This window comes from Schaalia odontolytica (assembly GCF_002847525.1).
Taxonomy (GTDB): Bacteria; Actinomycetota; Actinomycetes; order Actinomycetales; family Actinomycetaceae; genus Pauljensenia; species Pauljensenia odontolytica_B.
Genome location: NZ_PKKM01000001.1, coordinates 115,343 through 173,013, shown reverse-complemented (window position 1 = coordinate 173,013; position 57,671 = coordinate 115,343). Strand labels below are relative to the sequence as shown.

The 57,671-nt window shown below is 64.6% G+C and carries 51 protein-coding genes and 1 tRNA gene (2 of these 52 running past the window's edge); 19 read left to right on the top strand and 33 right to left on the bottom strand.

The annotated features are described in order from the left end of the window. Both lnt and CYJ22_RS00755 read left to right on the top strand, forming a co-directional pair. Positions 1-80: the 3' end of an apolipoprotein N-acyltransferase gene (lnt, locus tag CYJ22_RS00760; protein WP_101600352.1), read on the top strand. 1,540 nt of this gene lie to the left of the window's left edge; only the last 80 of its 1,620 coding nucleotides appear in the window; its start codon lies beyond the left edge, outside the window; its stop codon occupies positions 78-80. A gap of 19 nt (positions 81-99) precedes the next feature. Further along, positions 100-885, top strand: a complete 786-nt coding sequence (locus CYJ22_RS00755) for a polyprenol monophosphomannose synthase (protein ID WP_101600350.1) — start codon at positions 100-102, stop codon at positions 883-885. Here the strand turns inward: CYJ22_RS00755 and CYJ22_RS00750 are convergent. After that, the gene (locus tag CYJ22_RS00750; protein WP_007589234.1) at positions 882-1,247 is read right to left on the bottom strand and encodes an RNA polymerase-binding protein RbpA; all 366 of its coding nucleotides are present in this window, start codon (positions 1,245-1,247) and stop codon (positions 882-884) included. The genes CYJ22_RS00755 and CYJ22_RS00750 overlap by 4 nt on opposite strands. Positions 1,248-1,410: 163 nt before the next feature. On the opposite strand from CYJ22_RS00750, the gene CYJ22_RS00745 reads away from it, so the two are divergent. Both CYJ22_RS00745 and CYJ22_RS00740 read left to right on the top strand, forming a co-directional pair. After that, positions 1,411-2,154, top strand: coding sequence for a phosphatase PAP2 family protein (locus tag CYJ22_RS00745; protein ID WP_101600346.1), 744 nt, complete (start codon positions 1,411-1,413; stop codon positions 2,152-2,154). Positions 2,155-2,187: 33 nt separating this feature from the next. Continuing rightward, on the top strand, positions 2,188-3,702 hold the full coding sequence (locus CYJ22_RS00740) for an Hsp70 family protein (protein ID WP_034496776.1): 1,515 nt from the start codon (positions 2,188-2,190) through the stop codon (positions 3,700-3,702). An 88-nt stretch (positions 3,703-3,790) separates the two neighbouring features. Here the strand turns inward: CYJ22_RS00740 and CYJ22_RS00735 are convergent, their stop codons facing one another. The 7 genes from CYJ22_RS00735 to pepN form a co-directional block, all read right to left on the bottom strand. Beyond that, on the bottom strand, positions 3,791-4,342 hold the full coding sequence (locus tag CYJ22_RS00735) for a MerR family transcriptional regulator (RefSeq protein WP_007589288.1): 552 nt from the start codon (positions 4,340-4,342) through the stop codon (positions 3,791-3,793). A gap of 112 nt (positions 4,343-4,454) precedes the next feature. Next, positions 4,455-5,222 (bottom strand): transcriptional regulator FtsR, encoded by a 768-nt coding sequence (ftsR, locus tag CYJ22_RS00730; protein WP_007589216.1) that lies wholly within the window; start codon positions 5,220-5,222, stop codon positions 4,455-4,457. A gap of 1 nt (position 5,223) precedes the next feature. Beyond that, positions 5,224-5,658 carry an FHA domain-containing protein gene (locus CYJ22_RS00725; RefSeq protein ID WP_007589255.1) on the bottom strand — a complete coding sequence of 145 codons (435 nt, stop codon included), beginning with the start codon at positions 5,656-5,658 and terminating at the stop codon, positions 5,224-5,226. Positions 5,659-5,759: 101 nt separating this feature from the next. After that, on the bottom strand, positions 5,760-6,560 hold the full coding sequence (locus CYJ22_RS00720) for a DUF881 domain-containing protein (protein ID WP_101600344.1): 801 nt from the start codon (positions 6,558-6,560) through the stop codon (positions 5,760-5,762). Position 6,561: 1 nt separating this feature from the next. After that, a complete protein-coding gene (locus CYJ22_RS00715; RefSeq protein WP_007589292.1) occupies positions 6,562-6,894 on the bottom strand; it encodes a small basic family protein in 333 nt (110 codons plus the stop codon). Beyond that, the gene (locus CYJ22_RS00710) at positions 6,891-7,745 is read right to left on the bottom strand and encodes a DUF881 domain-containing protein (protein WP_101600342.1); all 855 of its coding nucleotides are present in this window, start codon (positions 7,743-7,745) and stop codon (positions 6,891-6,893) included. The genes CYJ22_RS00715 and CYJ22_RS00710 overlap by 4 nt, the downstream gene beginning before the upstream one ends. Further along, entirely contained in the window at positions 7,742-10,321 is a 2,580-nt protein-coding gene (gene pepN, locus CYJ22_RS00705) for an aminopeptidase N (protein WP_101600341.1), read from the bottom strand. The genes CYJ22_RS00710 and pepN overlap by 4 nt, the downstream gene beginning before the upstream one ends. 72 nt (positions 10,322-10,393) lie before the next feature. On the opposite strand from pepN, the gene CYJ22_RS00700 reads away from it, so the two are divergent. The 5 genes from CYJ22_RS00700 (at position 10,394) to CYJ22_RS00680 (ending at position 15,846) form a co-directional block, all read left to right on the top strand. Further along, on the top strand, positions 10,394-11,974 hold the full coding sequence (locus tag CYJ22_RS00700; protein WP_101600338.1) for a UDP-N-acetylmuramoyl-L-alanyl-D-glutamate--2,6-diaminopimelate ligase: 1,581 nt from the start codon (positions 10,394-10,396) through the stop codon (positions 11,972-11,974). Positions 11,975-12,053: 79 nt separating this feature from the next. Beyond that, the gene (der, locus tag CYJ22_RS00695) at positions 12,054-13,610 is read left to right on the top strand and encodes a ribosome biogenesis GTPase Der (protein ID WP_101600336.1); all 1,557 of its coding nucleotides are present in this window, start codon (positions 12,054-12,056) and stop codon (positions 13,608-13,610) included. A 174-nt stretch (positions 13,611-13,784) separates the two neighbouring features. Next, a complete protein-coding gene (locus CYJ22_RS00690; RefSeq protein ID WP_101600334.1) occupies positions 13,785-14,420 on the top strand; it encodes a DNA-3-methyladenine glycosylase I in 636 nt (211 codons plus the stop codon). Between the two features lie 72 nt (positions 14,421-14,492). Then, the gene (locus CYJ22_RS00685) at positions 14,493-15,005 is read left to right on the top strand and encodes a PH domain-containing protein (RefSeq protein ID WP_034496766.1); all 513 of its coding nucleotides are present in this window, start codon (positions 14,493-14,495) and stop codon (positions 15,003-15,005) included. Positions 15,006-15,051: 46 nt separating this feature from the next. Continuing rightward, positions 15,052-15,846 (top strand): DUF421 domain-containing protein, encoded by a 795-nt coding sequence (locus tag CYJ22_RS00680; protein WP_007589289.1) that lies wholly within the window; start codon positions 15,052-15,054, stop codon positions 15,844-15,846. A 475-nt stretch (positions 15,847-16,321) separates the two neighbouring features. Here CYJ22_RS00680 and CYJ22_RS00675 read toward each other — a convergent pair. After that, positions 16,322-16,395, bottom strand: a tRNA-Pro gene (locus CYJ22_RS00675). Positions 16,396-16,859: 464 nt separating this feature from the next. Between CYJ22_RS00675 and CYJ22_RS00670 the strand changes: the two genes are divergently transcribed. Both CYJ22_RS00670 and CYJ22_RS10075 read left to right on the top strand, forming a co-directional pair. After that, complete coding sequence (locus CYJ22_RS00670) at positions 16,860-17,180, top strand: hypothetical protein (protein ID WP_101600331.1); 321 nt, start codon at positions 16,860-16,862, stop codon at positions 17,178-17,180. A 681-nt stretch (positions 17,181-17,861) separates the two neighbouring features. Beyond that, entirely contained in the window at positions 17,862-18,188 is a 327-nt protein-coding gene (locus tag CYJ22_RS10075; protein WP_133124149.1) for a hypothetical protein, read from the top strand. Positions 18,189-18,248: 60 nt separating this feature from the next. On the opposite strand, the gene cmk is transcribed toward CYJ22_RS10075, so the two are convergent. Genes cmk through CYJ22_RS00635 form a run of 7 tightly spaced genes read right to left on the bottom strand, consistent with a single transcriptional unit; the run spans position 18,249 to position 24,194 of the window. Beyond that, positions 18,249-18,980, bottom strand: a complete 732-nt coding sequence (gene cmk, locus CYJ22_RS00665; RefSeq protein ID WP_007589291.1) for a (d)CMP kinase — start codon at positions 18,978-18,980, stop codon at positions 18,249-18,251. 25 nt (positions 18,981-19,005) lie between these two features. Then, positions 19,006-20,208, bottom strand: a complete 1,203-nt coding sequence (locus tag CYJ22_RS00660; protein WP_101600329.1) for a prephenate dehydrogenase — start codon at positions 20,206-20,208, stop codon at positions 19,006-19,008. Beyond that, positions 20,205-20,954: a pseudouridine synthase gene (locus tag CYJ22_RS00655; protein WP_007589263.1), complete on the bottom strand. Its 750-nt coding sequence runs from the start codon at positions 20,952-20,954 to the stop codon at positions 20,205-20,207. The genes CYJ22_RS00660 and CYJ22_RS00655 overlap by 4 nt, the downstream gene beginning before the upstream one ends. After that, positions 20,951-21,511: an SMC-Scp complex subunit ScpB gene (gene scpB / locus CYJ22_RS00650; protein ID WP_007589283.1), complete on the bottom strand. Its 561-nt coding sequence runs from the start codon at positions 21,509-21,511 to the stop codon at positions 20,951-20,953. Before scpB ends, CYJ22_RS00655 begins: the two co-directional genes overlap by 4 nt. Further along, positions 21,504-22,382 carry a segregation and condensation protein A gene (locus CYJ22_RS00645; protein ID WP_101600327.1) on the bottom strand — a complete coding sequence of 293 codons (879 nt, stop codon included), beginning with the start codon at positions 22,380-22,382 and terminating at the stop codon, positions 21,504-21,506. Before CYJ22_RS00645 ends, scpB begins: the two co-directional genes overlap by 8 nt. Next, positions 22,366-23,229, bottom strand: coding sequence for a ParA family protein (locus CYJ22_RS00640; protein WP_003792440.1), 864 nt, complete (start codon positions 23,227-23,229; stop codon positions 22,366-22,368). The genes CYJ22_RS00645 and CYJ22_RS00640 overlap by 17 nt, the downstream gene beginning before the upstream one ends. A gap of 14 nt (positions 23,230-23,243) precedes the next feature. Next, positions 23,244-24,194, bottom strand: coding sequence for a site-specific tyrosine recombinase XerD (locus tag CYJ22_RS00635; RefSeq protein WP_101600325.1), 951 nt, complete (start codon positions 24,192-24,194; stop codon positions 23,244-23,246). Between the two features lie 127 nt (positions 24,195-24,321). Here CYJ22_RS00635 and tkt point away from each other — a divergent pair, with 127 nt between their 5' ends. From tkt to pgl, 4 genes are all read left to right on the top strand, one after another. After that, positions 24,322-26,406, top strand: a complete 2,085-nt coding sequence (gene tkt, locus CYJ22_RS00630) for a transketolase (protein ID WP_207760484.1) — start codon at positions 24,322-24,324, stop codon at positions 26,404-26,406. Between the two features lie 168 nt (positions 26,407-26,574). Further along, positions 26,575-28,101: a glucose-6-phosphate dehydrogenase gene (gene zwf, locus CYJ22_RS00625; RefSeq protein ID WP_101600320.1), complete on the top strand. Its 1,527-nt coding sequence runs from the start codon at positions 26,575-26,577 to the stop codon at positions 28,099-28,101. After that, entirely contained in the window at positions 28,098-29,039 is a 942-nt protein-coding gene (locus CYJ22_RS00620; RefSeq protein ID WP_101600317.1) for a glucose-6-phosphate dehydrogenase assembly protein OpcA, read from the top strand. Before zwf ends, CYJ22_RS00620 begins: the two co-directional genes overlap by 4 nt. 2 nt (positions 29,040-29,041) lie before the next feature. Then, positions 29,042-29,791: a 6-phosphogluconolactonase gene (pgl, locus tag CYJ22_RS00615; protein WP_101600458.1), complete on the top strand. Its 750-nt coding sequence runs from the start codon at positions 29,042-29,044 to the stop codon at positions 29,789-29,791. A 26-nt stretch (positions 29,792-29,817) separates the two neighbouring features. Here pgl and CYJ22_RS00610 read toward each other — a convergent pair whose 3' ends face one another. The 10 genes from CYJ22_RS00610 to uvrC all read right to left on the bottom strand — a co-directional run bounded on the left by CYJ22_RS00610 (position 29,818) and on the right by uvrC (position 40,820). After that, positions 29,818-30,810, bottom strand: coding sequence for a YdcF family protein (locus CYJ22_RS00610; protein ID WP_101600315.1), 993 nt, complete (start codon positions 30,808-30,810; stop codon positions 29,818-29,820). A gap of 5 nt (positions 30,811-30,815) precedes the next feature. Then, a complete protein-coding gene (secG, locus tag CYJ22_RS00605) occupies positions 30,816-31,061 on the bottom strand; it encodes a preprotein translocase subunit SecG (RefSeq protein ID WP_101600313.1) in 246 nt (81 codons plus the stop codon). Between the two features lie 162 nt (positions 31,062-31,223). Continuing rightward, positions 31,224-32,000 carry a triose-phosphate isomerase gene (gene tpiA, locus CYJ22_RS00600; RefSeq protein WP_101600310.1) on the bottom strand — a complete coding sequence of 259 codons (777 nt, stop codon included), beginning with the start codon at positions 31,998-32,000 and terminating at the stop codon, positions 31,224-31,226. A 3-nt stretch (positions 32,001-32,003) separates the two neighbouring features. Beyond that, positions 32,004-33,194: a phosphoglycerate kinase gene (locus tag CYJ22_RS00595; RefSeq protein WP_101600307.1), complete on the bottom strand. Its 1,191-nt coding sequence runs from the start codon at positions 33,192-33,194 to the stop codon at positions 32,004-32,006. 107 nt (positions 33,195-33,301) lie between these two features. Continuing rightward, positions 33,302-34,309 carry a type I glyceraldehyde-3-phosphate dehydrogenase gene (gene gap / locus CYJ22_RS00590; RefSeq protein WP_101600305.1) on the bottom strand — a complete coding sequence of 336 codons (1,008 nt, stop codon included), beginning with the start codon at positions 34,307-34,309 and terminating at the stop codon, positions 33,302-33,304. A 204-nt stretch (positions 34,310-34,513) separates the two neighbouring features. After that, positions 34,514-35,497 carry a DNA-binding protein WhiA gene (whiA, locus tag CYJ22_RS00585; RefSeq protein WP_101600303.1) on the bottom strand — a complete coding sequence of 328 codons (984 nt, stop codon included), beginning with the start codon at positions 35,495-35,497 and terminating at the stop codon, positions 34,514-34,516. A gap of 45 nt (positions 35,498-35,542) precedes the next feature. After that, positions 35,543-36,547 (bottom strand): gluconeogenesis factor YvcK family protein, encoded by a 1,005-nt coding sequence (locus CYJ22_RS00580; RefSeq protein WP_101600300.1) that lies wholly within the window; start codon positions 36,545-36,547, stop codon positions 35,543-35,545. Then, positions 36,547-37,542 carry an RNase adapter RapZ gene (gene rapZ / locus CYJ22_RS00575; RefSeq protein ID WP_101600297.1) on the bottom strand — a complete coding sequence of 332 codons (996 nt, stop codon included), beginning with the start codon at positions 37,540-37,542 and terminating at the stop codon, positions 36,547-36,549. The genes CYJ22_RS00580 and rapZ overlap by 1 nt, the downstream gene beginning before the upstream one ends. Positions 37,543-37,584: 42 nt before the next feature. Further along, on the bottom strand, positions 37,585-38,808 hold the full coding sequence (gene purT / locus CYJ22_RS00570; protein WP_101600295.1) for a formate-dependent phosphoribosylglycinamide formyltransferase: 1,224 nt from the start codon (positions 38,806-38,808) through the stop codon (positions 37,585-37,587). Further along, entirely contained in the window at positions 38,805-40,820 is a 2,016-nt protein-coding gene (gene uvrC, locus CYJ22_RS00565; protein WP_101600292.1) for an excinuclease ABC subunit UvrC, read from the bottom strand. The genes purT and uvrC overlap by 4 nt, the downstream gene beginning before the upstream one ends. Before the next feature lie 186 nt (positions 40,821-41,006). Here uvrC and glnA point away from each other — a divergent pair, with 186 nt between their 5' ends. The 3 genes from glnA (at position 41,007) to CYJ22_RS00550 (ending at position 46,375) form a co-directional block, all read left to right on the top strand. Further along, complete coding sequence (gene glnA / locus CYJ22_RS00560; protein WP_101600290.1) at positions 41,007-42,431, top strand: type I glutamate--ammonia ligase; 1,425 nt, start codon at positions 41,007-41,009, stop codon at positions 42,429-42,431. Positions 42,432-42,547: 116 nt separating this feature from the next. Then, positions 42,548-44,413 carry an AMP-dependent synthetase/ligase gene (locus CYJ22_RS00555; protein ID WP_101600287.1) on the top strand — a complete coding sequence of 622 codons (1,866 nt, stop codon included), beginning with the start codon at positions 42,548-42,550 and terminating at the stop codon, positions 44,411-44,413. Positions 44,414-44,458: 45 nt separating this feature from the next. After that, positions 44,459-46,375, top strand: a complete 1,917-nt coding sequence (locus CYJ22_RS00550) for an AMP-dependent synthetase/ligase (protein ID WP_101600284.1) — start codon at positions 44,459-44,461, stop codon at positions 46,373-46,375. 93 nt (positions 46,376-46,468) lie between these two features. On the opposite strand, the gene CYJ22_RS00545 is transcribed toward CYJ22_RS00550, so the two are convergent. Then, positions 46,469-46,957: a polysaccharide transporter gene (locus CYJ22_RS00545; RefSeq protein ID WP_347707113.1), complete on the bottom strand. Its 489-nt coding sequence runs from the start codon at positions 46,955-46,957 to the stop codon at positions 46,469-46,471. A 17-nt stretch (positions 46,958-46,974) separates the two neighbouring features. Beyond that, positions 46,975-49,845: an excinuclease ABC subunit UvrA gene (uvrA, locus tag CYJ22_RS00540; RefSeq protein WP_101600454.1), complete on the bottom strand. Its 2,871-nt coding sequence runs from the start codon at positions 49,843-49,845 to the stop codon at positions 46,975-46,977. A gap of 57 nt (positions 49,846-49,902) precedes the next feature. On the opposite strand from uvrA, the gene CYJ22_RS00535 reads away from it, so the two are divergent. After that, the gene (locus tag CYJ22_RS00535; RefSeq protein ID WP_101600451.1) at positions 49,903-50,184 is read left to right on the top strand and encodes a YciI family protein; all 282 of its coding nucleotides are present in this window, start codon (positions 49,903-49,905) and stop codon (positions 50,182-50,184) included. A 70-nt stretch (positions 50,185-50,254) separates the two neighbouring features. On the opposite strand, the gene CYJ22_RS00530 is transcribed toward CYJ22_RS00535, so the two are convergent. The 5 genes from CYJ22_RS00530 to coaE all read right to left on the bottom strand — a co-directional run. Continuing rightward, positions 50,255-52,645, bottom strand: coding sequence for an HAD-IC family P-type ATPase (locus tag CYJ22_RS00530; protein WP_101600282.1), 2,391 nt, complete (start codon positions 52,643-52,645; stop codon positions 50,255-50,257). Beyond that, positions 52,635-53,633 carry a TerC/Alx family metal homeostasis membrane protein gene (locus CYJ22_RS00525; RefSeq protein ID WP_101600280.1) on the bottom strand — a complete coding sequence of 333 codons (999 nt, stop codon included), beginning with the start codon at positions 53,631-53,633 and terminating at the stop codon, positions 52,635-52,637. Before CYJ22_RS00525 ends, CYJ22_RS00530 begins: the two co-directional genes overlap by 11 nt. Positions 53,634-53,691: 58 nt before the next feature. Then, a complete protein-coding gene (locus tag CYJ22_RS00520) occupies positions 53,692-54,672 on the bottom strand; it encodes a TerC family protein (protein ID WP_009054900.1) in 981 nt (326 codons plus the stop codon). Positions 54,673-54,948: 276 nt separating this feature from the next. After that, a complete protein-coding gene (gene uvrB / locus CYJ22_RS00515; RefSeq protein WP_101600277.1) occupies positions 54,949-57,033 on the bottom strand; it encodes an excinuclease ABC subunit UvrB in 2,085 nt (694 codons plus the stop codon). A gap of 82 nt (positions 57,034-57,115) precedes the next feature. Next, a protein-coding gene (coaE, locus tag CYJ22_RS00510; protein WP_370865995.1) for a dephospho-CoA kinase crosses the window boundary here: on the bottom strand, positions 57,116-57,671 show its 3' portion. 137 nt of this gene lie beyond the right edge of the window; only the last 556 of its 693 coding nucleotides appear in the window; its start codon lies beyond the right edge, outside the window; its stop codon occupies positions 57,116-57,118.

The window sequence follows — 57,671 nt, the reverse complement described above, 5'->3', positions numbered from 1 at the left end:
TCAACGCTCTGGCGTTAGTGACAGTTATCGGGCAAGGAATAAGGGCCTCAGCGCGTGCCAGGCGTGCGTCGAGCCACTAAATTCGGCAAAATGTGAATCATGACCGTTTCTGAGCGCCTTGTTCCGTCTCCGCAGGGGGACCATACCCTGATCGTTATTCCAACCTACAACGAGATGGAGACGCTCCCGGATATTCTCACGCGCGTATGGGCACACGTGCCCCATGCCCATATCCTCATTGTGGATGACTCATCGCCGGATGGAACGGGGGAGTGGGTCGATTCTCGTTGCAAGGACGAGGAACGGCTTCACGTCCTGCACCGTCCCGCGAAGTCCGGCCTTGCAACCGCTTACGTCGACGGTATGGGTTGGGGAATCGAGCAGGGCTATCCGTTTATTCTCCAGATGGATGCGGACGGATCTCACCGCCCGGTGGATCTGCCGAAGCTGCTGGCACGTATGGCTGGGCCCGATAAGCCCGACCTCGTCATCGGCTCGCGTTGGGTGCCCGGCGGTGCCATCAACGGGTGGTCGTCCAAGCGCGTCGCCCTGTCAAAAGCAGGCAATTATTATGTCCGATTTTGCCTGGGCACTCCGGTCAAAGACGCAACAGCAGGGCTACGCCTGCACCGTAGCGCCTTTTTAGCCCAGCACGAGGTTCTCGGTCGGGTAGCGACGACAGGATTCGGATTCCAGGTCGAAATGACCGAGCTCGAGCGTTCCCTGGGAGCCGTTATCGCCGAGGTTCCGATCACCTTCGACGAACGCATGGCCGGCGAATCGAAGCTCGACTCGTCGATTTTCGTCGAGGAACTCGTGATGGTAACGAAAGGCGGCCTGAGCCGAGTGGCCCAGGCCGCGCGACGGATCTTGCCGAAGCGTTAGCCCTTGCGGTAAGAGCCTTCGGGACGCAGGCGACCCTCGCGGTACGCAGTGAGCTGCTCAGTAAGGACAACTTCAAGCTCTTCGACCGAGCGACGCTCGAGCAGCATGTCCCAGTGGGTACGCTGCGGCTTGACGGGCTTGCTTTCCTCGTCCTCAACGGTCTCGCCAATAAGCTCAGCGGTCTGACCACACTTGCATTCCCAGGTCGCCGGAGCCGTCGCCTCACTGGACAGCGTCACCTCGAACTCATGTCCGTTCGGGCAGGCGTAACGAACGACGAAACGGTCGGCGAAAACGACGCCGTCCTCGGACTCGAGGGACTTCGCACCGATCTGCATGCCACGCAGTGCGCGGTCAGCCATAACAGCCTCCTGGACGTAGATAAGAAACGGGACCATTCTATCTGACACGTCAAGCGGAACGATACTGAGGCTCAGCTACGCCCCACCCCTTCGATCCGATAATGTACATTATGTCCGTTTTTCTTTCCTTACCTCTCTCCAACCACGCGGTACAGTTACAACCATGACGACAGACTGCGACCCGCGCACACAGCGCCCCCCTGCCATCCGAGAGACCATCGTGCTCGCGCTGGCATGCCTGTCGTATTCAATTCTGTCGTTCCTTGCGAAGGCACCCGAATCCGTCGCCGTCGCACATGCGCACGATGTTGCCGCCTTCGAGTCCCGCTTCGGCCTGTTCATCGAAGCCCGTGCAAACGCATGGCTGACAGCCCACCCATTCGTCGCATCGCTCGCTTCGACCCAGTACGCCGTTTCTTTTTTCGCAATGACTGGTTTTGCCATGGTCATTCTATGGCTGAAGGCCCCCGCTCACTATCGGGTCGCCCGATGGACACTCGTCATCATGACGATTGGAGCGCTCGTCACCTACTGGACCTATCCCCTGGCTCCCCCGCGCCTCGTCCCTGAGCTCGGCTTCGTCGATGCGGTCGCCGAGCACACGTCCGCATATTCTCAGCTGTTTGGCACGCTCGCGAACCCCTACGGCGCTATGCCATCGATGCACACGGGTTGGTCCGTGTGGGTTGCAGTCATGCTCGGAACGTACGTGTGGCGCTCGTGGTGGGCGCGACTCATCCTCGCCATCCACCCCGCTTTAACGATCGTGACAATCGTCGCAACAGCCAACCATTATGTGGTTGATGCCATTGCTGGATGCGCATACTTCCTGCTCGCCTGGCTCTTTGTCACCATTGTAAACAGGGCCTTACTGGGGAATGTAGGAACGCCCGGCGAGACGTCCTAGGACCTCCCCTATTTAAACGCTAGTGTGGGTGCCATGAGACTCGGAGTTGATTTTGGCACCACAACCACTGCGATCGCTATCGTCGATCGGGGCAACTATCCGATCGTTTCCTTCGTCAACAATAATGACGATACGGTCGATTTCGTTCCGTCCATCATCGCTCTTGACGGCGACCGACTGATCTATGGGTTTGATGCCGAGGACGCCGCCAGGGAGGGCGCTCCCCACCTGCGCTCTTTCAAGCGCCTGCTCTCCGACCCGTCGGTGACTGACACCTCGACGCTGCGCCTGGGCAATCACAGCATCTCGATCCTCGACGCACTGACAGGTTTCCTCAGCTACGTCGTGCGCCAGCTTCGTACCAACTCCTCCATCGCGTCGCTGCCTGATTCGGAGCCGCTCGAAGCCCTCGTCGGCATTCCGGCGCACGCGTGGTCGGCGCAGCGCTTCCTTACTCTTGAGGCCTTCCGCCGCGCGGGTTGGGACGTCCTCGCGATGGTCAACGAACCCTCCGCTGCCGGCTTCGAGTACACCCACCGCCATGCGGGAACCCTCAATTCCAAGCGCACCGCGATCCTCGTCTACGACCTGGGCGGCGGCACCTTCGATGCCTCCATTGTGTCCGCCACGGGTACGCTTCACGAGGTCATGGGATCGCGTGGCCTCAACATGGTCGGCGGCGACGACTTCGACTTGGTGCTTGCTACCCGTCTGGCCGCAGCCGCAGGTACGGATTCAGGCACACTCGGCGACGCTGCGTGGGAACAGCTGATCGAAGACGCGCGCGACGCCAAGGAGACCCTCTCCCCTTCGACGAAGTTCATCACCGTACCTGTCGAAGGGAAGCCCGTCACGATTTCGGTCGCCGATTTCTACGAGGCCGCCACTCCCCTCGTTGAAGCGACGATCGCTGCGATGGAGCCGCTTCTGGTGCCTGATGCATCCGGTGTCGGCCAGCTCGGCGGCGACATCGCCGGCCTCTACGTCGTTGGTGGCGGTTCGCAGCTGCCGCTTGTTGCCCGAGTGCTCCGTTCGCGCTTTGGCCGCCGCGTGCACCGCTCTCCTCACACCGCTGCGTCGACCGCGATCGGCCTCGCTATCGGCGCCGATCCCGAGGCCGCGTACACGGTACGCGAACAACTCTCGCGCGGCGTCGGCGTCTTCCGTGAGCGCGAGGCTGGCTCGTTCATCTCGTTCGACACCCTCCTGGAGCCGAACACTGAACTTGCTCCCGGCGAGACCCTGACGATCAAGCGCCGCTACCGCGCCGCGCACAACATCGGCTACTTCCGCTTCGTTGAGTATTCGTCGTTCGACGAGGCCGGGGTGCCGCGCGGCGATCTTCAGCCCTACGGCGAAGTGATCGTCCCCTTCGATCGCGCTTTGCGCCGCGATGACATTGACCTCAGCACCGTCCCAGTCATCCGCACCGAAGATGGACCACTGATTGAGGAATCCTACATCGTCGACGAAAACGGGATGGTGACTGTCGAAATCACCGACGTTGAATCCTCCTTCACGGTGAGGCGCCCCCTCGGGCGCCGCTAACGGCGACGACGAGCGTTTCCAATACACGGAAATAGCTGTGGGGGCCAGGCTGAGCCTGGCCCCCACAGCTAGTGTGAAAGATGACGTGTCAGGACGCGGAGAGCTTAGAACGACGACGCTCGGCGAGCTCATCAACGAACGCGGGCTCGGAGCGTTCGAGCGGAAGCTCTGCAAGCGACCCTTCGACCTCGCGCCATACACGGCCAACCGCGATGCCAAAGACGCCCTGGCCGCCCTGAAGCAGATCGATAACTTCATCCGTCGACGTGCATTCGTACACGGACGCGCCGTCGCTCATCAGGGTGATCGAGGCGAGGTCGTCCACTCCCCTGTTCTGGAGCGATGACACTGCGATACGTACCTGCTGAAGAGACACGCCGGCGTCGAGGAGCTTCTTGACGACCTTCAGGACAAGGATGTCGCGGAATGAGTACAGACGCTGCGAACCGGAACCACGCGCGGCGCGGATCGACGGCTGAAGAAGACCAGTGCGAGCCCAGTAGTCGAGCTGGCGATACGTAATACCAGCGGCGCTGCATGCGACCGGGCCACGGTATCCCATCTCGTCCGTATCAAGGCCTTCGAGCGGGTCACCGAAAAGCATGCCTTGCCGGCTAGCGGCGTTCGCTTGTGCGCTCACTGTCGGGCTCCTTGCAGGTGGTACTTGATGAGAACAGCACTACGGTAGAGCACTGACGAACGGTGGTCAATGACCGAAGCGGCGAGTCTAACCTTCATGTTCAACATGAGACTTAGTCTCCATCGTCCGCGAGAGCGGACACGGCTACCGTCAACATGTCGCGGTGCAGCTCGGCAAACAACTCCCCCAGCTCAACCGCTCGGGCACGTGCACGTTCGCGATCCGCGCCACGGCCTCGTCCCCGCTGCGAGGACACCGTTTGATCGATGATATCCGCGCTACGCTCTGCACCCTGCCGGACCGCACGCAACACGCGCACGTCGACTCCAGCACACTCAAGACGGGCAATAGCGGACACTGCCTGCACGCAACGCGAGGGAAAATAACCCGCCAGGTCCGGCGTGATAAGCCCGAGGCGCGTATAGCGTTCGAGGGTCTCCATATCGACACCCGTCAGATCGCACAGGTCAGCCGCAGGAATCGCACGGCGTCCGCCCAACGACACCGTCTGCCCCTCGGAGGAAACAACCTGGGCAACCCTGCGCCGCGTCGGTGTGTGCCCGGCATCGAGTGCATCGAGCTGGGTGCGAATCACACTCAGCGGTGTGAATGAATCGCGCTGCTCCGTGAGCACGTAACGCAACCGCTCGACGTCGGCAGCGGAGTACTTGCGGTAACCCGAACCCGTACGCGCCGGAGCCACGAGCCCCTCGCTCTCCAGGTAACGTACCTTGGACAGCGAGATGGCGGGGAATTCCTCTTTCAGAGCGTCGACAACGCGACCGATCGACAGCTCAGGGCTGTGATCAGCATCCTGCGGCCACGAGCGCGCCTCGTGAGACGAAGCTGCCCCCCGCGCGTGCGCAACGGCTGCGGACACGTCAGGCCTGCTTGGTCGAGGGCTGATACGTCAGGCGATACTTACCGATCTGCACTTCGTCGCCGGCACGCAGCTGGATGGAATCAACGCGTTCGCGGTTCACGTACGTTCCGTTGAGCGAACCCGAATCGCGAACGATGTGTCCGCCCTCAGAGGCGATGAACTGGCAGTGCTTACGGGACACCGTCACGTCATCGAGGAAGATATCGGCCTTAGGAGAGCGACCGGCGTTGGTCACCTCCGGGTCCAGAAGGAATCGCGCACCCGTGTTCGGACCGCGCTGCACGATGAGAAGAGCCGATCCGGCGGGCAGCGCCTCGACGGCCTCGCGGTCGCGAGCGGACAGGGCAACGGGCGCCTCTTCGACCTCATCAACCACAGGCGCCAAGCCGAAAACTGAGGTTGCAGTCGGATCGAACGGCTGGTTGTCAGACATTGTGCGCTCCAAGAAATAAGAAGATGAACTGAGATAAGTGTAAACGTTTGGCTTGTATCAGGCGCGAGCACGCACCACTGGGCGGTGCGTCTATCGCGATGTCACCCGTAGGTAGCAAACTGTGGCGGCTTGGGCGTCGCGAGAGAGGTGATCGACAGATCATCACTGGGCGTGATCTGAACGATCGCTCCCTTCGCGCGCATCTGAGCGGCCGATCCCGCCTGGATATCGAGGGCCGTTGCGATCGTCTGGGCTTCACCAATCACCTTCCATGTGTACGGCGACGTGATCGGGGTACCGTCAACCACGATTGCCCCCGCCTGACCGGTGAAAGCTGCTCGCGTCGACAGGCGCACGCCATTCAGTTCAATGGCCTCAGCTCCAGCATTGCGCAACTCCCCCAGCGTCATGACGAATTGTGTCGGGGTCAAGTTAGCGCCTGGGTCCGCAACTGCAACGGTGACTCCGGGACCATGCACGGCAACCGTTCCGGCGGCGATCTGTGCCTGCGTTTCGGCCTTGCGAGTCGCCTGCTCGCGCGCTTGCGCTTCATCGGCTGCACTACGCAGCTCATCGAGTTCACCGGAAAGCTCGCCGCGGCGGGTACGCAGATTTTGTTCCTGGGTCCCCAGCTCATCGAGCACGGTCACCAGATCTTGCTCGGAGAGCCCTTCAAGCGGGTCGGAACGTTGCGCGCGCACCTGCGTCGCCAACGCGAATCCGAGAATCATAAAGATCACGAGCATCACAACATGAAGCCCGCGGGGAAGAGCGAAAAACGCTTGACGAGCACGCGCCCACAGACGCGGGTGCGTATGTCCAGCGCGATGCGATGCCCGCGTGCGCGTCGGTTCCTTGCCGCCGTCTTCGTGCGGGACCGTCGAGGTGGGTTCGTCGTTCATTTCAGGCCTTCAGGAGGAGCCGGCGAATGGATGCCGTGTTGGAGAAGATACGGATGCCCAGAACGACGACAACCGCTGTCGTCATCGCTGAGCCAACGCCAAGCTGCGTACCGAGGAAGACGAGGAGACACGCAACGACGACGTTCCAAAAGAACGACGTGACGAAAACTCGGTCCGCGAAGCGCCCCTCAAGCCACGCGCGTCCGGCGCCAAAGAGGGCGTCCAGACCCGCAACGACAGCCACGGGCAAGAATGGGGTAAGCCACGCTGGCACGGTCGGATCCAGCAGCACGCCAAGAACAATGCCGATGATCAAGCCAATGACGGCAATCATGAAGAACCACCTTCGTTCGATCCTCCCACTGGGGTTGCGTAGTGGGAGTCTGTGAGCGTGAGTGCCTCCATCTGGAGGTTATCGCTGACTTTGGTTGACACGGTCATACCGGTGACCGACTGCGCGGCCGACAGGTAGTCGCCAGTGGCGCCGCGGACGAGAGCGACAGACAGGGCGTTTGCATCGCCGATTGCCGCCACCTCGTAGGGCGACGACACAGGGGTGACGTTCACAAGAATCACCGAGCCAGCCGTGCGCACAAACGTCTCGGGCCCCACCCGTTGGCCGTTGATAGACACAGCATCGGCACCGGCAGCCCACATGGCGTTCACAACCATCGCAAGATCCTGGTCACGCACATTGCCATTGCCCTTTCCGGTCCCGCTACGATCAGTCAGAGTCACGGTGATACCAGGCCCGCTGACAGGTGTCGTCGCTGTCATCAGATCCTGTGCCGGGTTCGACGGGGCAGTCGAGCCGGTTTGGGAATACTGGTCAATGGCACGGCCCAGCGACTGTACCTCGTCGTTCAAGGCTTCCACCGCGGCCGTGCGCTCCGAAGCCTGAGATTTCAGATCGGATTTCACGTCGCTCGCGGGTGCGCGCAGCGACGAGGTCGCCACAATGGAGCCAAAGCCGAGCGCGACGGCGACCCCGAATACTGCAATTTTGCCTCTCACGCTCGCAGGCCTCGACCCGTGCTCGGCGCGATAGTGCTCGTACCCGGCGTCGAGAGGATTAGCGAGGAGGGCTGTCAGTAGGGACATCGAGGCGGCGGGGTCGACAGACGAGGCCTGGGTAGCCTCGAGCTGCTCCCCCGCCATATCACCTCGGTGTGCTCCCTGCGTCACTGATCCTGCTTCCATCGGCGCTGCACGCGTTCGTCACGCTCGAAGGCATCCAGATGCTCGAGGACGATGCGACGCAGCTGGGCGGGAGCATCGCCGTGAGCATCGAGCCAGCCACGCAGCAGGCCCACCGAGCGCTCGACGCTGCCCTCACGGTCGATATCGAGGCCGTAGGCGAGCACGCCATTCGCATAGCGCAGCGCCATGCCGATCGTGTGGGCTTCCCAGTACGACCGCAGGCGATCGACAGCGCCCTCAACGCCCGCGTCACCCTCCCACGACGAGGCGTTCAGACCGGCGAGCGTCGCGGTCAGGAAGTCATTCGACAGCGATTCCGAATAAACCGACTCCCACGCGCGTGAGCGCGCGTCCTCGAGCGGCAGCGAGGCGAGTGCCTCGACGCTCATACGCGCCGCTTCTCCGGAGCCGTCTGCGCTGCGCCACGCCTCAATCGCATCCGCGTCAACGAGGCCTCGAGCCGCCAAAGCGCGGCGGGCGCGCCAGGCAATGTCCGGGTTGTCACTGGCCGCGAGAGTGCGCACCGTGGCCTCGTACTCATCGCCGCCACGCGCCGCGAACTCTGCGATGAAGGCCCGCGTGTAAGAACGCCAAGCGTCAGCGTCAGCCGCCTCGCGCGACAACCGAATCGTCGTAGCCAGCACCTGATCGTGCACGTCGCCACGCAGGCTACCCGGCAGGAAAGACGAGAGGGCTTCAGATACGAACAGGAGCAAACGGTCGCGGATAGCTGGCTCGGTCTCTGCGGGAACAGCCGTGAGAACGGCGACGATAAAGCGGCGCGGGTCGAGCAGGCCGTCGCGTACCGCGTTCCACAGCGACGCCCAGATCACAGCGCGCGTGATCGGCGCTTCGATGGTTCCCACGTAGGCGAGCGCCACGTCGGTGGAACGCTCATCGAGGCGGGAGATTGCGTAGGTGAGGTCGTCGTCGTTCACAACGACGAGGTCAGCCGAGGCAGCACCGCCGGGAACCGCAAGAACACCCTCAGGATCGATCCCAGCGCTCTCGCCGTCGATACGAACGTCGAAAGCGTGCGTGCGCTCGAGTGCGCCAGCCGCAACGCGCCACGTCGACACGGTCACGCGGTGGGGACGCAGCACACCGTTGCAGGCCTCGCCACCCTGGTGGAGGGTGAAGTCCGTGATGGCACCGACAGCGTCGGTCACCCAGGAAGCGGACAGCGTCGACGGACCGGAGGTCTCCAGCCATGCGCTCTTCCAGGAGGACAGCTCCTGGCGCGAGGCCCCCTCGAGTGCAACGAGCAGATCCTGCAGGTTCGTCGCGCCGAACTGGTGCTCGGCAAAGTAGCGGCGTGCGCCCTCGTAGAACGCGTCCTCCCCGACCCAGGCAACCAGCTGCTTAAGAACGGAGGCACCCTTCGCGTAGGTGATGCCGTCGAAGTTTGTCTTTGCGGCGGCGACATCCGGGATGTCGGCGGCGATCGGGTGCGTGGTCGGCATCTGGTCCTGCGTGTAGGCCCAGATCTTGCGGTTCATCGCGAAGTTCGCCCATTCACCGACGTAGCGGGTCGCGGTGGCAATCGCGCTGGCTCCCTGGTTCTCCGCAAAAGATTCCTTGAGCCACAGGTCGTCCCACCACGAGGGCGTGGCGAGGTCACCGAACCACATGTGGCACATTTCGTGCAGCGTCGTGTTCGCACGGCGCTGGCGCTCGGAGAACGTGGGGGTCGAGCGAGAAATGTAGTTTTCATTGAAGGTAATGCAGCCCGGGTTCTCCATGGCTCCCAGGTTGTATTCGGGCACGTATACCTGGTCGTATGATCCCCACGGGAAGGTCACGCCGTAGCGCTCGTGGAAGAAGTCCAGGCCAGCGCGCGTCACCTCGAATACGTCGTCGGAATCGAGGTAACGCTCGAGGGTGCGGCGGCACAGCAGGCGCAGAGGAAGGTCGGCGTGGCCGCCATCGGAAGCCCCGCCGCTCCAGGTGCCACCCTCGATAACGGCCCACGGGCCCGCGACGATCGCGGTGATGTAGCTCGACAGCGGGCGAGTTGCGGTGAAATCGTGGCGGCACGCGCCCGAGTTATCCAAGGCCTCGACGGCCGTTTCAACGCCGTTGGAGGACACGACCCAGCCGACGGGAGCGATGACGTGGAAGGTCCACTCGGGCTTAACGTCCGGCTGGTCCACGCACGGCCACGCACGGTGCGCGTCGTTGGGCTCGAACTGTGTGTAGAGGTAAACTTCGCCATCCTCGGGATCGGTGTAGCGGTGCAGGCCCTCACCGCTGCGCGAGTAGCTCGCCAGGGCGCGAACCTCGAGGGTGATCGTCTCCCCTACCGGCAGGCCACCAACCCACACACGGTCTTCGTCGTCGTCGAACGCGTGGGCTTCGCCGTTGAGAAGGACTTCTTTCACCTCGCCAGCGATGTCGATGAAGGTACGGTCCTCATCCGACGTCAGCGTCAGGGTCGAGGTCACAGGATAGGTCGGATTCGTGGTGTCCTGGGCGTCTCGAAGATCGACAACGACGTCGATGGCGGAGACATGAAGATGGGCAGCGCGATGGGTTGCTTCGTTGCGTGTCAAAATCTGCATGACCCCTATCCTACTGTGTCACCGCCGGTATGTGTGGCGCGCGCCGCCGTCGCGACGAACTAGAGTAGACCCATGACTTCAGTGACTGATATTCGTCCCACGATCGCGCCGGTCTCGTTGACGACCGCCATCGAAGGCCTGGACATCCAAGGTTTCTACGGCGCCGATGGCTCACTTGCACAGATCGCCGAGTCCCCCCTCAGCCTGCGCGGCGTCACCGTGTCGTCCGACGACTGTGAGGCCGAGTGGTTGTTCGTCGCAATCCCGGGCCTAAAGCAGCACGGCATTCGTTTTGCGCACGCGGCGATCGAGGCCGGGGCGAGTGTCGTTCTCACCGACGAGGAGGGTCGCACGCAGGCCTTCGAACGAGGCCTGGGCGTGCCCGTCATTCAGGTGGCCGACCCGCGCGCCGTCGTCCCCGTACTGTGCGCCAACGTGTACGCATCGCCTGCCACGCGCCTGACGACCATGGCGGTCACCGGCACGAACGGCAAGACCACAACCTCGTACCTGATGCGCGCCGCGATCGCCTCGCGCTACCCGAAGGCGTCGCTGTGCGGCACCGTGGAGACCCACGTCGGTCCGATCTCCTTCGAGGCCGTGCGTACGACCGCCGAGGCCCCCGTCATCGCCCGTATCCTGGCAGCAACCGAGCAGTACGAGTGCGGCGCCGGCATCATCGAGCTGTCCGCGCATGCCCTGTCGCTGCACCGTGTCGACGGCATCGTCTTCGACGTGGCTGCGTTTACGAACCTCCAGCACGACCACCTGGACTACTACGGCGACATGGAGAACTACTTCCAGGCGAAGGCCCTCCTGTTCACGCCGGAGCATTCACGCCGCGGCGTCGTGTGTGTCGACGACGAGTGGGGGCGCCGCCTCGCAGAGCAAGCCACTGTCCCGGTGACGACCGTGTCCGCTTTGACTGACGAACCCGCCGACTGGCAGGTGCGTGACGTGACGCCGGATCAGACGATCGGACGCACCGTGTTTACCCTCGTCGACCCGTCGGGCACCGGGCACCGCGTTGCCATGCCGATCCTGGGTGAGGTCAACATCCAGAACACGGCGGTCGCGATCGTCGGCGCGGTGAGCCTCGGCATCGACCTCGCGGACGTGATCTCGTCGATCGAGGATGCTCCCCAGATTCCGGGACGCATGGAGAAGGTCAACCCGACGCCCGGCGGTCAGCCACTCGTCATCGTCGACTACGCGCATACGCCCGAAGCTCTCGAATGGACACTGCGCTCAACCCGCGAGCTTACCCCCGGCCGCGTCGTCGTCGTCTTTGGAACGGACGGCGACCGCGACGCAACAAAGCGTGAGCATCTGGCCGAAATCGCCGCGCGTGAAGCCGACGTGCTGTGGGTGACGGACGAGAATCCGCGCACCGAAGATCCACAGTCGATTCGCGACTACCTGCTGCGCGGCATCGCATCCGTGCGTCCGGGCATGGAGGACGTCACCGAGGTGACAACCTGCCGCCGCGACGCCGTGCGACGCGCGATCCTCTCTGCTGAGCCTGGCGACACCGTCATCATCACGGGTAAGGGCGCCGAGTGGTACCAGGAGATCCAGGGGATCCACCACCGATACAACGACGTTCCCGTCGCCGCCGAGGTCCTCGCGGGCGACGTGCGCTCGCACGAATAAACGCTGCGAAGCTGTGAACTGGCGCGCCGCAGGGGCTCCCATCGGGCCTTTACGGCGCGCCACGCCGTAGACTGGGCGGGTGAATGACTTTGATAACCAGCCCGACGCGACCGCCGCATTCGACGCGGACGCGGCCGAAAACTACATCGCTGATGCGGTGGAGAGCGCGCCCGCCGCAATCGAACTGAGCGACGAGGAGACCGAGGCGCGTGCCCGTCTCATGCGCGCCAACCTCGACCAGTTCGATCTGGACGAGGAGGACCTGGCGCTCCTGGCCGGCGAGTCTGCGCTCGCGGAATCTGACGACGTGGCTGCGGGTCTGCCCGTGCTCGCAGTCGTCGGCCGGCCGAACGTCGGCAAGTCCACGCTGGTCAACCGCATCCTTGGTCGGCGCGAGGCGGTCGTGCAGGACACGCCCGGCGTGACCCGCGATCGCGTCTCCTACCCCGCCGAATGGGCGGGACGCGACTTCACGCTCGTCGACACCGGCGGCTGGGAGATCGACGTCAAGGGTCTGGATCGTTCCGTCGCCGAGCAGGCAGAGATCGCGGTCGATCTGGCTGACGCCGTCGTCCTCGTCCTGGATGCGACCGTCGGCGTCACCGCCTCGGACGAGCGCATCGTGGAGATGCTGCGCGCCAAGAAGAAGCCGATTATTCTCGCGGCTAACAAGGTGGATTCCCCGCTTCAGGAAGCCGACGCTGCCTACCTGTGGAGCCTTGGCCTGGGCGAACCCCACCCAATTTCCGCGCTGCATGGACGCGGCACCGGCGATCTCCTGGACGTCGTCATGGAGGTCCTCCCGACCGAGTCGGCCGTTGCCTCGGCGCTGCCGTCCGGCGGTCCGCGTCGCGTCGCCCTCGTCGGTCGCCCCAACGTTGGCAAGTCGTCCCTGCTGAACGCGCTGGCCGGCGGCGAGCGCGTCGTCGTCAACGAGCTCGCCGGCACCACTCGTGACCCCGTCGATGAGCTCATTGAGCTCGATGGCCGCTCGTGGTGGTTCGTCGACACCGCGGGTATCCGCCGCAAGATGCACCGGACGACAGGCGCCGACTACTACGCCTCCATCCGTACCCAGGCCGCGATCGAGAAGGCCGAGGTCGCCCTCGTCCTCATCGACGGTTCGACGCCGCTAACCGAGCAGGACGTGCGAGTCGTCCAGCAGGTCATCGACGCGGGCCGCGCGCTCGTCGTCGTCACCAACAAGTGGGATCTCGTCGACGAGGACCGCCAGAAGGAGATCAAGAACGAGCTCGAGCGCGAGCTGGTTCAGATCCAGTGGGCGCCGCGAATCAACCTGGCCGCGAAGACCGGCTGGCACACCAACCGCATCGTGCGCGCCCTCGACACCGCGCTCGAAGGCTGGGAGACCCGTATCCCCACCGGACAGCTCAACGCCTTCCTCGGTCAGCTCGTTGCCGCGCACCCCCACCCGCTGCGTGGCGGCAAGCAGCCCCGCATCCTCTTCGGCACCCAGGCCTCGAGCAAGCCCCCGCGCTTCGTGCTCTTCACGACGGGCTTCCTCGACCCCGGATACCGCCGCTTCATCGAACGCCGACTGCGCGAGACCTTCGGCTTCGCCGGCACACCGATTCAGATTTCGGTGCGTGTGCGCGAGAAGCGACGCCGCAAGTGAGCATTGCGCATGAGGGGCGGGATGTCACGTCCGTGGCATCCCGCCCCTTATGCTCCGTGGGAAACGGTCGCTTCTCGCCCGTTGTTATCCACAGCCCATCGGTGCCTGCCTGCGTTATCCACAGGCCTCTCCTAGCGCCTTGACGCGCGTATGCGTGGGCAACATGATCGTGTCATGACTACTTCACCCTTATCATCCGATCCCCACACCATTCCCGACGGGCTCGTTCTGTGCTCTGACGGACTCGTGCGGCCAGAGTGGGCCTCCCGTGACGAGCTGTTACGCAGCTACTACGACACCGAATGGGGGCTGCCCATTCACGACGAGGCCGGCGTCTTCGAGCGTCTCGTGCTGGAGGGATTCCAGGCTGGCCTCTCGTGGCGCACGGTCCTGGCGAAGCGCGAGGCCTTTCGAGCGGCATTCGAAGGTTTTCTGCCCGATCGCGTTGCCGCCTTCACCGTTGAGGACGTCGACCGCCTCATGAGCTTCCCCGGCATCATTCATAACCGCCGCAAGATCGAGGCGGCAATCAGCAACGCCCAAGCAACGGTAGCGATGAGAAACACTTCCTGCGCGGCGCACGGCCCGTCCCATCTTGGCGAGCTCGTCTGGTCGTATCGCCCGACGTGCGATCCGCGTCCGCGTTCGCAGGGCGAGGTGCCGACGCAGCTGCCAGAGTCGGTGGCGCTCGCCAAGGACCTGAAAGACAGAGGATTCCGTTTTGTCGGCCCGACGACAATGCTCGCGCTCATGGCGGCAATCGGCATCGTGAATACAGATATTGTTGGCACGCACCGCAGGCCTGCTTAACCTCAGGTAAGGTCGCGCACAGCTGTTACCCGCACGCTTTCACGAGTTGCGGTGATCTGGCATGATGGTGCCATGGCTCTGTCGAAAAAGCTCCTCAGCCAGGACGAGGTCGTCGTCCGGCACATGCACACGCACATCAAGACCCTGCTCCCCGCGATCATCGTGGAGTCGATCCTCGTGATCGCAGCGGCGGTCGGCTCGTTCTACGTCCCGGAGAACGCGCGTTACTGGGCACTTCCGACCATCTGGATCGCCGTGCTCCTCCTGTCGATTCCGCTCATCCTTGTTCCCTGGATCAAGTGGATAACGACGACCTACACGGTGACGACGAAGCGAGTCATCACCCGCAAGGGCATCATTAAGCGCACCGGTCACGATCTGCCACTCACCCGCATCTCCGACATCCAGATCGAAAAGGACTTCGACGACCGGATCTTCGGTTGCGGCACGCTCGCCCTCCAGACCTCCGCTGACGATCCATTGCTGCTGCGCGACGTGCCGAAGGTTGAGACGGTCCAGGTCGAGATCTCCAATCTGATCTTCCATGACATCCAGGGAGCTATCGACGCGGATCCGACGAGTTAATCACACCACGCCAAACCGCGTCCCCACATGCGAATAGACTGCTCTCATGTTCGATATTCATGGTTTCGAAATGACGGTCTTTAAGCTCCTGATCGGTGTCACCCTGATCGTCCTCCACCTGCGCCTCACGGGCAAGCAGCGGACGGTCCAGCTGACACCGATCGACTTTATCGGGAACTTTATCCTCGGTGGCGTTATCGGCGGCGTCATCTACAACCACGCAATCTCGTTCGCGGAGTACATCAGCTTCCTGCTCGTCACCTTTGGAATCATCTCCGGCCTGAACTACCTGATGTCGAAGTTCATGTCGACCCGCTCTCTCGTGATGGGAAAGGCGTACACGATCATCGAGGGCGGGCGATTTACTCAGGACGCGCTCGACAACACGGATCACAAGCTCGACCCAGTCGAGTTTCTCGCAGAGCTACGCGGCATGGGCATCTTTTCACTGAGCGACATCAGCCTCGTACAACGCGAAGCCAACGGCTCCCTGACGGTACGGCGCAAGGGCGAGGGCGGCATCAACTACGTCCTGGTGTCCAATGGGCAGGTCGTGACCGACAACCTCGAGTTGGTATATCGCGACGAGGAGTGGCTACGCGGAGAGCTTTCGTCGGCGGGCGTCGGCGACCTGGAGGATCTCTTCGTTGTCGAACTTGACGCCAACAACCGGCTGAACATCGTCTCTCAGACGGGAAACACAACTGCGATGACAGTGTCTGAGCCGGCCATCAACGAGGTAACGATGGTGACCGAGTTCGAGAACCCGGAAACTGCGAATCCGACACTGGAGGACTTCGCGGTGGATCCGGACAGTACCGAAGAGACTCCCGCGCAGTAAAAGACTATCCGACTGTGCGCACGTTCCCCGGCCTCGTTCTTCATGGACGAGGCCGGGATGTCGTTGTGGAGACACGAAGCCGCGCGAGTTGAAACTGTAGAAAACCGCACGAGTGCGCGAGAAGCTAGTAGCCAGAGGAAAGGGCATATCACCTGCCCAGACGCCAACAGTAAGCAGGTCGAAATCATCCCCGTTGACGACTTCGACCTGTGAAACAGTTTACTCCAGTCATTGAACTGATTGAGACCGTTTTAATGCACCCACGCACCGCATGCGACCTGCGAAAATCTGCGAGTATTTGCGAGAAAACCACGTTTTACCGGCCGAAATAAAAGCGAGCAAATGTGGGTCACATTTCGGTTACAAACCACGGGAACGTACTCGGCAAGGACAGAGGTCCCCCAGCCACTAGCCCACGACGATCGAACGACGGGGCAACAAAAAACCGCGAGGAAAACTCCTCACGGTTCTTTCGTCGGGCTGGCGGGATTTGAACCCACGACCCCTTGACCCCCAGTCAAGTGCGCTACCAAGCTGCGCCACAGCCCGTATTCAGTTCGTCGCCGTGGCGACCTGTAGAACTATAGCGCACCCGGAGAGTAGGAAGCAACCCGACAGGGGTGCGCCATGACACATTCGCGCGTCGCGCCGAAGGCCCCACACGACGTCCGCGTTCACCTCCTCCATATCGCCTCACGGAACAGCGGGTCATCAACCAATCGCACGGCTAGACTGATGTCTATCCGTCATCATTACACACCGTGGGAGCAATCCAAATGACCGTCCGCCGACTACTGACATCCACTGCGACCCTCGCCCTTGCGGTCACTGGAGTCGCAGTCCCATCCGTCGGCATGTGGGATACACCGACAGCCCGGGCAAACGCGGTCGTCGTGAGCGCGGAAAGCTCTCCGGCACGTGCTGTTACCACCATGGACACGGTGCAAGCGAGCGCGGCGGTACCGGCGCCAACCCGTCGACGTTTCCGCTCTCGGACCACGTCCCACGACCCTGTGGCCGTCGTCATCTCCCTAGTCCTTTTCGCTCTCATCGCAGGCGGCTACTACCTCTTCCGTTACCTGGCGAGCCAGGGGTCGCGCCGCCAGATGCAGACCGTGAACTACAACGGACCCGGCGGGCCTCAGTATGGCGTCACGGGCAGTGTCTACGGAGGGCCTCAGTATCCCCAGTCAGGTGCGCCCATGAACGCACCGATCCAGCAGGCAAACGGCTACGGCTCGGGAGATTACGGGAACCCATACGGCAGCCAGCAGGGTGGTTACCCAACGTCGGGCACGAACGGTAGCTACGGCTCCTACGGCGGCGGATACTGAGTCCAGCTCGCCTGCGTGCGATCGGACGCGAGGCGCTCCCGCTGGCGCTCGATCCGCCCGCTCTGCCCATTATCAAGGCCCTGTATCGCGTCGGTACACACAACCGGCTGTTTATCGAACCGGTTACCCCTGTTCCCCTACCGCGCACGGAGGACACACCACATGATTCCCCATCGGCTTCTTACCTACGGAACCACCCTTGCCTGCGCAGTAACCGCACTCGTTAGTCCCGCTCCACACACATCTGCACAGCCGACCACCCCGAGCGTCACGTACTCTGCAGCGTTACCTGCCTCCGACGCCACGATTGGGCTGAACACCACGACAGCCTCGCAGGCACTGCATGAAGCCCATGTCAGCAACGCTCTCTCGCATACACGTCGCAGCACTTCTAGCACCTCAGATTCAAGACTCACGACGTTTGAGGCCCTCGTTCTCATCGTGATTATCACGATCATTTTCTTGCCTGCGTCCATCGTCTACATGATTTTTTATCGACGGGCACGCAAGGACGTCCACGATATGCCTAACTACACCGGGACCAATGGACCGCAGTACGGGGTAACAGGCTATCCTCAGGGCACCGTTCCCCCGAGCCGATCGCGCTACACCGGCTTCAACCCTCTCTGGTCGCGAAATACCTCCTACAGCGGTGGCCCGGTGCCGCCAGGGACACCTGGCGTGAACGGCTACGGCACCGCCCCTGCCCAGGTACCGACCTACGGCACGCCGACGGGCCAGGGACCGGTCTATGGCATGCAGCCCGCCCAGGGACCCGGCTACGGTTACGGAACCCAATCCGGCCAGGAAACCGCGTACGGGTATGGTGGTCGGGCGCCCTCCTACGGATACGGAACTCAGGGTACCCAGGGGCCGACGTATGGTACGCAAGGCAACGACCAGGGGTATGGAACAGCGCCCTCCACACAGGCCCAGTACCCACCGTTCGGCCCGGCTGACGGCCAGGCGGGCGGCACAGCTACCGGACAGAACTATCCCAGCTATTAGGCACCGTATGCGTGTGCCCCGCACCTGTTGGTGCGGGGCACACGCATACCTTCTCGGTTCCTACTGCGCGTCACGCCGGGCGAGGTCGGCGTCCACGTAAGCGAGAATCGCCTCGCACACACCGTCGATATCCAAGCCGGTCGAATCCACCGTTTCCACGCCGGGCGCTGCCACCATGAACTCGGACACCGCAGAATCCGCTTTGTCGCGGCCCTCGACCTGCGCACGCACGATCTCCATGTGTTCGTCGGTCGCATCGCCGTACAGCTCGAGCGTACGGCGACGCAGGCGCGCCTCCTGATCGGCCAGAAGCAGGATGCGCACGTCGGCATCGGGGCATACCACCGTCGTGATGTCACGGCCTTCGGCGATCATGCCCGAGCCCTCCTCGCGGGCCTCCATCATGCGACGGCGCTGCTCGGTCGCCATCCACGCGCGCACGTCGAGGTTCGTCGACACGTGCTTGATTTCCAACGCGATACGGGGATCACGAATCTCCTGAGTGACCTCACGATCACCCACCCACACGTGAGGATCAGCGGGATCCGACACGAGCCGCAGGGGCATCTCGTCGGCGGCTGCGGCAACAGCTTCACCGTCCGCCAGATCAATACCGCGATCCAAGCAGTACCACGTCAGCGCGCGGTACATCGCCCCCGTGTCGAGGTAGCCGATACCAAGCCTCGTTGCCAACGCCTTCGAGACCGTGGACTTTCCAGAACCCGCGGGGCCATCGATAGCAATCGTGATACCAACACGTGAAATGGCATCCCTGCGCATCGAGTCATTCATTGCAGCAATCTCCTCATCGAGGTGTTTAGTGGGTGATCAGTCGCCAGCCCCGCTCCTGCAGGTCAGCGACACAACGGTCCGAAACGGAAGGGTCAATCATGACGCGAGCGACGCCGGCCTGTGCGCCCGCCGAGTGCTCGAGCACAAGGTCTTCGATGTTGATGCCTGATTCACCCAGCTCGCTGAACAAGCGCCCGAGTGCGCCCGGCTCATCGGGAATCAGAACCTCGATTTCCGCGTATCGTGACGGCGCTCCACCGTGCTTGCCAGGAATACGGGCCACACCCTGGTTGCCGGCGGTCATCACTCGATTAATGGCTCCGACGCTTCCGCCACGCAGCGGACCCAGCTCAGCCGCAGCGTCGAGGTGCGTCAACAGGTCATCGAGATCGCCACGCAGGTCACGCAGAATCGACGCCACAGGACCCGCGTTACCCGCGAGAATCGCCGTCCACAAACGCGGGTCAGATCCAGCGATACGAGCGGTGTCACGCAACCCTTGCCCCGCCAAGCCCAGCGCCTGAGCAGGGGCATCGACGAGACGTGCGGCGAGCATCGATGAGACGAGCTGCGGAACATGAGACACGAGGGCAACCGAGTGATCGTGCGTCCCCGCATTCATCTCCAACGGCACGGCACCAACGTCGGTAGCAAGCGCACGGGCGACCAACACGGCTCGAGGCCAGGTGTTCTGATGCGCCACGATGACCCACGGGCGCCCATAGAACAGGTCAGCATCCGCGGCACCCGCGCCACTGCGCTCGCGTCCCGCCATCGGATGGGAACCGACATAGCGCGACGAGGCCTCGGATGCACCCTCGGCCTCAAGGCCGGACAGGACGTCGGCGACGACGGCATCCTTCACCGACGCAACGTCGGTGACGATCGCATCGGGAAAACGCAGCAGCGACTCGACGATCACGCGGTCCGCAACATCCGGTGGCGTCGCGACGACGACGAGCCGTGGAGCCTCATAGCCGGGATGGTCCGACCCGCACTCGGCGCGACGCACACCGGAATCAGCGAGGACGTCAGCGAAAGCGTCTCCCGCACCGACGTCGGAAGCCAGGCGCAACGAGGTGGGCGAGGCGTCCTCGAGATAAACCCGCACTCCCCCGGCACGCAGGGCAAGCCCCAGCGACGCGCCGAGTAGGCCCGATCCGATGATGAGGACGGGGCCAACAGTCGAAACTGCGCGTTCCCCCACAGCCGTACCCGAGCCGCTCACAGGCCGACGGCGTCGTAGAGCGCAGTCAGAGCGTTGCCCTTGACGCGTCGCGTCGTACCCTGCTTCAGGTGATCGAGAGAGATCGGACCGAAGCCGGTGCGCACCAGCTCACGAACCGGGTAACCGACGGCCTCCATCATTCGCCGCACGAGGCGGTTGCGGCCCTCGTGCACAACGATCTCAACGGTGGTGATGTCGCCGTAGGTGTCGACGACACGGAAGGAATCAACCTTGATCGGTCCGTCCTCCAGCTCGATGCCGTTCATGAGCGTGCGCTTGACGCCGGGCTTGACCTCGCCGTGCAGACGCGCCACGTAGGTCTTACGGATCTCGTACTTCGGATGAGTCAGACGGTTCGCCAGCTCACCATCGTTGGTCAGCAGCAGCAGGCCGGACGTGTCAATATCAAGACGACCCACGTGGTAGAGACGCTCCGGGTAGTCGGCGATCAGGTCGGCGATCGTAGGACGTCCCTCCGGGTCGCTCATCGTAGAAACCGTGCCGATCGGCTTGTTGACGGCCAGGACGATGTGCTTCGTCTCATCGAGGATCAGGCGCTCTCCGTCCACATGAATGACCTGCGTCGCCGGGTCCACGCGCACGCCCTGGTTACGTACCACGGTGCCGTCGACGCTCACGCGCCCGTCGGCGATCATCTGTTCGGACGCACGCCTGGATGCGACGCCAGCCTGGGCGAGCACCTTCTGCAGGCGCACTCCACCCTCGGTGTAGGGGTTAGCCCTCATAGTTCTTCCTCCAATTCATCCAGCGCGTCGGCGTCCGGCAGGTAGGGTGCCAACGGTACCAGTTCCGACAGGCTCGTTAATCCCATTTTCTCAAGAAATTCCCCGGTCGTCCCGTACAGGCGCGCACCGGATGGTGTCAGTCCCGTCTCTTCCACGAGGCCTCGGGCGAGCAGCGTGCGCACGACGCCATCCACGTTCACCCCGCGAATACGGCAGATTCGCGCCCTCGAAATGGGCTGACGGTAGGCAATGACAGCCAACGTTTCGAGCGCCGCCTGAGACAGGCGCGCGTGCGACGATCCAACGACGAAGCGCCCGACCACGTCAGCGTATGCCCGTGCGGAATAGATACGCCAGCCACCCGCCACTTCGCGTAGTTCGAAGCCGCGCGGGCGATCCTGTTCTTCGCCTAAATACTCGGCGGCGAGCCCGCGCAGCTGCGCCTCGATCTCCTCGACTCTTACCCCGAGGACGTCGGCGAGATCGGACGCGGCAACGGGCTCCGACGCCACCATCAGGATCGCCTCGATCGGACCGCGCAGCGTGTTCTCACTCATCCGCGTCTCCTCCTTCTGTCTCAATGGCTGCACCGCTCGGGGACGAGGCCGTGGCTGAGTCCGCGTCGCCCGCACCCGTGTAGTCATCCACGTCGATGTCAACGCTGCCCTCGCTGCCGGTCCACTGAATCGTCAGCGTGCCGAGCGCCCCGTCTTGCTCAAATTCAATGGCTCCACGCCTGTAGAGTTCCAAGAGCGCGAGGAAGCGAGAGACGACGACGGCACGTGTCGCCGCATCCACCACGAGCTCGTGGAAGGTCATGCGCCCCGCATCGGCCAGCATTGCCGAGACGACGAGGGCTTGCTCGCGTACGGGTACGACGGGATCGTGCAGGTGGGCGACCTGAACCGTCGGGCTCGTCGATGACAGGGCATCGGCCGCCAAACGAGCAAGGTCTTCAGGGGTTGTCAGCCACCGAAGCTCGGGCAACAGGCTTGCGAAATGAGGTTCGAGGGGAACATCCCTGGCGACGTAGGATCCGTACTCCCCCATTCGCTGATCAATGCTCTTCGCCGCTTCCTTGAAAGCCCGATACTGCAGGAGCCGTGAAAATAGAAGATCGCGGGCCTCCAAGTCGGCCTCGGACGCGTTATCCTCCTCGTCGATGCGAGGCAGCAGGTGCGCCGCTTTCATATCCAGGAGCGTGGCGGCGACAACCAGAAACTCCGTCGTACGAGACAAGTCCGGCGACGCTTTCATGAAAGCGATGAACTCGTCGGTCACCTGCGCGAGCGCGACCTCGGTAATGTCGAGTTTCTTGCGCGCGATCAGCGAGAGGAGGAGGTCGAATGGACCTTCAAAAACCGGGAGCGAGACCGCAAAGAGGTCAAACTCCCCTTGAACCTCGAGAGTGTCAGGCCGCGTCGCCACGGGCGATGACTTCCCGCGCGAGTCGACGGTACGCGTGAGCGCCCGCGTGGTTGGGAGCGTAGGAGATGATCGGCTCGGTGGCCACCGACGCGTCCGGGAACTTGATCGTGCGGCCGATACGGGTATCGAACACGAGATCGCCGAAAGCCTCCTGCAGGCGCTGGAGGACCTCACGGGAGTGCAGCGTGCGCGAGTCGACCATCGTGGCGACGATGCCGTCGATCTTCAGGCGCGGGTTGATGCGATCACGCACCGTCTCGATCGTCTCGACCAGCAGCGCCACGCCACGCAGCGCGAAGAACTCCGCCTCGACCGGAACGATGACACCGTGAGCTGCCGTCAGAGCATTGACCGCGAGTAGGCCCAGGGAAGGCTGGCAGTCGATGAGCACCACGTCGTAGTCGGATTCAACGTGGCGCAGCACGCGCGCGAGAGCACTCTCGCGGGCAACCTCGTTGACGAGCTGAACCTCCGCCGCGGACAGGTCGATGTTCGCCGGAATGATGTCGAGGTTCTCCGTCGACGTGTGACAAATCGTCGCCTTGACGTCCGCCTTCGGGTTCATGAGCAGCGTATAGATCGTCTGCTCCATGTCGAGGGCGTTGATTCCCAGGCCCACAGATGCGGCACCCTGCGGATCGAAGTCCACGATCAAAACACGACGGCCGTACTCGGCCAACGCGGCGCCCAGGTTAATGGTGGTCGTCGTCTTACCGACGCCGCCCTTCTGGTTGCACATCGCGATCACGCGGGCGGGACCATGCCCCGACAGCGGCGCGGGCACGGGAAAATCGACCGGCTCTTCGTGCAGGTCGGGCGTCAGCGTAGGATGCGAGTTCGTGGTCACGCCCCCATCCTAATTCATGACCGCGCCGATGCGTCGGTGCCACGCGCCCGCGGGTGCGAGAGCGTAAATACCTCACGCAGCGCCTGGGCGGTCACCTGGGTGTAAATCTGCGTCGTCGCCACCGATGCGTGTCCAAGGAGTTCCTGCACCTCACGCACACTCGCTCCACCTTCAAGCAGGTGTGTTGCAAAAGAATGCCGCAAGGTATGCGGGGACACGCGATCTCCCAGCTGCGCCGCCTCCGCCGCGCGTCGGATGGCCGTCCAGGCGCTCTGCCGGGACATCGCGCCACCCCGAGAGTTCAGGAAGAATACGGTGGATCCACGGCCTCGTGCGGCGAGTACCGGGCGAGCACGCACCCGATACGCGTGAAGAGCGTCGACCGCGAAGGACCCCACGGGAACGATTCGTTCTTTACGTCCTTTGCCAAACAGGCGCACGACGGGAACATCGCCGTCGAGGTCCAGGTCGTCGGCGCTGAGCGAGACGGCCTCGGATACGCGAGCGCCCGTCGCGTAAAGAAGTTCGAGCAGAGCTGCGTCGCGCAGGCCAATCGGGGAATCATCTGCATGAGCGGCGTCGAGGAGGCGCCCAATCTCGTCGACCGACAGAGCCTTGGGCAGGTGACGGCCTTGACGAGGAGCATGCAGCGCCGCAGCCACGTCCGTCCCAACAGCACCCTCGGTGAGCGCGTACTTGTGCAGTCCGCGGATCGCGGCGGACGCGCGCGCCACGGACGAGGCCGCAGCGGGTTTGCCAGTGACCTCACCGGAGGCCAGACGCATCATGTAATCCTCGATGTCTCGCGTACTCACGTCCGCGACAGTGACCTTTCCGCGGGCCTTCATGTCAAACGCGTAGCGAGCTGCATCCCTGCGATAGTTCGAAACTGTATGCGCAGAGGCCCCTTTCTCGACGCGCAGATAATCCACCCACTCGTCAACGACAGCTTCCAAAGACGTCATAGTGACAGGGTAAGCGACTGTGCAACATATGTGCGTGAGCGCTATCGGCATGCGCACATATTCGCTAGACTGTGACGCGGTAAACCATTTCCGCCCCAATGCAGGGGCCCAACAACTGGAGACCAACGTGTCACTTCACTGGGATCACATCGATGACGAAGCGGTCAAGACCGCTAAGCTCCTCGCCGCCGACGCCGTCGAGCAGGCCGGTTCGGGCCACCCCGGTACCGCCATCTCACTCGCCCCCGCCGCCTACCTCCTCTACAACAAGGTCATGAACGTCGACCCGGCCGACCCCCGCTGGATCGGACGCGACCGCTTCATCCTCTCGGCCGGCCACTCGTCGCTGACCCAGTACGTCCAGCTCTACCTGTCCGGCTTCGGTCTCGAGCTCGACGACATCAAGACCCTGCGCACCGCCGGCTCCCTGACCCCCGGCCACCCCGAGTACGGCCACACCAAGGGCGTTGAGATCACCACCGGCCCGCTGGGCACCGGCATCGCCTCCGCCGTCGGCTTCGCCATGAACGCCCGCCGCGTCCACGGCCTGCTCGATCCCGAGACCCCCCTCGGCGAGTCCGTCTTCGACCACAACGTCTACGTCATCGCCGGCGACGGCTGCTTCCAGGAAGGCGTCTCCGCCGAGGCTTCGTCGCTCGCGGGCACCCAGGAGCTGGGCAACATCACCGTCATCTGGGACGACAACCACATCTCCATCGAAGACGACACCTCGATCGCCTTCACCGAGGACGTCCTGGCCCGCTACGAGGCCTACGGCTGGCACGTCCAGCGCGTCGACTGGCTCGGTGAGGACGGCTCCTACGAGGAGAACACCGCTGCCCTGAACGACGCCCTCGACGCCGCCAAGGCCGAGACGAAGAAGCCCTCGCTCATCGCGCTGCGCACCATCATCGGCTGGCCGACCCCCGGCAAGCAGAACACCGGTGGCATCCACGGCTCCAAGCTCGGTTCCGAGGCCCTCAAGGGCCTGAAGGAAGCCCTGGGCACCGACCCCGAGAAGATGTTCGACGCTGACGCCGCCATCGTGGACGAGGTCCGCGCCCGCGCCGCCGCCCGCGCCGCCGAGTACCGCAAGGATTGGGATGCCCGCTTCGAGGCGTGGAAGGCCGCTCACCCCGAGCAGGCCGCCCTGCTGGAGCGTCTCCTCGAAGGCCGCCTCCCCGAGGGCTGGGAAGCCGCACTGCCCACCTTCGAAGAGGGCAAGGCCATCGCGACCCGCGCCGCCTCCGGCCAGGTCCTCAACGCGATCGCCCCCGTCCTGCCCGAGCTGTGGGGCGGCTCCGCCGACCTCGCCGGCTCGAACAACACCTTCCTGAAGGGCGAGCCCTCGTTCCTGCCCGCGCACCGTTCCTCCTCGTCCTTCAGCGGCGACGAGTTCGGCCGCAACCTCCACTTCGGCGTGCGTGAGTTCGCGATGGGCGCCGCCCTCAACGGCATCGCCGCTGACGGCTTCACCCGCGCGTACGGCGGCACGTTCTTCGTGTTCTCCGACTTCATGCGCGGCGCCGTGCGCCTCGCCGCCCTCATGGATCTGCCCGTCACCTACGTGTGGACCCACGACTCCATCGGCGTGGGCGAGGACGGCCCGACCCACCAGCCGATCGAGCACCTGGCCTCCTACCGCGCGATTCCGAACTTCGCTGTCGTGCGTCCCGCCGACGCCGCCGAGACGGCCGCATCCTGGAAGGCCATCCTCGAGCAGACCCACCCGGCCGCCATCATCCTGTCGCGCCAGAACCTGCCCAACCCGGCACGTGGCGAAGGCACCGGCCTGGCCACCACCGAGGACCTGGCGCGCGGTGCCTACGTCCTGGCCGACACCGAGGGAACGCCCGACGTGATCCTGCTGGCCTCCGGCTCCGAGGTCTCCGTCGCCCTCGAGGCGCGCGAAGCCCTGGCCGCCGACGGCATCGCCGCCCGCGTCGTGTCCGTGCCCTGCCTCGACTGGTTCGAAGCCCAGGACCGCGAGTACCGCGACTCCGTCCTGCCCCCGTCGGTGCGCGCCCGCGTCTCCGTCGAGGCCGGCATCGCCCTGCCGTGGTACCGCTGGATCGGCGACGCCGGCCGCGCGGTCTCCATCGAGCACTTCGGCGCCTCCGCGCCGGGCGAACTCCTCTTCAAGGAATACGGCATCGATGCCGAGCACGTGGCCGCAGCCGCGAAGGAATCCATCGAGGCCGCTCGTTCGTGACTTTATAGTCAACTGAACTGAACATAGGGCTGCTGGCGCGCGAGGGCGTGCCAGCAGCCCTATTCTCTTACACATGTGTGGGTCCTCGGTCCCGTTCCATTTCCCCCTTCGGGCGAAGCGTTCGGGCCCCGGCCTCGTCCTTCCCCCTAGCGAACGGAGCGACCACTCGTGACCAACGAGATCCCCACCCTGCGCGATCCACAGGATCGCAGGCTTCCGCGCATCTCCCCGCCGTGCGGCCTCGTCATCTTCGGTATCACCGGTGACCTCGCTCGCAAGAAGTTGCTCCCTGCGATCTACGACCTCGCAAACCGAGGCCTTCTCCACCCGGCGTTTTCCCTCACCGGCTTCGCGCGCCGCGACTGGAGCCCTCAGGACTTCGAGGAATACGTGCGCGCGTCCATCGAGGCACACACACGCACAGGCTTCAACGAGGGAACCTGGAATCAGCTCCGCTCGGGCCTGCGCTTCGTCTCCGGCACCTTCGACGATCCGGAAGCCTACCGTCGCCTCGCCGAGACCGTCGCCGAACTCGACCACTCACGCGGCACCGGCGGCAACCACGCCTTCTATCTGTCCATTCCTCCGTCGTACTTCCCGGTCGTGGCCAAGCACCTGTCCGACACGGGCCTCAACAAACGTCAGGGTCGCGAATGGCGTCGCGTCATCATCGAGAAGCCTTTCGGACACGACCTCAAGTCCGCGCAAGTGCTCTCCGATGTCATCTCGCAGATCTTCGACGAGCAGGACGTCTTCCGCATTGACCACTACCTGGGCAAGGAAACCGTCCAGAACATCATGGCGATGCGCTTCGCGAACGCGATGTTCGAGCCGCTATGGAAGGCGAACTACGTCGATTCCGTGCAGATCACGATGGCCGAGGACATCGGCATCGGCACGCGCGCGGGCTACTACGACGGCATCGGCGCGGCCCGTGACATCATCCAGAACCACCTGCTGCAGCTCATGGCACTGACCGCCATGGAGGAGCCCGTCCACTTCACGCCCGAGGAAATCCGATCGGAGAAGGAGAAGGTGCTCTCTGCAGTGCGCCTGCCCGAGGACCTGGCCATCGATACGGCTCGCGGGCAGTACGCCGGCGGCTGGCAGGGCGGCGATCAGGTGCGCGGCTACCTCGAAGAGGACGGCATTCCGGCCGACTCGACCACCGAAACCTTCGCCGCGATTAAACTCTTCGTGGACACGCGTCGCTGGGCGGGCGTGCCCTTCTACCTGCGCGCCGGCAAGCGCCTCGGCAAGCGCGTCACCGAGATTGCTGTCATTTTCAAGCGCTCGGCCCACGTGCCCTTCGGCAACTCCGAGCTCAGCGAGTCCGGCCAGAACGCGCTCGTTATCCGCGTCCAGCCGGACGAGGGCCTGACCCTCAAGCTCGGCGCGAAGGTTCCGGGCACTTCCATGCAGGTGCGTGACGTGACCATGGACTTCGCCTACGGTCACGCGTTCACCGAGGACTCGCCTGAGGCATACGAGCGCCTCATCCTGGACGCGCTCGTCGGCTCCGCTCCCCTGTTCCCGCACCAGCGCGAGGTCGAGGCCTCGTGGAAGATCCTCGACCCGATCCTGTCCTTCTGGGAAACCCAGGGGCAGCCCGAGCCCTACGCGCCCGGCACGTGGGGTCCCCAATCCGCGCACGACATGCTGGCCCGCGACGGCCGTTTCTGGAGGCTCCCGTGATCATCACCCTGAAGAACACCACGTCGGCCGAGGTCGCCTCCCGCATCGTGGAGCTGCGCGACGAGCGCGGTTCCGCCGCTCTGAGCCGTGTCCTCACACTGCTCATCTGCGTGCCCGACCTCATCGATGTCGACAACGCGATCGAGGTTTCCGACGCGGTCTCGCGCGAGCATCCCTGCCGCGTGATCGTCATCGTCGAGCCTGAGTCCACAGAGGGCACGGCGCGTCTGAACGCCCAGATCCGCGTCGGCGACGCAGCGGGCCTGTCCGACATCATCATCCTTGAGCCTCGCGGTGAGGCCGCGTCGAACATCGACTCGCTCGTCATGCCGCTTCTCCAGTCTGACACGCCTGTCGTCACCTACTGGCCGGTCGTTCCCCCGCAGAACCCGGGCGCGCACCCGCTTGGTCGCCTCGCGGTCAAGCGCATTACAGACTCGCGCGCAACAGAGTGTCCCATGGATACCCTGTCGGCCCTCTCGGCCGTCTACACCCCCGGCGACACTGATCTCGCGTGGGCCGGCGTCACTCTGTGGCGGGCACTGCTTGCGGCCGTCGCAGAGGACTTTGACCGCCTGCCGACGTCGATCCGCGTCGCGGGTAACGCGACGCACCCCTCGCCTTTCCTCGTGGCCGCGTGGCTGCACCACCAGCTGGGTGTGCCCGTCGAGCGAGTCGTGGATCCCGAGGCCCTCACAATCACGGACATCACGTTCTTCTTCGACGACGACGAGACCGTGTCGCTGTCGCGTAGCGCCTCCTCATCGGTCGCGCGCCTGTCGCGCCCGGGCCTCGAGGATCGCTCCGTGAACCTCGCACGCCGCTCCGTGCAGGACTCCCTCATGGAGGATCTGCGTCGCATGGATCCGGACGTGTACTACGGGGAGCTCCTCACCAAGGAACTCCCGCGGCTGGCTGCTTGCTCTGAGGGTGAGTGACGATGGCGACTGTCCACACGTTCGAGGTCTACCCGACCGTCGAGGAACTGAACGAGGCCGTCGGCCGCGCGTTCCTCGCTCGTCTCAACACACTCATCGACGAGGCCGGAGCTGACTCGCGCATCAATCTGGCCATCTCGGGGGGCGCCATCACGACAACCCTCTTGCCGTCGTTGCTCCCGTCTGCCGACAAGATCGACTGGTCACGCGTGCGCGTGTGGCTGGTCGACGAGCGTTATGTGCCGGCGGGCAACGAGGATCGCAACGATGATCAGGCGTGGGAGGGCTTCCTCCACGCGGCCACCGGCGTCGAGTTCGTCCGTATGCCGACCTCGGATGCGTCCGCTCCTGGCGCGGGTTCCCTTGACGAGGCGACCACGGCGTTCGCTGACACGTGGCGTGAGCTGATGGGCGAGGGTTCCTTTGACATCGCACTGATCGGCATGGGCCCCGACGGGCACATCTGCTCACTCTTCCCGGGACGCGTCGACATGGACGAGGCCTCCCCCATTCTGGCGATCCGCAATTCTCCCAAGCCCCCACCCGAGCGCATCACGGTATCGATGCCAGTCATGCGCGCGTGCGGCGAGGTGTGGCTGACGACGGCGGGTACAGCGAAGGCGGATGCTCTCGGGCAAGCCTTTGCGGGCGCGTCTCCCCTCGACCTCCCAGTCGCGGGCGTCCTTGCCCCCACGACACGCGTCTACCTTGACGAGGCGGCTGCGGCCAGCATCGCTACGCTCGCGCCGTGAGGCAGGCGCCCGTTGAGCGCACCAATCTAGTGCAAGATCAGGGCGATGACCGTAAAAATCGCCCACAGGCCCATGATCGTCGCGTACGGCCACCAGTACCTGCGCGTGATTGCGATGAACTCTCGGATGAAGGCCGTCGGGAAGTAGTAGCGTGCAGTTCGCGAGCCCAGCCCGTCGGCGTTTAATCCGACTGCCCGCGCGTACATGGCGGCACGGAACACGTGATAGTCGCTGGTGACCAATGCGCTTCGCGGCGCTCCGCCCGAGGAGTTTTCGGCGATAAGGTCCCGTGAGAACCTCAGGTTCTCCCACGTCGTCGTCGATCGATCCTCCAGGAGCATCTTGGTGTCGGGAACACCGAGGCTACGCAGGTAACGCGCCATCGCCTCCGCCTCGGAGATTTCCTCGTCCTCACCCTGCCCTCCCGACGGAACGAGGGTCGCGTGCCGCCCCTGAGTGACCCACAGCTCGTAGGCGCACTCGACGCGTCCGCGCAGCAGAGGCGTCAGCTCCTCCCCTATCAGTCCCGCACCGTGGATGATGATGAACTCGTAGTGCCGCTTCCTCGGGAGCGAACGGTAGAGCCACGAGTAAAGGAGCAGTGCTGCAAACGATAGGAAGAACCACGCGCCGCAAGCCATGATCGCGAGGACGAAGCCGATTACCACTTCCGGTGCTCGCAGGGCAACTGCAACGGGAAGCACACCGAACCAGGCGACGATCGCGCACGCGAAGAGCAGCGGCAGGGCGTGAGCGAAGGAGAAACCCTCGCGCCGAACGAGGCTGACCTGGTTGACCACCATGAAGACGATCGTGACGACCGGGGCGAGCGCGACGGCCAGGAAGATCGGGACCGTGATCCACCACTGAGCGAAGGCCTCCGCGGCTGCGCTGAGGGTGGACGCGCAGAAGAAGAAAAGAAAGAACGCGTTGCGAAACTGCCGAGGTTCGCGCCAATAGGACCAGAGAAAGAGGGCTCCCCACACGAGTGCGGGGAGCCACAGCGCTACGTACGTCACGAGTATTAGCTACCGAACTTCGCCAGCAGCGCGTAGCCAATGATGCACACCAGCCAGATGAGCAGCGTGCCCAGCGTGATGCGGTTCAGGTTACGCTCGGCGACACCGGAGGAGCCGGCCGACGAGGAAATGCCGCCACCGAACATGTCCGACAGACCGCCACCCTGTCCCTTGTGCATGAGGACGGTCAGGGTCAGCAGGATGCTGGTCAGGAAGATCAGCACGATCAGGACGTTGTTCAGAATGGTCACGGTCAATCCAGTTTCTATCGCAGTTCGCCCCGGATCGGGGCACATATAGCTTTAGTCTAACTGAGAATGCCGGTGGGGCCAACCGGCACACCGGTTGGCCCCACCTCGCGTCCGCTCCGACCCGGCTTACGTGGCTGGGCGGAGTGGGCGCGTTACGGTTTCTCAGGCGTAGAACGTCGCCATGGCGGCGAAGGAGTCAGCCTTGAGGGACGCGCCGCCGACGAGGCCGCCGTCGACGTCGGGCTGAGCCATGAGCTCCTTGATGTTGTCGGGCTTGGCGGAGCCGCCGTAGAGGATGCGCGTGGACTCGGCGGTCTCGGCGCCGAAGTCCTCGGCCAGGGCAGCGCGGATGGCACCGCACACTTCCTGGGCGTCCTCGGCGGAAGCGGTTTCGCCGGTGCCGATGGCCCAGATGGGCTCGTAGGCGATGACGATCTTGGCGACCTCTTCGGCCTTCCAGCCGGCGAGGGCGGCGCGGATCTGGCCGAGCACGAACTCGACGTAGGTGCCGGCCTTGCGGACCTCGAGGGCCTCGCCGCAGCACAGGATCGGGGTCATGCCGGCGTCGAAGACCTTGCGGGCCTTGGCACCGACGAGCTCGTCGGACTCACCGTGGTACTCGCGACGCTCGGAGTGGCCCATGACCACATAGGAGACGCCGAGCTTGGTCAGCATTTCGGTGGAGATTTCACCGGTGTAGGCGCCATTGTCGTGGATCGAGACGTCCTGAGCACCGTACTTGATCTGCAGATCATCGGCATCAACGATGGTCTGGACGGTGCGGATGTCGGTGAACGGCGGGATGACGAGGACCTCGCACTTGGAGTAGTCGTGGCCTGCGTCGGACAGGGCCATCTCCAGGCCCTGGACGAGGCGGTTGGCCTCGAGGTGATCGAGGTTCATCTTCCAGTTGCCGGCCATCAGGGGCGTACGTGCCATGAGTCAGTCCTCCAGAACTGCGATACCGGGCAGAACCTTGCCCTCGAGGAGCTCGAGGGAGGCGCCACCACCAGTGGAAATGTGGGAGAAGGTGTTCTCGTCGAAGCCGAGCAGGCGCACGGCCGCGGCGGAGTCGCCACCGCCGATGACGGAGAACATGGAGCCCGTGGAGAGGGCTTCGGCGACGGCGCGGGTGCCGCCGGCGAACGCATCGAACTCGAAGACGCCCATGGGGCCATTCCAGGCCACGGTCTTCGCGGTGGCCAGCTTGTCGGCGAAGAGCTTCGCGGACTCGGGGCCGATGTCCAGACCCATCTGGTCGTCGGGAATGGCGTCGACCTTGACGACGGTCGCGGGCGCGTCGGCCGCGAACTCGGGGGCGACGATGACATCCACGGGCAGGACGAGGTCGACGCCGCGCTCTGCGGCCTCGGCGATGTAGCCCTTGACGGTGTCGATCTGGTCTTCCTCGAGGAGGGACTTGCCCACCGAGTAGCCCTGAGCGGCGAGGAAGGTGAAGACCATGCCGCCGCCGATGAAGAGCATGTCAGCCTTCTTCAGCAGGTTGGCGATGACGCCGAGCTTGTCGGAAACCTTGGAGCCGCCGAGGACGACGCCGTAGGGGCGCTCGGGGTCGCCGGTGACCTTGGACAGGGACTCGATCTCCTTGAGGACGAGCAGACCAGCGGCCGAGGGCAGCAGCTTCGCAATGTCGTAGACGGAGGCCTGCTTGCGGTGGACGACGCCGAAGCCGTCGGAGACGAACGCGTCGCCGAGCTTGGCGTACTCGCGGGCAAGCTCTTCGCGCTCCTCGTCGACCTTGGAGGTCTCACGGGGATCGAAACGGACGTTCTCGACCAGGGCGATCTCGCCCTCACCCAGGGCGGCGACGGTCTCGGTGGCCGACGGGCCAACGACGTCGGAGGCCAGCGTGACCTTCACACCGGAAAGCTCAGCGAGGCGCTTGGCGACGGGGGCCAGCGAGAAGGCGGGATCGACCTTGCCCTTGGGGCGGCCGAGGTGGGCCATGATGACGACCTTGGCACCGGCGTCGGTGAGGGTCTTAAGGGTAGGCAGCGCCGCGCGGATACGGCCGTCGTCGGTGATGACGCCGTCCTTGAGCGGAACGTTGAAGTCGGAGCGGACGAGGACGCGCTTGCCGCGCAGGTCGCCCAGGGTGGAGATGGTCCTCACGAGGAGTCCTTTCGGTCTGAAGGCGGTGGCGATGTACGAGATGCCCGTGCACGAGCGTGCACGGGCATCTCGCTGATCAGCTCATGGCTGGTGTATCAGCTGTGTGCTCAGGCGAGCTTGGAGCCGACGAGGGCGGTGAGGCGAACGAGAGCGTTCGAGTAGCCCCACTCGTTGTCGTACCAGGACAGGACCTTGACGAGGTTGCCGATGACCTTGGTCTCGGTGGCGTCGAAGATCGAGGTGTGCGGGTCGCCCACGATGTCGGAGGAGACGATCGGATCCTCGGTGTACTTCAGAACACCCTTGAGCTCACCCTCGGCGGCAGCCTTGACGGCAGCCTTGACGGCCTCGACGGAAACCTCGTTCTTCGCGATGAAGGTGAGGTCGGTCAGGGAGCCGGTCGGGGTGGGGACGCGGACGGCGAGGCCATCGAACTTGCCCTCGAGCTGGGGCAGAACCAGGGCGACAGCCTGGGCAGCACCGGTCTTGGTGGGGATCATGTTCAGGGCCGCGGCGCGGGCGCGACGCAGATCCGAGTGGGGGGCGTCGAGGACGCGCTGGTCACCCGTGTAGGAGTGGATGGTGGTCATGATGCCGCGCTCGATGCCGAAGTTCTCCTCGAGAACCTTGGCGAGGGGGGCGAGGCAGTTGGTCGTGCAGGAGGCGTTCGACACGATGTTCATCGTGGCGTTGTCGTAGTCAGCCTCGTTCACGCCCATGACGAAGGTGCCGTCGACGTTCTTCGCGGGAGCGGAGATGACGACCTTCTTGGCGCCACCGTCGAGGTGAGCCTTGGCCTTCTCGCCGTCGGTGAAGAAGCCGGTCGACTCAACGACAACCTCGACGCCGAGATCGCCCCAGGGCAGGTCGGCGGGGTTACGCTGCGCGAGCACCTTGATGTGCTTGCCGTCGACGATGATGCCCTCGTCGTCGTAGGAAACCTCGCCCTGGAAGCGACCCGTGATCGAGTCGTACTTCAGCAGGTGAGCGAGGGTCTTGTTGTCGGTGAGGTCGTTAACGGCAACGATCTCGATATCCGCGCCCTGCTCGAGAGCGGCGCGGAAGAAGTTACGGCCAATGCGGCCGAAGCCGTTGATGCCAACGCGGGTGGTCACTATGTTCCTCCTGCTCGTGCCCACACGGGACACGGTCTTCGATGCAACCGGGCCTGCGGGTTGCCTGCCCGGCCCGCAGATGTCTGCGGTTCCAGCAGTTCCTAATCTACACCTAAAAGCGGACTCAGTCACAATCCAATTAGAAAATCTGCACGTGGGGTAATTCTCGTTTGGATTGAGACGAAGCGGCAGGAAAAAGGGACCTCAGTCCTCCTCGAGCATGTCGAGGGTGAGCGCGGATTCCGTGTCCGGGATGCCGCGCTCGTGCGCGACCTTGTCCGCAAGAGCCAGAAGCCTGCGGATACGACCGGCGACAGCATCCTTAGTGAGAGGCGGATTCGTGTGCTTGCCGAGCTCCTCGAGGGAGGCCTGCTTGTACTGCAGACGCAGAGTGCCGGCCTCGAGCAGGTGGGCGGGCACGTCGTCTCCAAGAATCTCGAAGGCGCGTTCAACGCGGGCACCCGCGGCGACGGCCGCGCGGGCGGAGCGGCGCAGGTTCGCGTCGTCAAAGTTAGCCAGTCGGTTGGCGCTGCCTCGGGCCTCGCGGCGTTCGCGCCGCTCCTGCCACGCCTCGAAGGTCTGGGGGGCGCCCATGGCGGAGATCAGGGTTCCGATCGCGTCCGAATCGCGGACGGAAACGCGGTCGGTACCGCGAACCTCTTTCGAACGGGCGGCCGCGCCGAGTTTGCGCGCACACCCCACCATCGCGAGAGCCACCTCGGGACCGGGGCACGTGATCTCAAGGGAAGAAGAGCGTCCGGGTTCCATGAGCGAACCGCGCGCGAGGAAGGCACCGCGCCAGATAGCCGCGGCCTCCGCCGTTCCGGAAGCGACGAGCACCGGAGGCAGGCCGCGCACGGGGCGACGCAGGGAATCGACGAGGCCGGTGAGGCGCGCGAGCTCGTCGGCCTTATGAACGACGCGCACGACGTAGCGCTTGCCACGTCGCAGAGAAGAACCGGACACCACGACGACAGAAGACTCGGCGTTGTACAGAGCCTGCAGGTAGGTGCGCAGGCGGCGCGCGGCCACGGGCGAGTCAAGCTCGGCCTCGACGAGGATGCGCCCACCCACGAGGTGCAGGCCTCCCGCGAAACGCAGCGTCGCGCTCACTTCGGCGGCGACCTCAGACGGCGTCGTGATAACGGCGCGCGCCAGCTCGTCCTTCATGTCAGATGTCAGGGACACGGCTTCTCCAGATATGTCATGTCGTTTGTCAGCAGGCAACAGGTTCTAAGGTAACCACGTTTCGGGCTGTCCGACCTCGCCAAGGAAGCCGTCAAATGCGTCACGCAGTGCGGCGGCGAGGCGCAGCGGGTCGTGGTGCGGGGCACCATCACCCGTGCGAACCTGCCGCAGGAGAACGCGAGCACCGAGTTCTTCGGCGGCAACGATGAGGTCGTCGATATCGTCACAGGCCGTCGGGTCGGCGACCACCACATCAAGCTTGAGCATGGGAGCGTACTCGCGCAGGACACGCACGTGGTCGGCGGTCGACATGAGGTCGGTTTCGCCGCGCTGGCGCGCCAGGTTGAGCACAAGCGCGCGGTGGGCGTCGGTCGTGGCAAGCGCGCGATTAATCTCTGGCACCAGCAGGTGCGGGATCACGGAGGTGTACCACGAGCCGGGTCCCAGGACGACCCAGTCGGCCTCGGAGATAGCCTCGGTGACCGCGGCAGGTACCTCGGGCGCTTCAGGAGTAATGCGTACGTGCTCGACGGTGCCGGGAGCGATGGCGACCTTGGACTGGCCGGACACGACGTAGCGGCGGCCGCCGTCGTTCATATCCGCCTCGATGTCGATCGGCGTCGACGACATGGGCAGGACACGCCCCTGCGCACCCAGCAGACGACCGACCCAGTCAAGGCCTTCGACCGGATCGTCGAGAAGCTGCCACAGGCCGGAGATCAGCAGGTTACCGAGGGCGTGCCCGTTGAGCGGACCGGTCGTGTCGAGGCGCAGCTGCATGACGTCGCGCCACGTCAGGCCCCACTCAGATTCCTCGCAGAGAGAGGCCAGCGCCATGCGCAGGTCGCCAGGAGGCAGGATCGGCATCTCCTGGCGCAGTCGGCCGGAGCTGCCGCCGTCGTCGGCGACGGTCACAACAGCCGTCAGCGCGCGGGTGATATGGCGCAGGGCCCGCAGGGTTGCGGACAGGCCGTGTCCGCCGCCGAGGGCGACGATGTTTTGGCCGGATTCTCCACGTTGAACCCAGCCGGCTGCATCAAGATAGGGCATCAGTCTCTCCCAATGTCACGGTGCATCACGCGAACCGTGTATCCGTGTGTGCGCAGGCGTTCGGCGATAGCCTCAGAGGACGCAACGGAGCGGTGCTTTCCGCCCGTGCATCCGACGGCGATCGTGACGAATGGCTTCAATTCTGCCAGATAGCCGCTGAGCATGGGGGCAAGAAGGTCGGCATATCCGAGGGCAAAATCACGCGCGCCCGGCTGTGACAGTACGTAGTCGGCGACCGCCTGGTCCTTGCCCGTGAGATGGCGAAGCTCATCGACCCAGTACGGGTTCTTGAGAAAGCGCACGTCGACGACGTGATCGGCGTCGAGGGGCAGGCCGTGCTTGAAGCCGAAGGATTCGACGGTGACCTGCAGGGGGCGCTCCTCCCCCGCCACGATGTCGCGGATGCGCCTCGTCAGATCGTGGACACTCATCGTGGAGGTGTCGATAACCTCGTCGGCGGCGCGGCGCAGGGGCGCAAGCAGACGCATCTCAGCCTTGATGCCGTCCATAAGAGTACCGGCGCCCTGGAGGGGATGCGGGCGGCGGTTGGATTCGTAGCGGCGCACCAGTGTCTCAGGGCTGGCCTCGAGGAAGATGACGCGATAGACAATGCCCGCGCCCTTGAGCTGTTCGAGCGTGGCATCAAGCGTGCGGAAGAACGTACGCGAGCGCACGTCCACGCCGACAGCCAGTCGGTGCACGCCCGCAGCCGGGTCATTCGACATCATGCCGACGAGCGCGGGCAGCATCGTCGGCGGCAGGTTGTCGACGACGTACCAGTCAAGGTCTTCGAGTGCGCGGGCGGCACCGGTACGACCCGCCCCGGAGTAGCCCGTGATGATGAGAACCTCATTGGAGGCGCGCGGCTCGTACTTGACGCGCATCATGTCACGCACGGCGATGCCCTCGGGGACCGTGGGAGGGTTCTCCTCGTTCATTACCGAGGCCTGGGCCTCGTCTACGTCGTGAGCGTCCGTAGGTGTGTGGTCGGGCATAGCGTCCTCCTGACGGGTCGGCGGGTCGGGTGATGGGAGCTGTTAGGCGGAAGGGGCGGAGGCCTCGTCGATCGTGATACCGGCGGCAGCGCGTCTGGCGATAACCCGTGCTTCCTTCGGCGTGCTGGCGGTGGCGGCGACGACGCCGACCCGCCTCCCGGCGCGGCTCACAGGCTTGCCGAAGAGACGCACGATGTCGGCGGATTCGAGGGCGCGACCGACGCCGTTGTAGACGGGGACATTGACGGCGCTCGTCGACTTGATGACCGCTGACGCACCCGGGGTGGACTGTGCGGTGGAGACGGGCAGGCCGAGGATGGCGCGTGCGTGCAGCTCAAACTCGGACTGGGCTTGTGTCACCATCGTGACCATGCCGGTGTCGTGGGGGCGGGGCGAGAGCTCGGAGAACCAGACCTCGTCACCCTTCACGAAGAACTCAACGCCAAAGATGCCGAGGCACGGCCCGTGTCCGGCTTCGGCCAGCGCATCGGTGACGGCCTTAGCCATCGTGCGCGCACCCTCGAGGGCGGCCTCGCTCATGGCCATAGGCTGCCAGGATTCAACGTAGTCGCCGCCCTCCTGGCGGTGTCCAATCGGCGCGCAAAAGCTCGTCATAACGCTGCCGGACGCGCCGTCCCACGAGCGCACGGTGAGCAGCGTGATCTCGTACTCGAAGTCGACACCCTCTTCGACAATGACAACGCCGGTCGTGGCGCGTGCGTCCTCCTCGGCGTGCTCCCAGGCGGAGGCGGCCTGCTCGGGTCCCGTCACGCGGGACTGACCGTGCCCGGAGGAGGACATCGTGGGCTTGACGAAGGCGGGGTAACCGACCGCGTCGAGAGCCGCGGCCAGCTCAGCCTCGCTGCGCGCGAAGCGGAAAGCGGAGGTGTGGACGCCGGGCAGGGACGCGGCGAGGTTACGGATGCGCTGACGATCCATCGTCGCCTGGACGGCAAAGGCGTTGGGGACGACGCGCACACCGCGCTCTTCATAGGCGCTCAGCTCGTCTGTCGCGATGGCCTCGACCTCGGGGACGATGAGATCGACGTCCACGTTGTCAAGCACCTCACGCAGAGCCTGCGGGTCGCTCATGTCAAAGACGCGAGATTCGTCCGCCACCTGCATGGCGGGAGCATTGGCGTAGGAATCGCAGGCGATCACGGTGCATCCGTAGCGCTGCAGGGCGATCACGACTTCCTTACCGAGTTCGCCCGATCCCAGCAGCAGTACGCGTGCCGGCAGTGGCACGGGAAGCGTCGTTGTCATGGTGTGTCCTCCCTCGACGATGCCGCTAGCCTATCGCGGATCGTGCGCGCAAGGCCGAGTCCCACGCCCTTGACCTCGGCGATCTGCTCGGGCGTGGCCTCTCGAATCCGCTTGACGGAGCCGAAATGTTTGAGCAGCGCGGCCTGGCGGGCGGGTCCAAGCCCTGGGATGGAATCGAGGACCGAGCGGCGCTGGGCCTTGGAGCGCCGCTTGCGGTGCTTCGTGATCGCGAAGCGGTGGGACTCGTCGCGCAAATACTGCAGGAGGTAGAGAGCCTCCGACGTTCGTGGGAGGATCAGCGGGAAGTCATCCCCGGGGATCCACACCTCTTCGAGCCGCTTCGCCAGGCCCACGACGGGCACGTCCGCGCCCACCGCGTCCAGGGCGGCGCGCGCGGCGTTCACCTGGGGCAGGCCGCCATCCACGACGACCAGGTCGGGACGATAGGAGAAACGCTTGGGGCGTCCAGTCATGGCGTCGATCGGGCCGGAAGCGTAGGCGACGCCGTCCTCGTCCTCGCCGTCGACACCGGCCTCCTCGGCGAGGAGCCGCGAGAAGCGGCGCGTAAGAACCTCGTTCATCGCGCTCGTGTCGTCGGGGGTGCCGTTTCCGTCCTCGCCGCGGATGTTGTAGGTGCGGTAGGCGTCCTTGCGCGGCATGCCGTCCTCGAAGACCACCATCGAGGCGACCTGGTTCTCGCCGCCCGTGTGCGACACGTCGTAGCACTCAATGCGCAGGGGTGCACCCGGCAGGCCGAGGTTTTCCGCGAGCTGCTCGAGTGCCTTCGAGCGCGCCGTAATATCACCCGCGCGCTTCGTGCGGTGCAGGGCGAGGGCCTGGCGGGCGTTCTCCGTCACCGTGTCCATGATCTGGGCCTTCGGGCCGCGCTTGGGCACGTGCACCGACACGGACGCGCCGCGAATCTCGGCCAGCCACTTCGCAATGGTGTCCTTCTCCTCGGGCTCAACGGAGACGAGCACCTCGCGCGGGATTGCGGACGTCGGCGTGTGCGCGACGTCGTCCACGCTCACGGCCGCCACCTTGGCTGCCTTCCCGGCCCCGGCCTCGTCCGGCGACGCCGAGGAATACACCTGCTCGAGGAGGCGAGCCATGAGCGCCGCGTCGTCTGCGCCGTCCACGCGCTCAATCACCCAGCCGCGCGTGCCTCGGATACGTCCGCCGCGCACGTGGAAGACGTGCACCGCAGCGTCCAAGTCGTCGCTCACGAGAGAGAACACGTCCGCGTCCGACCCGTCGTCGAGCACGGCCGCGTTGCGCTCCAGCACCGTGCGCAGCGCCTTGACGTCGTCGCGCAGCTTCGCCGCCCGCTCGAAGTTGAGCTCCATGGAGGCCTGGCGCATCTGCTCCTCCAGGTCACGAATCACCGGGCCCGTGCGCCCCTCCATGAACTGGCATAGCCCCTCCGCGAGCTCGCGATGCTCCTCCATCGAGATGCGGCCCACGCACGGGGCCGCGCACTTGTCGATATAGCCAAGCAAGCACGGACGCCCCTGCGCCTTCGCACGCTGAAACACACCCGCCGAACACGAGCGCATCGGGAAGACGCGCAGCAGCTGATCGATCGTCTCGCGAATCGCCCACACCTGCGTGTACGGGCCGAAGTACCGCGACCCGGCGCGCTTACGTTCGCGTGTCACCTGCACGCGGGGAAAGCGCTCCCCCATCGACACCGCCAGGTAGGGGTAGGACTTGTCGTCCTTAAACATGACGTTGAAACGCGGATTGAATTCCTTAATCCATGTGAACTCCAGGGTCAGGGCCTCAACCTCGGAACGCACGACGGTCCACTGCACGGCACTCGCGGTCGTCACCATCTGCTGGGTGCGCGGGTGCAGGTTCGCCAAGTCCTGGAAGTAGTTGGTGAGGCGATTGCGCAGGTTTTTGGCCTTGCCGACGTAGATGACGCGGCCCTGCGGGTCTGAGAATCGATAGACGCCCGGCGAGGTCGGGATGTCTCCCGTGCGGGGTCGGTACGTCGAAGGATCTGCCACGCTCCCAGGGTACGAGGCCGGGGCTGGGCGTGCCCGGCACCCACCTTGGGCGTGCTGTATGTCATGAAACATTTGAATAATGAAACCAATACACGCGCACGCCACCTGTGGGCATATACTGAACTTGGTTGCGAATTGACCGATTCTTGACCTTTGAGTACAGCTCTCCCACAAAGAAGGACGTTCATGTTCACCTCCACCCAAGAGGTCGCAGACTTTATCTCCGAGCAGAACATTGAACTCGTCGACGTGCGCTTCTGCGACGTCCCCGGGGTTCAGCAGCACTTTACGATCCCCGTGAGCGAGTTCCTGGACGCCGCTTTGTCGGACGGCCTCATGTTCGACGGCTCCTCGGTGCGCGGATTCACCGCCATCCACGAGTCCGACATGAAGCTCATCCCGGACATCTCCTCCGCGTTCGTCGATCCGTTCCGCGATCGCAAAACCCTGGTCGTGAACTTCTCGATCGTCGACCCCTTCACAGACGAGCCCTTCTCGCGCGACCCGCGCCAGGTGGCTGCCAAGGCCGAGGCCTACCTGCGTTCGACCGGCATCGCGGACGAGTGCTTCATCGGCGCCGAGGCGGAGTTCTACCTCTTCGACGACGTGCGCTACCAGGTCACCCCGCACAACACCTTCTTCTCCGTTGACTCCCCCGAGGCGTACTGGAACACCGGCCGCGCCGAAGAGGGCGGCAACATGGGCTACAAGGTGCCCATCAAGGGCGGCTACTTCCCCGTCTCCCCCGCCGACAAGTACGCGGACGTGCGCGACGAGATGAGCCGCCTCCTCGAAGAGGTCGGCCTGACGATCGAGCGCGCCCACCACGAGGTCGGCTCGGGTGGCCAGCAGGAGATCAACTACCGCTTCGCGACGCTGCAGACCGCGGCCGACGACATGATGAAGTTCAAGTACGTCATCAAGAACTCCGCCCTCGAGTTCGGCCACTCCGCGACCTTCATGCCCAAGCCCCTGTTCGGCGACAACGGTTCGGGCATGCATACGCACATCTCGCTGTGGAAGAACGGCGAGCCCCTGTTCTACGACGAGCGCGGCTACGGCTCCCTGTCCGACACTGCTCGCTGGTTCATCGGCGGCCTGCTCGAGCACGCGCCCGCGCTGCTGGCCTTCACGAACCCGTCGGTGAACTCCTTCCGACGCCTGGTTCCCGGCTTCGAGGCCCCGATCAACCTCGTGTACTCGGCGCGCAACCGCTCCGCATGCATCCGTATCCCCGTGACGGGCACGTCGCCCAAGGCCAAGCGCGTGGAGTACCGCGTGCCGGACCCGAGCGCGAACCCCTATCTCGCCTTCTCCGCGTGCCTCATGGCGGGCATCGACGGCATCAAGCGCCGCATCGAGCCGGCTGCGCCGATCGACAAGGACCTGTACGAGCTGCCCCCGGCCGAATACCAGGACATCGCGAAGCTGCCCAGTTCGCTCGAGGCGGCCCTCGACGCGCTGCGCGAGGACCACGAGTTCCTCACCGAGGGCGACGTCTTCACACAGGACCTGATCGACACGTGGCTCGACTACAAGGAGACCAACGAGGTCGCCCCGATGCGCGCCTACGTACACCCCTACGAATATGAGATGTACTACGACCTGTGATCTAATCGTCACTTGAGCGGCCCCCGCCCCGATTAAGGGGCGGGGGCCGCGCCACAACCAGTAGACTCACATCGAACCTGTTGTTCAGTCTTTGAACCGACATCCCGGAGGACACGATGAAGCGCATGCGTGATGGCTCGTACACGATCAAGCCGACGTACAAGGTCGGCGAACACGACATCGTTCCCGACATGCTGGCCAAGCGCGCCCTCCTGCACCCCGACCAGGTGGCGGTCGAGCAGCGCTCCTCCGTCGGCTCCACGCGCTCCCTGACCACAGCTGAGCTCCAGCGCCAGGTCGAGTACACAGCCTGCGGCCTCATCGGCCTCGGCGTGCAGGCCGGCGACGCCGTCGCGATCCTGGCCCCGACCTCGTACGAGTGGCTCCTCCTCGACCTCGCCCTGCTCTCGATCGGCGCGATCACCGTCCCGATCTACGAGTCCGACTCCGCCGCCCAGATCGAGCACATCCTCACCGACGCGCACGTCACCCGCGTCTTCACGGCCACCACCCAGCAGGCCGAGCTCGTGCACTCCGTGGCTCCCGAGTACACCGTGGCGGTCGACTCCTTCGACCGCGGCGCCCAGCGCATGATCGCCCGGGCCGCCACCGGCATCACCATCGAAAACGTCGAGCAGCGCCGCGCGGCCATCTCCTCCTCGGACATCGCCACCATCATCTACACCTCCGGCACAACCGGAAACCCGAAGGGCGTGGCCCTGACGCACGCGAACTTCGTGGCTACCACAGAAGGCGCCCGCCAGGTCCTCGGTGACGTCATCGACTCCCCCGAGACCCGCCTGCTCCTCTTCCTGCCCGTCGCCCACGTGCTCGCTCGCCTCGTCATGCACGTCATTCTGTCAGGCCAGGGCGTCCTCGGCTTCTCCCCCAGCATCAAGAACCTGCTGCCGGACATCCAGGCCTTCAAGCCTTCCGTCCTCCTCGTCGTCCCACGCGTCCTCGAGAAGGTGTACAACGCGGCCTCTTCCAAGGCGGGCGGCGGCATCAAGGGCCGCATGTTCGCGTGGAGCGCCAAGCAGGCACGCACCTTCTCCGTGGCCTCCGAAAAGACCTTCGGCCCCGGCCTGTTCAAGAAGATGCGCCACGGCATCGCCGACGCGCTCGTCCTCAAGAAAATCCGCTCGGTCCTGGGCCCCAACCTGCGCTACATCGTGTCCGGCGGCGCGCCGCTGGCCACCGACCTCGCACACTTCTACGCCGGCATGGGCATCACACTCATCCAGGGCTACGGCCTGTCCGAGACCACCGGCCCGATCGCCGTCCAGCACATCGGCAAGAACCCCGTCGGCGGCGTCGGCCTGCCCCTGCCCGGCAACTTCATCAAGATCGCCAAGGACGGCGAGATCCTCGTGCGCGGCCAGTCCGTCATGCCCGGCTACTACCATCTGCCCGAGCAGACCGCCGAGGTCATGCCCGACGGCAAGTGGTTCCACACGGGCGACCTGGGCTCGATCGACCGCAAGGGCCAGCTGACTATCACGGGCCGCAAGAAGGAACTCATCGTCACCGCGGGCGGCAAGAACGTCTCCCCCGAGGTCCTCGAGGACTCCCTGGCCACGCACCCGCTCATCGCGAACGTCATCGTCGTCGGCGATCAGCGCCCCTACGTCGGCGCCCTGTTCACCCTCGATGCCGACATGCTGCCCGACTGGCTGGCCAAGCACGGCCTGCCACAGTGCTCGCCCACCGAGGCGGCCGAGCTGCCCGCTGTTCGTGAATCTCTCGAGAAGGCCGTCGAGCGCGCCAACAAGGCCGTCTCCCGCGCCGAGTCGATTCGGAAGTTCCGCATCATCGACGCGACCTTCACCGTCGAGAACGGCTACGTGACGCCGTCGATGAAGCTGCGCCGCCGCAAGGTCATCGCCGACTACGCCCACGAGATCGACGCCCTCTACGGCGGTCCCGTCTCCGCAGAGCAGCCCAAGAAGCGCGGGCTTTTCGGCCGCGGCAAGAAAAACTGATCCACCACGCACGGCGCACCGCGCCCACCCCACGAAAGGACCGCAATGACGGTACGCAGGCTCGCCGACGGCTCATGGGAGTCAATCGCGACCCGAGAAGCCACCGAGGACATGAACCTGCCGAAGATGCTCCACCAGCGCGTGGCGTCTCACCCCGGGCAGATCGCGATCGAGCGCCGCTCCAACGTCGGCGCGTGGCGCCCCGTCACGATGGAGACCTTCCTCGGCGAGGCCGACTCGATTGCGCGTGGCCTCATCGGCATCGGGCTCGAGCCCGGCGACCACCTGGCGATCCTGGCACCCACCTCCTACGAGTGGGCGCTCATCGACGTGGCCGCGCTGTCCTGCGGCGCCATCACGGTGCCCATCTACGAGACGGACTCCGCCTCGCAGATCGCGCACATCCTGGCCGACGCCGACGTGCGCATCGTCATCACGGCCACCACGCAGCAGGCCGAGCTGGTCGAATCCGTGCGCACCGATGGCGTGCGCCATATCCTCTCCCTGGACCGCGGCGCCGAGCGCGTCCTGACCGGCGCAGCACAGGGCGTCACGGTCGAACAGGTGCGAGAGCGCACCGACGCCGTCAAGCTGAGTGACGAGGCGACAGTCATCTACACCTCCGGCACGACCGGCATGCCCAAGGGTGTCGTGCTTACGCACGGCAATTTCATCTCGCCGATGCTGCAGGCGTACGACTTCCTGCCCCTCCTCATTAACGACCCGAAGTCGCGTTCCCTGCTCTTCCTGCCGGTCGCCCACGTGCTCGCGCGTTTCGTCATGTACTGCCTGCTCGCGGGCCAGGGCGTCACCGCTTTCTCCCCCGACACGCGCAACCTGGTCAACGACATCGCGACATTCAAGCCGACGATGCTCCTCGTTGTCCCGCGCGTCATGGAAAAGGTCTACAACGCCGCGGCGGCGAAGGCCGGCGGCGGCATGAAGGGCCGTATGTTCGCTTGGGCCGCCAAGCAGGCACGCGCCCTGTCCAAGGCCACCGCCTACGCCGACTCTCCCCTGCCCGAGTCTGCCGTCGCTGGTCCCGGCCCTGACACGACGCCCGTCCCCGACGCCTCGGCGATGCCTTCACCCGGCCCGTCAACCGCGCTCAAGCTGCGCGGCCGCGTCGCCGATGCGCTCGTCCTGTCGAAGGTCCGCGCGATCCTGGGACCGAACCTGCACACGATCATCTCGGGTGGCGCTCCCCTGGCCCTCGATCTCGCGAACTTCTATCGCGGCCTGGGCATCACGCTGCTGCAGGGCTACGGCCTGTCCGAGACGACCGGCCCGATCTCCGTGGAGACGCCGCAGGACTTCCCGCCGGACTCGGTGGGCTTCCCCTGGCCCGGTAACCGCATGAAGATCGCTCCCGACGGCGAGCTGCTCGTCCAGGGCATTTCCGTGTCGAAGGGCTACCACAACCTGCCCGAGGCCACGGCCGAGGCCTACGTCGATGGCTGGTTCAAGACCGGCGACCTCGCATCCATCGACGACCGCGGCCACCTGCGCATCACGGGCCGCAAGAAGGAACTCATCGTTACTGCGGGCGGCAAGAACGTCTCCCCCGAGATCCTCGAAGAGTCCCTGTCGACGCACCCGCTCATCGCGAACATCATCGTGGTTGGCGACAACCGCCCGTACATCGGCGCGCTCATCGCTCTGGACACGGAGATGCTGCCCGAGTGGCTGGCCACCCACGGCCTGCCCGTCGTGGATGCTGCGCAGGCCGCGAACCTGCCGGAGGTGCGCGACTCGCTCGAGAAGGCGATCGCCCGCGCCAACAAGGCGGTTTCTCGCGCCGAGTCGATCCGCCGCTACCGCATCGTCAACGCGGCCTTCACCGTGGAGAACGGCTACATGACGCCCTCCCTCAAGCTCAAGCGCCGCCGCGTCCTGGCCGACTACGCCGACGAGGTCGACGCCCTGTACGCGTCGGGTGAGGCAGCGAAGAACCAGGAGTAACCCGGCCACCGGCTCGGGAGTCCGATCCGACGAAGCGGCCCCGGCCTCGTTCCAATGACGAGGCCAGGGCCGCTTCCGTACGTGTCGACTCGCCTATTCGTCGGCCGTGTTGCGCCCCACGACAAACGCCGCGAAGAGCGCAAGAAGGAAGATCACGCCGATGACCGGAAGCGGAATCCACATCAGCGTGCGCCGGGTAATCTCCAGCGCAGCCGAGGCAACCACGGCGACCGTGAGGAACATGTGAAAAGCACGCGCCCACACGAAGCCGCCTGATTCAGCGCTCCACAGGGACACAAGCGTCATAATCAGGAACACGACCGCGACCGCGTAGATTGCGATGACCGTCCCCAGTTGCCACACGTGGCGAGCCTCTGCGTGGGCCGTCACGCTCAGGCACAGGTTGCCAAGACCGGCGACGAAACCGCAGCCCAGTCCATAGACGCGGCTGCGCCCAGCCGCATGCGCAACGAGTGCCTTCAAGACGAGGCCGCCGGACACCACCATGAGTGCCACAACGATGAGGTGGACCCACGCGGGCCAAAAGTACGAGAAGCCGTAGAGGCCGTACATCGGATTCATGAGATCCATACTAACCATCACTTCTGCGAACTCGCGGCGTCTCGCTCGGCTTCCTTCGCCAGGACCTCGGCGAGGTACTGGCCGGTGAAGGACTCCTCCACCTTCGCGACCTCCTCGGGCGTGCCCTGAGCGACGACCGTGCCACCGCCAGCGCCACCCTCCGGACCCATGTCGATGATCCAGTCGGCGCTCTTGATGACGTCCAGGTTGTGCTCGATGACGATGACGGTGTTGCCCTTATCGGCGAGCGACTGGAGCACCAGGAGCAGCTTGCGGATGTCTTCGGAGTGGAGGCCGGTCGTGGGCTCGTCAAGCACGTAGACCGTGCGGCCGGTCGAGCGTCGCTGCAGCTCGGAGGCCAGTTTCACGCGCTGGGCCTCGCCGCCCGACAGGGTCGTGGCGCTCTGGCCGAGGCGCACGTAGCCCAGGCCCACCTCGACAAGCGTGTTGAGGTGGCGGGCGATGCGCGAGATCGGCGCGAAGAACTGCGCGGCCTCCGCGATCGGCATATCGAGGACATCCGCGACGGTCTTGCCCTTGTACTCAACCTCGAGGGTCTCGCGGTTGTAGCGGGCGCCGTGGCAGACCTCGCAGGGCACGTAGACGTCGGGCAGGAAGTTCATCTCGATCTTCAGGGTGCCGTCACCCTTGCAGGACTCGCAGCGCCCACCCTTGACGTTGAAGGAGAAGCGTCCCGGACCGTAACCGCGCACCTTCGCCTCCTGCGTCTCAGCGAAAAGCTTGCGGATCTGATCCCACACACCCGTGTACGTCGCCGGATTCGAGCGCGGCGTCCGCCCAATCGGGCTCTGGTCCACGTGCACGACCTTGTCGAGCTGCTCGATGCCCGTGATCGTACGGTGGCGTCCGGGCACCATGCGCGCGCCGTTCAGACGCGAGGCCAGGGTGCGATACAGGATGCCGTTGACGAGCGTCGACTTACCCGAGCCGGACACGCCGGTGACGGCGGTGAGCACGCCGAGCGGGAAGGACACGTCAACGTTCTTCAGGTTGTTTTCGCGCGCGCCCTTGACGGTCACGACGCGCTTCTTGTCGACCGGGCGGCGGGTCGGCGGCAGAACAATGCGGCGCTTGCCCGACAGGTACTGGCCGGTCAGCGACTTGCGGTTCTTGAGCAGCTCCGAGAGCGGGCCCGAGTGCACGACCCAGCCACCGGTCTCACCGGCACCGGGGCCGATATCGACGATCCAATCGGCGGCCTCCATCGTCTCCTCGTCGTGCTCGACGACGATGAGCGTGTTGCCCAGGTCGCGTAGGCGCTCGAGGGTGGCGATGAGCTTGCGGTTGTCGCGCTGGTGCAGGCCGATCGAGGGCTCGTCGAGGACGTAGAGGACGCCGACGAGGCCGGAGCCGATCTGCGTGGCCAGACGGATACGCTGCGCTTCGCCGCCCGAGAGGGTTCCGGCGCCGCGTGAGAGAGTCAGGTAGGTGAGGCCGACGTCCACGAGGAAGGCCAGGCGAGCCTCAATCTCTGTGAGGATGGGCGCGGCGATCGAACGGGCGCGCTGCTCGAGCTCGACGTCCGCGAGGAACGCACGAGCGTCCGCGATCGACATGTCGGAGAGCTCGGCGATCGACTTGTCGCCGATGCGCACGGCGAGAACCTCGGGCTTGAGGCGCGCGCCGTGGCACGTCGGGCACGGGATCTCACGCATGTAGGAGTCGAGCTTCTCCGAGACGGCCGCAGACTCGGTCTCCTCGCGCTTACGCTCGATGTAGTTGACGGCACCCTCGAAGCCCGTCGAATAGGAGCGCTCGCGACCCCAGCGGTTACGGAACTTGACGGTGACCTCGTAGTCCTTGCCGTACAGGATCGCGTCCTTGACCTTCTTGGGCAGGGACTTCCACGGGGTACCCATCGCGAATCCCAACTCCTTGGAGAGGGATTCGAGGAGCTTCTTGTGGTACTTGAAATTCGAGTTCCAGGGGATGACCGCGCCATCGGCGAGGGAGAGCTCCTCATCGGGGACGACCAGCTCGGGGTCGACCTCGAGGCGGAAGCCGAGGCCCGCGCAATCGGGGCAGGCACCGTAGGGGGCGTTGAAGGAGAAGGTGCGCGGCTCGATCTCGTCGAGCATCAGCGGGTGGTCGTTGGGGCACGCGCGCTTCTCGGAGAAGCGGCGGCGGCGCTCGGGGTCATCGGCATCCAGGTCAACGCATTCGATGACGACGAGGCCATCCGACAGGCGCAGGGCGGTCTCGACGGAGTCGGTGAGGCGCTGTCGCATGCCTTCGCGGACGACGAGACGGTCGACGACGACCTCGATCGTGTGCTTGAGCTTCTTCTCGAGCTTGGGTGCGTTCTCGAGGCGAACCATCTCGTCGTCGATGATCGCGCGCGTGTAGCCTTCGGAGCGCAGCTCGTCGATGAGGTCCTGGTACTCGCCCTTACGGCCGCGCACGACCGGGGAGAGCACCTGGAATCGCGTGCCCTCATCCATCGTGCGCACACGGTCGACGATCTGCTGGGGCGTCTGTGCCTGAATGCGGGCGCCACACTCGGGGCAGTGCGCCACGCCTGCACGGGCGTAAAGCAGACGCAGGTAGTCGTGGATCTCCGTGATCGTGCCGACGGTCGAGCGCGGGTTGCGCGAGGTCGACTTCTGGTCGATGGAAACTGCGGGCGACAGACCTTCGATAAAGTCCACGTCGGGCTTGTCCATCTGTCCGAGGAACTGGCGCGCGTAGGAGGACAGTGACTCCACGTAACGGCGCTGTCCCTCAGCAAAAATCGTGTCAAAGGCGAGGGAGGACTTACCAGATCCGGACAGGCCGGTGAAAACGATCATGGAGTCGCGGGGCAGCTCGAGGTTCACGTCCTTAAGGTTGTGTTCGCGGGCACCCTGGATGATTAGCTTGTCATGCACCATTCGATACTATCCGCCATCTAGGCAAATGCCGGGATCAGGGCTAGTGTTATGCGTATGGCTTACTATGCAGTTGAATACGTCTACAACCCGTCGATGACCGAGACCATGGACGAGGTTCGCCCGACGCACCGCGCGTTCCTGTCCGGCCTGCTCGAGCAGGGGATCAACATCGCATCCGGTCCCCTCGTTGGCGAGATCCCCGGCGCCCTGATCCTCATCAACGCCGAGAGCCAGATGGATGTCGAGCGCATCCTCAACGAGGACCCCTTCTACGTCGCCGAGGTCATCCAGGCGCGCCTGATCCGCGAGTGGAACCCCGTCATCCGGGCGTTCTGATCGCAACAAACGAACGAGGCCGGGGCCGGGTGATTCACCCGACTCCGGCCTCGACTCGTATTGAGCGCTCTCAGCCCTCCAGTGAACGGGCGAACTGGCGAGCGTAGAAGATGCGCTGAGCAACCTCGATAAGGAGGGCCGCGCAGGCACCGACGCACGCGATGACGAGCCACTCGTATCCGCTCGGCGCGACCATCGAGAAGAAATGACGCACGGGCGGAATGAGCACGCCGCCCACGGTCGCGGAAATGACGCTGACCAGGAGCACCCACTTCCACGTCGATAGCGGCCGCGAGGTGATAACGAGCAGCCAGATGGCGCCCAGCATGAGGGAGAGAATTGCAGCGGTGGACTCGCGCGCCTGCGGCGGGCCGTCGACAATACCGAAGGCCGTGAGGGCTGCCGCCGCCAGGATGATGCCCGTGGGCATCGCGAGCGACAGCGTGCGCTTGAGGAATCCGGGCACGTAGCGGCGCGGGTTCGGCCACAGAGCCAGGAAGAACGCGGGAATGCCGATGGTCAGCGAATCGATGTAGCTGAACTGGCGCGGCAGGAACGGGTATCGCCAGCCGACCAGGGCCGTCACGATGACGAGGACGGCGGCGTAGGTGGTCTTGGCCAGGAACAGCGAGGATACGCGCTCCATGTTGGCGATAATGCGGCGGCCCTCCGACAGGACCCCCGGCAGCACGGAGAACTTCGAGTCCACGAGGACGATCTGCGCGACTGCCTTCGTGGCCTGCGTGCCGTTACCCATCGCAATGCCCAGGTCGGCATCCTTGAGCGCGAGTGCGTCGTTCACACCGTCACCCGTCATGGCGACGCAGTGGCCGCGTGCCTGCAGCGCTCCAACCATCGCGCGCTTCTGCTCGGGAGTCACGCGCCCAAATACGTCGTGATTCTCAATCGCGTCGATAAACGCCTCTGAGGTCAGGTCCTCGGGCAGGTCACGCGCGTCCATGAGGCGCGCGGGCGAGCCGTCGGGCGCGGTGAGGCCGGCCTGCGCGGCCAGCGCACCGACCGTCGTCGGATTGTCGCCCGAGATGACGCGCACATGCACGCCCTGCGAGCGGAAGTAGTCAAGGGTCTCTGCAGCGTCGGGGCGCAGGTCCTCCTCGAGGACCACAAGCGCGGCAACCGAACGGTGCTCAGGAAGCTCATCATCAGCCACAGCCTCATCGGCGTGGACGAGGGCCACCACGCGGGAGCCTTCCTGCGCGATGCCCCGCACCTTCGCAAGGAGGTCGGCATTGGAAGCCGAGGCCTCGTCGATGACGAACTCAGGGGCGCCGAGGATCCAGGATTCGTTCCCGCTCCCCCACGCACTCCACTTGCGCGCCGAGGAGAAGGGGACGGACCACTCGATCCGCTCGGCTGCCCCGGCTTGAGCGTTGTCTCCCAGGTGCTGCCAGATCGCCTCAGCTGTTGCGTTGGTTCGGTCGCTTGCCGCGCTTGCCAGCGCGCGGAGGACCACGGCCTCCTCGCCCGAAATGACCTCGACGCCGCGCACCCGGATGCCACCGGTGGTGAGCGTGCCCGTCTTGTCCAGGCACAGGCAGTCCACGCGGGCGAGGACCTCGACGGCGGGAAGTTCCTGGACGAGTACACCGCGGCGTGCCAGCGTTGCCGATCCGATCGCGAAGTTCATGGACGTCAGGAGCACCAGGCCCTGCGGGATCATGCCGATCACGGATGCGACCGAGAGAACGAGGGCCTCGCGCCAGTCTCCCCCGTGACCACCTGCGATGCGGTTCTGCGAGTAGAACGTGAGAATAACGATGGGAAGCAGCATGACGGAGACAACCTGCAGCACCCGGTTGATCGACGTCTGGATCTCCGAGACCGTACGCGTGAAGGCACGCGCCTGCTCGGACAGGCCCTGCGCGTAGACGCGCTCACCGACAGCCGTGGCCACCATGCGGCCAGCACCCGCGACGACGCTCGTGCCCGCCAGCAACTGATCGCCCTGCTTCTTCTTCACCGGGCGTGACTCGCCGGTCAGCAGTGACTCGTCGATCTCCAGGCCCGCCGAGGACAGAACCGTGCCGTCGACGCTCACCTGATCGCCGAGCGTCAGATCAATGACGTCATCGAGGACGACGTCGCGCGCAGGCACGACCGACAGCATTCCGTCACGCAGGACGGTTGCCTGCGGGGCGTCGACAATCGCGAGGGAGTCAAGCGTACGCTTCGCGCGCAGCTCGGACACGATGCCGATCACCGCGTTAATGATCATGACGCCACCGAAGATGCCGTCGCGAAGGTCGCCGAAGAGCAGGACAATCACCGACGCCGCGACGATGATGGCGTTGAACAGCGTCAACACGTTCTCTCGAATGATCGACGCCACCGAGCGAGAGGTACGATCCTTCACGCGGTTGACGGCGCCGCGCGCCATGCGCTCAGCGACCTCGGAGGCGCTCAGTCCGTGCTCATCGATAGTCAGGCTCTCAGCGCTCACCGGCGCCCTCCTCATCCATCGCGCTGCGGATGAGCGACGCGATAACAGTAACGGCCAGGGTGACGACAATGACCCCAAGCGACACCGACACGGAAATCTCCGGCGCCCACTCGAAGCCGTGGCCCCCGTTGATGAACGGTAGCGTGTTGGCGTGCAGGGCCTCGAGAATCAGCTTGATTCCGATAAAGCTCAGAATGATGCCGAGGCCGTAGCCCAGGTACACGAGCTTGCCGAGCAGCGCGTCCACAAGGAAGAAGAGCTGGCGCAAACCCATGAGTGCGAAGACATTGCACGCAAACACGAGGAAAGGCTGCGACGTAATGCCGAAGATTGCGGGGATCGAATCAAAGGCAAACATGAGGTCGGCTGAGCCCAGAGCCAGCACGACGACAAACAGTGGGGTGAGGTAGGTTCGACCACCGTGGCGGTAGAGCATGCGGTTGCCGATGAAGCCGTCTGTAATCGGCAGGACGCGACGCACGACGCGAATGAACGCATTCTCCTCATATTCCTCGTCGTCTCCCCCTCCGGCGATGGTCTCTTTGATCTGGGAGAAGGCAGTCCACAGCAGCCACACACCGAAGATGAAGAAAACCCAGGAGAAGCGCGAGACAAGCGCCGCACCGAGCAGAATGAAGACGAGGCGCAGCAACAGCGCGATGACAATGCCGAAAAGCAGGGCCTTTTGCTGATTCTCGCGCGGCACCCGGAAAGCCTTGAGGATCAGGATGAAAACGAAGAGGTTGTCGACCGACAGCGACCACTCCATCGCCCAGCCAGCGTAGAACTCTTGGGCGTACAGCCACCCGTTCGTCAGCCAGATACCGACGCCGAAGACGCCCGCAAGGCCGACGTAGAACAACGTCCAGCGAGCTGCTTCAGCGGCCGTCGGGGGGTGCGGGTTACGGGCGTGCCCGAGGAAATCGAGCACCACCAAACCGATGGCTACGAGAGCGAGAATGCCCCACGCCCACGGGTGAACAACCATGAATACCTCTTAACTATCCGACCATGGTATTTTATCGCTCTCCCACGGCCGGCTCCTGTCACGCGCGCCGTTTGCTGGAAACCGCTAGAGAAGCAACGACCGTGATCAGGATCGTCACGACGATGAAGCCCAGCGAGAACGCGATCGACGGCTCGGGGATCACAGACACCTCGTGGCCCCCGTTAATAAAGGGCAGCTCGTTGGTGTGGAGGGCGTGGTTGATGAGCTTGAAGCCGATAAAGCCAAGAATCGCTGCGAGGCCGTAGTGCAGGAAGACGATGCGGTCGAGTAGGCCATCGATGAGGAAGTACAGCTGGCGCAGGCCGAGTAGCGAGAACGCGTTGGCGGCGAACACCAGGTAGGCCTCGGAGGTCAGCGAGTAGATCGCGGGGATCGAGTCGACGGCGAACATGACGTCGGCGGTACCGATCGCGATAACGCACAGCAGCATCGGCGTGATGTAGGTGCGGCCGCCGTGGCGGTAGAGCATGCGCGATCCGATAAAGCCATCGGTCACCGGCACGACCTTCGACACCCAGCGAACAATCGACGGCGGGCGGTATTCCTCGTCATCGTCGTCGCTGGAGCCCTCGCGCACCTGGCTGATAGCAGTCCACAGGAGCCACGCGCCGAAGATGTAGAAGACCCACGAGAAGTTCTCGATGAGGGCGGCGCCCGCGAGGATGAAGATCAGGCGTAGAACGAGGGCAATGATGATGCCGGCCAGCAGGACCTCCTGCTGGTTCTTACGCGGCACGCGGAACGTCGACAGAATGATGACAAACACGAAGAGGTTGTCAATACTCAACGCTTTTTCGGTGATGTAGCCGCCGAGGTATTCCTGGCCGTACTGCGGCCCCCAGACCGCCCACACGATGGCACCGAAGATGAGGGCAATCGCGATGTAGGCGACCGACCACCAAGTGGCTTCCTTGAGAGTGGGTTCGTGGGGTGTGCGGACGTGGCCGACGATGTCGACGACGATCATGGTCAGGATGATGCCAGCCAGGACGATCCAGGCAAGGGCGTGCACGTGCATATGTGTGGCCTCCGGTACGAGTCGGGTACCGGAGGTCTCCTCCCGCCAGGAACTCCTGGCCGGTGACGCCGGAGGCCGCGCCGCGTGGGCGGGCCGTCGTGATGACGACGCCACTGTTGGTGGGAGTACTCCCCTCCGCTAACGCTTCCATCCTAGTGGGTACCCGTTGAGTCGCGTCCCTACGTGCGACGTGGCGTCGGTCGCGATTCTCTCCGGGCACCTTTTGACGAGGCAGAGGCCACCCCACGCTCACAGGCAACCGGGGCGCGGCCGAGGTCAGTGGGCGCGCTTCATGGCACGCAGTTCCTTCTTCAGGTCTTCGATCTCGTCGCGCAGACGAGCCGCGACCTCGAACTGGAGGTGCTGCGCAGCGGTCATCATCTGGGCAGACAGCTCTTCGATCAGTTCGGCCAGCTCGGCCTCGGCGCGCTGCCCCGGAGTCGCAGTCGGGCCACCTACGGCAGCACTCATCCGTTCGCGTGCGCTCTTCTCCTTGCGATACCCGCCCTCGAGGAGGGTGCGCGTATCGACCTGCTCGCGGGCAAGCATGTCGGTCACGTCGGAGATCTTCTTGCGCAGCGGCTGCGGGTCGATGCCGTGTTCCTTGTTGTAGGCGATCTGGATCTCGCGACGACGCATCGTCTCGGAGATGGCCTCGTTCATCGAATCCGTCATGTTGTCCGCGTACATGTGGACCTCACCGGACACGTTTCGTGCGGCACGGCCGATCGTCTGGATGAGCGAGCGGGTGGAACGCAGGAAGCCTTCCTTGTCCGCGTCGAGGATCGACACGAGGGAGACCTCGGGCAAGTCCAGGCCCTCACGCAGCAGGTTAATGCCGACGAGAACGTCGAAGGTGCCCAGGCGCAGCTCGCGCAGCAGCTCGACGCGGCGCAGCGTGTCGACGTCGGAGTGCAGGTACTCCACCTTGACGCCGCGCTCAGCGAGGTACGTCGTGAGCTCCTCGGCCATCTTCTTCGTGAGGGTGGTGACGAGGACACGTTCGTCACGCTCGACGCGCAGGCGCACTTGCTCGAGAAGATCATCGATCTGCCCCTCGGTGGGCTTGACGACGACGAGCGGATCGACGAGGCCCGTCGGACGAATGATCTGCTCGACGACGCCGTCGGAGCGTTCGAGCTCGTAGGGTCCGGGGGTCGCCGACAGGTAGACGGTCTGTCCGATGCGCTCGGTAAACTCATCCCACTTCAGCGGACGGTTATCCATCGCGGAGGGCAGGCGGAAGCCGTAGTCGACGAGGGTGCGCTTACGCGACATATCACCCTCGAACATTGCTCCAATCTGCGGGACGGTCACGTGCGACTCGTCGATGATGAGCAGGAAGTCGTCGGGGAAGTAGTCCAGCAGCGTGTGCGGAGGCGTGCCGGGTCCACGCCCGTCAATGTGGCGCGAGTAGTTTTCGACGCCCGAGCACGAGCCGATTTCCTTGAGCATCTCCAGGTCGAAGGTTGTGCGCATGCGCAGGCGCTGTTCCTCGAGCAGCTTGTTCTGGCCGCGGAACCACGCGAGGCGATCATCGAGTTCGTCCTCGATAGAGGCGATTGCCTTCTTCATGCGTTCCTCGCCGGCCACGTAGTGCGAGGCCGGGAACAGGTAGGTGTGATCCACGTGATCGATCACATCGCCGGTGAGCGGGTGGAGAACTGCAAGAGACTCGATCTCGTCGCCGAACATCTCGATGCGGATCGCGAGCTCCTCGTACACGGGGATAATTTCGATCGTGTCGCCACGCACGCGGAATGTGCCGCGCGTAAACGCCATGTCGTTGCGCACGTACTGCATCGCGACAAAACGACGCAGCAGGGCATCCCGGTCGATCATCATGCCCCGCTCAAGCTCAATCATGCGGGCCACGTACTCCTCGGGCGTACCGAGGCCGTAGATGCAGGACACTGAGGAGACGACAACCGTGTCGCGCCGCGTGAGCAGTGAGTTCGTGGCGCTATGGCGCAGACGCTCGACCTCGTCGTTGATCGAAGAGTCCTTCTCGATGAAGGTGTCCGTCTGGGGAACGTAGGCCTCGGGCTGATAGTAGTCGTAGTACGACACGAAGTACTCGACAGCGTTGCCCGGCAGCAGCTCGCGGAACTCCGCCGCAAGCTGAGCAGCGAGCGTCTTGTTCGGCTCGAGCACGAGGGCGGGACGCTGCAGCTCTTCGATGAGCCACGCAGTGGTCGCGCTCTTGCCCGTGCCCGTCGCACCCATGAGGACGACGTCCTGTTCGCCGTCGCGGATGCGAGCAGCCAGCTCTTTGATGGCCTTTGGCTGGTCGCCCGAGGGCGTGTACGGGGAGATGACCTCGAAAGGATTGTTCTGTCGGATCACGACGTTATTGCTCACGGCCCTACGCTACCGCCCAGGCACGTGTGCTGCGCGCACAAAGCGCACGGGTTCGCGACGAGCGTGGAGCGCCCCGGCCTCGTCAATCGATGAGGGCAACGTCCGGGGTCAGCCAACGCTCATAGACAAGCCGCGCAACCTCCTCAAGATCTGCAGCGCTCCCCTCGTTGTCGATCCAGATCGTCGCGATGGCTCGGCGCTCCTCGGACGAGGCCTGGGCGCGGATTCGTGCACGCGCATCCTCGGGCGCCACTCCCCTGCCTTCCAGGCGCTTGACGCGCTCCTCGACGGGCGCATCCACGATGACAACCGCGTCGAAACGATCCGCGTAATCCCCTTCAATCAGGAGCGGAATGTCGTAAACCGCGAGAGCCCCCTGTGGTGCTCCGCGCAGAATCGACCACGCGCGTGCCTCGATAACGGGGAGGGTGATGGCGTTGAGGCGCGCCACGCGCTCGTCGGCTCCATCGCCCCCGAAGACACGGGATGCGAGAAGCGCCCGGTCCAGGCTCCCGTCCTCCCTCAGCAGGTCCTCCCCAAAAGCGCGAGCAACCTCGGTCAGCGTCGGCTCGCCAGGTTCGAGAATCACCCGCGCAATCGCGTCCGCGTCCGCCGTCACCGCGCCCAGAGACGCGAAG

Excerpts from the sequence above, each read along its gene's own strand:
- CYJ22_RS00755 (WP_101600350.1), top strand. The coding sequence starts at position 100 with ATGACCGTTTCTGAGCGCCTTGTTCCGTCTCCGCAGGGGGACCATACC.
- CYJ22_RS00750 (WP_007589234.1), bottom strand. The coding sequence starts at position 1,247 with ATGGCTGACCGCGCACTGCGTGGCATGCAGATCGGTGCGAAGTCCCTC.
- CYJ22_RS00745 (WP_101600346.1), top strand. The coding sequence starts at position 1,411 with ATGACGACAGACTGCGACCCGCGCACACAGCGCCCCCCTGCCATCCGA.
- CYJ22_RS00740 (WP_034496776.1), top strand. The coding sequence starts at position 2,188 with ATGAGACTCGGAGTTGATTTTGGCACCACAACCACTGCGATCGCTATC.
- CYJ22_RS00725 (WP_007589255.1), bottom strand. The coding sequence starts at position 5,658 with ATGTCTGACAACCAGCCGTTCGATCCGACTGCAACCTCAGTTTTCGGC.
- CYJ22_RS00720 (WP_101600344.1), bottom strand. The coding sequence starts at position 6,560 with ATGAACGACGAACCCACCTCGACGGTCCCGCACGAAGACGGCGGCAAG.
- CYJ22_RS00715 (WP_007589292.1), bottom strand. The coding sequence starts at position 6,894 with ATGATTGCCGTCATTGGCTTGATCATCGGCATTGTTCTTGGCGTGCTG.
- pepN (WP_101600341.1), bottom strand. The coding sequence starts at position 10,321 with ATGCAGATTTTGACACGCAACGAAGCAACCCATCGCGCTGCCCATCTT.
- CYJ22_RS00700 (WP_101600338.1), top strand. The coding sequence starts at position 10,394 with ATGACTTCAGTGACTGATATTCGTCCCACGATCGCGCCGGTCTCGTTG.
- CYJ22_RS00690 (WP_101600334.1), top strand. The coding sequence starts at position 13,785 with ATGACTACTTCACCCTTATCATCCGATCCCCACACCATTCCCGACGGG.
- CYJ22_RS00685 (WP_034496766.1), top strand. The coding sequence starts at position 14,493 with ATGGCTCTGTCGAAAAAGCTCCTCAGCCAGGACGAGGTCGTCGTCCGG.
- CYJ22_RS00680 (WP_007589289.1), top strand. The coding sequence starts at position 15,052 with ATGTTCGATATTCATGGTTTCGAAATGACGGTCTTTAAGCTCCTGATC.
- cmk (WP_007589291.1), bottom strand. The coding sequence starts at position 18,980 with ATGAATGACTCGATGCGCAGGGATGCCATTTCACGTGTTGGTATCACG.
- CYJ22_RS00655 (WP_007589263.1), bottom strand. The coding sequence starts at position 20,954 with ATGAGGGCTAACCCCTACACCGAGGGTGGAGTGCGCCTGCAGAAGGTG.
- scpB (WP_007589283.1), bottom strand. The coding sequence starts at position 21,511 with ATGAGTGAGAACACGCTGCGCGGTCCGATCGAGGCGATCCTGATGGTG.
- CYJ22_RS00635 (WP_101600325.1), bottom strand. The coding sequence starts at position 24,194 with ATGACGTCTTTGGAAGCTGTCGTTGACGAGTGGGTGGATTATCTGCGC.
- pgl (WP_101600458.1), top strand. The coding sequence starts at position 29,042 with ATGGCGACTGTCCACACGTTCGAGGTCTACCCGACCGTCGAGGAACTG.
- tpiA (WP_101600310.1), bottom strand. The coding sequence starts at position 32,000 with ATGGCACGTACGCCCCTGATGGCCGGCAACTGGAAGATGAACCTCGAT.
- CYJ22_RS00580 (WP_101600300.1), bottom strand. The coding sequence starts at position 36,547 with ATGCCCTATCTTGATGCAGCCGGCTGGGTTCAACGTGGAGAATCCGGC.
- rapZ (WP_101600297.1), bottom strand. The coding sequence starts at position 37,542 with ATGCCCGACCACACACCTACGGACGCTCACGACGTAGACGAGGCCCAG.
- purT (WP_101600295.1), bottom strand. The coding sequence starts at position 38,808 with ATGACAACGACGCTTCCCGTGCCACTGCCGGCACGCGTACTGCTGCTG.
- glnA (WP_101600290.1), top strand. The coding sequence starts at position 41,007 with ATGTTCACCTCCACCCAAGAGGTCGCAGACTTTATCTCCGAGCAGAAC.
- CYJ22_RS00555 (WP_101600287.1), top strand. The coding sequence starts at position 42,548 with ATGAAGCGCATGCGTGATGGCTCGTACACGATCAAGCCGACGTACAAG.
- CYJ22_RS00550 (WP_101600284.1), top strand. The coding sequence starts at position 44,459 with ATGACGGTACGCAGGCTCGCCGACGGCTCATGGGAGTCAATCGCGACC.
- CYJ22_RS00545 (WP_347707113.1), bottom strand. The coding sequence starts at position 46,957 with ATGAATCCGATGTACGGCCTCTACGGCTTCTCGTACTTTTGGCCCGCG.
- CYJ22_RS00535 (WP_101600451.1), top strand. The coding sequence starts at position 49,903 with ATGGCTTACTATGCAGTTGAATACGTCTACAACCCGTCGATGACCGAG.
- CYJ22_RS00525 (WP_101600280.1), bottom strand. The coding sequence starts at position 53,633 with ATGGTTGTTCACCCGTGGGCGTGGGGCATTCTCGCTCTCGTAGCCATC.
- CYJ22_RS00520 (WP_009054900.1), bottom strand. The coding sequence starts at position 54,672 with ATGCACGTGCACGCCCTTGCCTGGATCGTCCTGGCTGGCATCATCCTG.